Annotated in this window: 55 protein-coding genes, 1 tRNA gene and 1 pseudogene (1 of these 57 running past the window's edge); 31 read left to right on the top strand and 26 right to left on the bottom strand. The window is 44.6% G+C overall.

The features are described 5' to 3' along the window. The 6 genes and pseudogenes from C7Y66_RS03995 to C7Y66_RS03970 form a co-directional block, all read left to right on the top strand. On the top strand, positions 1-1,086 hold the 3' portion of the coding sequence (locus C7Y66_RS03995) for an ABC exporter membrane fusion protein (RefSeq protein ID WP_106544554.1). Its footprint begins 78 nt before the window's first position; only the last 1,086 of its 1,164 coding nucleotides appear in the window; its start codon lies beyond the left edge, outside the window; it ends in the stop codon at positions 1,084-1,086. A 148-nt stretch (positions 1,087-1,234) separates the two neighbouring features. Beyond that, on the top strand, positions 1,235-1,555 hold the full coding sequence (locus C7Y66_RS03990; RefSeq protein WP_106544553.1) for a DUF2834 domain-containing protein: 321 nt from the start codon (positions 1,235-1,237) through the stop codon (positions 1,553-1,555). Between the two features lie 156 nt (positions 1,556-1,711). Then, positions 1,712-2,872 (top strand): ABC transporter permease DevC, encoded by a 1,161-nt coding sequence (gene devC, locus C7Y66_RS03985; protein ID WP_106544567.1) that lies wholly within the window; start codon positions 1,712-1,714, stop codon positions 2,870-2,872. Between the two features lie 83 nt (positions 2,873-2,955). Continuing rightward, positions 2,956-3,297, top strand: a pseudogene (locus C7Y66_RS03980) (four helix bundle protein). A gap of 67 nt (positions 3,298-3,364) precedes the next feature. Continuing rightward, positions 3,365-4,066 carry a DevA family ABC transporter ATP-binding protein gene (locus C7Y66_RS03975; RefSeq protein WP_106169525.1) on the top strand — a complete coding sequence of 234 codons (702 nt, stop codon included), beginning with the start codon at positions 3,365-3,367 and terminating at the stop codon, positions 4,064-4,066. Between the two features lie 34 nt (positions 4,067-4,100). Beyond that, the gene (locus tag C7Y66_RS03970; RefSeq protein WP_106544552.1) at positions 4,101-4,388 is read left to right on the top strand and encodes a hypothetical protein; all 288 of its coding nucleotides are present in this window, start codon (positions 4,101-4,103) and stop codon (positions 4,386-4,388) included. A 425-nt stretch (positions 4,389-4,813) separates the two neighbouring features. Here C7Y66_RS03970 and C7Y66_RS03965 read toward each other — a convergent pair whose 3' ends face one another. Further along, positions 4,814-6,901, bottom strand: coding sequence for a heavy metal translocating P-type ATPase (locus C7Y66_RS03965; protein ID WP_199197235.1), 2,088 nt, complete (start codon positions 6,899-6,901; stop codon positions 4,814-4,816). A gap of 202 nt (positions 6,902-7,103) precedes the next feature. On the opposite strand from C7Y66_RS03965, the gene glmU reads away from it, so the two are divergent. After that, positions 7,104-8,486, top strand: a complete 1,383-nt coding sequence (gene glmU, locus C7Y66_RS03960) for a bifunctional UDP-N-acetylglucosamine diphosphorylase/glucosamine-1-phosphate N-acetyltransferase GlmU (RefSeq protein WP_106544551.1) — start codon at positions 7,104-7,106, stop codon at positions 8,484-8,486. A gap of 107 nt (positions 8,487-8,593) precedes the next feature. Here glmU and C7Y66_RS03955 read toward each other — a convergent pair whose 3' ends face one another. Next, positions 8,594-9,568 carry an isoaspartyl peptidase/L-asparaginase gene (locus tag C7Y66_RS03955; RefSeq protein WP_106544550.1) on the bottom strand — a complete coding sequence of 325 codons (975 nt, stop codon included), beginning with the start codon at positions 9,566-9,568 and terminating at the stop codon, positions 8,594-8,596. 120 nt (positions 9,569-9,688) lie between these two features. After that, on the bottom strand, positions 9,689-10,012 hold the full coding sequence (locus C7Y66_RS03950) for a DUF1825 family protein (protein ID WP_015153160.1): 324 nt from the start codon (positions 10,010-10,012) through the stop codon (positions 9,689-9,691). A 258-nt stretch (positions 10,013-10,270) separates the two neighbouring features. On the opposite strand from C7Y66_RS03950, the gene C7Y66_RS03945 reads away from it, so the two are divergent. Together C7Y66_RS03945 and C7Y66_RS03940 are read left to right on the top strand one after the other, a co-directional pair. Beyond that, on the top strand, positions 10,271-10,714 hold the full coding sequence (locus tag C7Y66_RS03945; protein ID WP_015153159.1) for an NINE protein: 444 nt from the start codon (positions 10,271-10,273) through the stop codon (positions 10,712-10,714). A gap of 76 nt (positions 10,715-10,790) precedes the next feature. Continuing rightward, on the top strand, positions 10,791-11,306 hold the full coding sequence (locus C7Y66_RS03940; protein ID WP_015153158.1) for a ComEA family DNA-binding protein: 516 nt from the start codon (positions 10,791-10,793) through the stop codon (positions 11,304-11,306). Between the two features lie 17 nt (positions 11,307-11,323). On the opposite strand, the gene C7Y66_RS03935 is transcribed toward C7Y66_RS03940, so the two are convergent. Further along, the gene (locus C7Y66_RS03935) at positions 11,324-12,751 is read right to left on the bottom strand and encodes a cytochrome P450 (protein ID WP_106544549.1); all 1,428 of its coding nucleotides are present in this window, start codon (positions 12,749-12,751) and stop codon (positions 11,324-11,326) included. Positions 12,752-13,052: 301 nt separating this feature from the next. On the opposite strand from C7Y66_RS03935, the gene C7Y66_RS03930 reads away from it, so the two are divergent. Both C7Y66_RS03930 and C7Y66_RS03925 read left to right on the top strand, forming a co-directional pair. After that, positions 13,053-13,724, top strand: coding sequence for a DUF1614 domain-containing protein (locus tag C7Y66_RS03930; protein ID WP_015153156.1), 672 nt, complete (start codon positions 13,053-13,055; stop codon positions 13,722-13,724). Between the two features lie 120 nt (positions 13,725-13,844). After that, positions 13,845-14,048, top strand: coding sequence for a hypothetical protein (locus C7Y66_RS03925; RefSeq protein ID WP_106544548.1), 204 nt, complete (start codon positions 13,845-13,847; stop codon positions 14,046-14,048). 120 nt (positions 14,049-14,168) lie between these two features. On the opposite strand, the gene C7Y66_RS03920 is transcribed toward C7Y66_RS03925, so the two are convergent. Together C7Y66_RS03920 and C7Y66_RS03915 are read right to left on the bottom strand one after the other, a co-directional pair. Further along, a complete protein-coding gene (locus C7Y66_RS03920) occupies positions 14,169-15,260 on the bottom strand; it encodes a spore photoproduct lyase family protein (protein ID WP_106544547.1) in 1,092 nt (363 codons plus the stop codon). Between the two features lie 98 nt (positions 15,261-15,358). Next, positions 15,359-15,715: a hypothetical protein gene (locus C7Y66_RS03915; protein ID WP_015153152.1), complete on the bottom strand. Its 357-nt coding sequence runs from the start codon at positions 15,713-15,715 to the stop codon at positions 15,359-15,361. A gap of 212 nt (positions 15,716-15,927) precedes the next feature. Here C7Y66_RS03915 and C7Y66_RS03910 point away from each other — a divergent pair, with 212 nt between their 5' ends. The 5 genes from C7Y66_RS03910 to C7Y66_RS03895 all read left to right on the top strand — a co-directional run bounded on the left by C7Y66_RS03910 (position 15,928) and on the right by C7Y66_RS03895 (position 19,968). Further along, positions 15,928-17,154 (top strand): acyl-CoA dehydrogenase family protein, encoded by a 1,227-nt coding sequence (locus tag C7Y66_RS03910; protein ID WP_106544546.1) that lies wholly within the window; start codon positions 15,928-15,930, stop codon positions 17,152-17,154. Continuing rightward, the gene (locus tag C7Y66_RS03905; protein WP_106544545.1) at positions 17,138-17,974 is read left to right on the top strand and encodes a PIG-L deacetylase family protein; all 837 of its coding nucleotides are present in this window, start codon (positions 17,138-17,140) and stop codon (positions 17,972-17,974) included. The genes C7Y66_RS03910 and C7Y66_RS03905 overlap by 17 nt, the downstream gene beginning before the upstream one ends. Beyond that, the gene (locus C7Y66_RS03900; protein ID WP_106544544.1) at positions 17,971-18,555 is read left to right on the top strand and encodes a class I SAM-dependent methyltransferase; all 585 of its coding nucleotides are present in this window, start codon (positions 17,971-17,973) and stop codon (positions 18,553-18,555) included. Before C7Y66_RS03905 ends, C7Y66_RS03900 begins: the two co-directional genes overlap by 4 nt. 113 nt (positions 18,556-18,668) lie before the next feature. Next, positions 18,669-18,821 (top strand): hypothetical protein, encoded by a 153-nt coding sequence (locus C7Y66_RS30865; protein ID WP_158265863.1) that lies wholly within the window; start codon positions 18,669-18,671, stop codon positions 18,819-18,821. Beyond that, positions 18,802-19,968: a hypothetical protein gene (locus C7Y66_RS03895; RefSeq protein WP_106544543.1), complete on the top strand. Its 1,167-nt coding sequence runs from the start codon at positions 18,802-18,804 to the stop codon at positions 19,966-19,968. Before C7Y66_RS30865 ends, C7Y66_RS03895 begins: the two co-directional genes overlap by 20 nt. 80 nt (positions 19,969-20,048) lie before the next feature. Here the strand turns inward: C7Y66_RS03895 and C7Y66_RS03890 are convergent, their stop codons facing one another. From C7Y66_RS03890 to C7Y66_RS03880, 3 genes are all read right to left on the bottom strand, one after another. Then, positions 20,049-20,939, bottom strand: a complete 891-nt coding sequence (locus C7Y66_RS03890; protein WP_015153147.1) for a cyanophycinase — start codon at positions 20,937-20,939, stop codon at positions 20,049-20,051. A gap of 198 nt (positions 20,940-21,137) precedes the next feature. Continuing rightward, complete coding sequence (locus tag C7Y66_RS03885) at positions 21,138-21,341, bottom strand: hypothetical protein (RefSeq protein WP_015153146.1); 204 nt, start codon at positions 21,339-21,341, stop codon at positions 21,138-21,140. Continuing rightward, on the bottom strand, positions 21,338-21,607 hold the full coding sequence (locus tag C7Y66_RS03880) for a hypothetical protein (protein WP_106166664.1): 270 nt from the start codon (positions 21,605-21,607) through the stop codon (positions 21,338-21,340). The genes C7Y66_RS03885 and C7Y66_RS03880 overlap by 4 nt, the downstream gene beginning before the upstream one ends. 26 nt (positions 21,608-21,633) lie before the next feature. Here C7Y66_RS03880 and C7Y66_RS03875 point away from each other — a divergent pair, with 26 nt between their 5' ends. From C7Y66_RS03875 to C7Y66_RS03865, 3 genes are all read left to right on the top strand, one after another. After that, the gene (locus C7Y66_RS03875) at positions 21,634-23,544 is read left to right on the top strand and encodes an acetate--CoA ligase family protein (protein WP_106544542.1); all 1,911 of its coding nucleotides are present in this window, start codon (positions 21,634-21,636) and stop codon (positions 23,542-23,544) included. A 217-nt stretch (positions 23,545-23,761) separates the two neighbouring features. Next, the gene (locus tag C7Y66_RS03870; protein WP_106544541.1) at positions 23,762-24,616 is read left to right on the top strand and encodes an SDR family oxidoreductase; all 855 of its coding nucleotides are present in this window, start codon (positions 23,762-23,764) and stop codon (positions 24,614-24,616) included. Between the two features lie 27 nt (positions 24,617-24,643). Further along, positions 24,644-24,916 (top strand): hypothetical protein, encoded by a 273-nt coding sequence (locus C7Y66_RS03865; protein WP_106544540.1) that lies wholly within the window; start codon positions 24,644-24,646, stop codon positions 24,914-24,916. Here C7Y66_RS03865 and C7Y66_RS03860 read toward each other — a convergent pair. Beyond that, positions 24,913-25,965 (bottom strand): lipopolysaccharide assembly protein LapB, encoded by a 1,053-nt coding sequence (locus tag C7Y66_RS03860; protein WP_199197234.1) that lies wholly within the window; start codon positions 25,963-25,965, stop codon positions 24,913-24,915. The two genes, C7Y66_RS03865 and C7Y66_RS03860, sit on opposite strands and share 4 nt — an antisense overlap. A gap of 357 nt (positions 25,966-26,322) precedes the next feature. Here C7Y66_RS03860 and C7Y66_RS03855 point away from each other — a divergent pair, with 357 nt between their 5' ends. From C7Y66_RS03855 to C7Y66_RS03825, 7 genes are all read left to right on the top strand, one after another. Next, complete coding sequence (locus C7Y66_RS03855) at positions 26,323-26,916, top strand: chromophore lyase CpcT/CpeT (RefSeq protein ID WP_015153142.1); 594 nt, start codon at positions 26,323-26,325, stop codon at positions 26,914-26,916. Between the two features lie 176 nt (positions 26,917-27,092). Beyond that, positions 27,093-27,164 (top strand) — tRNA-Cys (locus C7Y66_RS03850). A 439-nt stretch (positions 27,165-27,603) separates the two neighbouring features. After that, complete coding sequence (locus tag C7Y66_RS03845; protein ID WP_106544539.1) at positions 27,604-28,125, top strand: GIY-YIG nuclease family protein; 522 nt, start codon at positions 27,604-27,606, stop codon at positions 28,123-28,125. Positions 28,126-28,198: 73 nt separating this feature from the next. After that, positions 28,199-29,593, top strand: coding sequence for a carotenoid oxygenase family protein (locus C7Y66_RS03840; protein WP_106544538.1), 1,395 nt, complete (start codon positions 28,199-28,201; stop codon positions 29,591-29,593). Positions 29,594-30,005: 412 nt separating this feature from the next. Further along, complete coding sequence (locus tag C7Y66_RS03835) at positions 30,006-30,497, top strand: orange carotenoid protein N-terminal domain-containing protein (RefSeq protein WP_106544537.1); 492 nt, start codon at positions 30,006-30,008, stop codon at positions 30,495-30,497. An 81-nt stretch (positions 30,498-30,578) separates the two neighbouring features. Then, positions 30,579-31,130 (top strand): orange carotenoid protein N-terminal domain-containing protein, encoded by a 552-nt coding sequence (locus tag C7Y66_RS03830; RefSeq protein WP_106544536.1) that lies wholly within the window; start codon positions 30,579-30,581, stop codon positions 31,128-31,130. Between the two features lie 124 nt (positions 31,131-31,254). Next, positions 31,255-32,547, top strand: a complete 1,293-nt coding sequence (locus C7Y66_RS03825) for a phosphatidylserine/phosphatidylglycerophosphate/cardiolipin synthase family protein (protein WP_106544535.1) — start codon at positions 31,255-31,257, stop codon at positions 32,545-32,547. 23 nt (positions 32,548-32,570) lie between these two features. On the opposite strand, the gene C7Y66_RS03820 is transcribed toward C7Y66_RS03825, so the two are convergent. After that, positions 32,571-33,056: a DUF4383 domain-containing protein gene (locus C7Y66_RS03820; RefSeq protein WP_015153128.1), complete on the bottom strand. Its 486-nt coding sequence runs from the start codon at positions 33,054-33,056 to the stop codon at positions 32,571-32,573. Between the two features lie 415 nt (positions 33,057-33,471). Between C7Y66_RS03820 and C7Y66_RS03815 the strand changes: the two genes are divergently transcribed. Beyond that, complete coding sequence (locus C7Y66_RS03815; RefSeq protein ID WP_199197233.1) at positions 33,472-35,400, top strand: serine/threonine-protein kinase; 1,929 nt, start codon at positions 33,472-33,474, stop codon at positions 35,398-35,400. An 89-nt stretch (positions 35,401-35,489) separates the two neighbouring features. Here the strand turns inward: C7Y66_RS03815 and C7Y66_RS03810 are convergent, their stop codons facing one another. Further along, positions 35,490-35,999, bottom strand: a complete 510-nt coding sequence (locus C7Y66_RS03810; RefSeq protein WP_106544533.1) for a hypothetical protein — start codon at positions 35,997-35,999, stop codon at positions 35,490-35,492. Positions 36,000-36,347: 348 nt separating this feature from the next. Between C7Y66_RS03810 and lepB the strand changes: the two genes are divergently transcribed. Beyond that, complete coding sequence (gene lepB / locus C7Y66_RS03805; RefSeq protein ID WP_106544532.1) at positions 36,348-36,962, top strand: signal peptidase I; 615 nt, start codon at positions 36,348-36,350, stop codon at positions 36,960-36,962. A gap of 55 nt (positions 36,963-37,017) precedes the next feature. Here the strand turns inward: lepB and C7Y66_RS03800 are convergent, their stop codons facing one another. After that, the gene (locus C7Y66_RS03800; protein ID WP_015153124.1) at positions 37,018-37,932 is read right to left on the bottom strand and encodes an AraC family transcriptional regulator; all 915 of its coding nucleotides are present in this window, start codon (positions 37,930-37,932) and stop codon (positions 37,018-37,020) included. Between the two features lie 144 nt (positions 37,933-38,076). On the opposite strand from C7Y66_RS03800, the gene C7Y66_RS03795 reads away from it, so the two are divergent. Then, positions 38,077-39,390 carry an RNA-guided endonuclease TnpB family protein gene (locus tag C7Y66_RS03795; protein WP_106544531.1) on the top strand — a complete coding sequence of 438 codons (1,314 nt, stop codon included), beginning with the start codon at positions 38,077-38,079 and terminating at the stop codon, positions 39,388-39,390. Between the two features lie 164 nt (positions 39,391-39,554). On the opposite strand, the gene C7Y66_RS31580 is transcribed toward C7Y66_RS03795, so the two are convergent. The 13 genes from C7Y66_RS31580 to C7Y66_RS03735 form a co-directional block, all read right to left on the bottom strand. Next, the gene (locus tag C7Y66_RS31580) at positions 39,555-39,701 is read right to left on the bottom strand and encodes a hypothetical protein (protein WP_199197231.1); all 147 of its coding nucleotides are present in this window, start codon (positions 39,699-39,701) and stop codon (positions 39,555-39,557) included. A gap of 60 nt (positions 39,702-39,761) precedes the next feature. Then, positions 39,762-39,971: a photosystem II reaction center phosphoprotein PsbH gene (gene psbH, locus C7Y66_RS03790; RefSeq protein WP_015153122.1), complete on the bottom strand. Its 210-nt coding sequence runs from the start codon at positions 39,969-39,971 to the stop codon at positions 39,762-39,764. Between the two features lie 206 nt (positions 39,972-40,177). Further along, positions 40,178-41,740, bottom strand: a complete 1,563-nt coding sequence (gene psbB / locus C7Y66_RS03785; protein WP_106544530.1) for a photosystem II chlorophyll-binding protein CP47 — start codon at positions 41,738-41,740, stop codon at positions 40,178-40,180. Positions 41,741-42,207: 467 nt separating this feature from the next. Then, entirely contained in the window at positions 42,208-43,608 is a 1,401-nt protein-coding gene (gene psbC, locus C7Y66_RS03780) for a photosystem II reaction center protein CP43 (RefSeq protein ID WP_106544529.1), read from the bottom strand. Positions 43,609-43,821: 213 nt separating this feature from the next. Beyond that, complete coding sequence (gene psbD / locus C7Y66_RS03775; protein WP_015153118.1) at positions 43,822-44,880, bottom strand: photosystem II D2 protein (photosystem q(a) protein); 1,059 nt, start codon at positions 44,878-44,880, stop codon at positions 43,822-43,824. 124 nt (positions 44,881-45,004) lie between these two features. After that, positions 45,005-45,532, bottom strand: coding sequence for an allophycocyanin subunit alpha-B (gene apcD, locus C7Y66_RS03770; RefSeq protein ID WP_106218459.1), 528 nt, complete (start codon positions 45,530-45,532; stop codon positions 45,005-45,007). Beyond that, entirely contained in the window at positions 45,498-47,840 is a 2,343-nt protein-coding gene (locus tag C7Y66_RS03765) for a phycobilisome rod-core linker polypeptide (RefSeq protein WP_106544528.1), read from the bottom strand. Before C7Y66_RS03765 ends, apcD (C7Y66_RS03770) begins: the two co-directional genes overlap by 35 nt. 76 nt (positions 47,841-47,916) lie before the next feature. Beyond that, complete coding sequence (apcD, locus tag C7Y66_RS03760) at positions 47,917-48,396, bottom strand: allophycocyanin subunit alpha-B (RefSeq protein WP_106170801.1); 480 nt, start codon at positions 48,394-48,396, stop codon at positions 47,917-47,919. Between the two features lie 103 nt (positions 48,397-48,499). Next, positions 48,500-48,985: an allophycocyanin subunit beta apoprotein gene (locus C7Y66_RS03755; protein ID WP_015153114.1), complete on the bottom strand. Its 486-nt coding sequence runs from the start codon at positions 48,983-48,985 to the stop codon at positions 48,500-48,502. A 110-nt stretch (positions 48,986-49,095) separates the two neighbouring features. Beyond that, entirely contained in the window at positions 49,096-49,572 is a 477-nt protein-coding gene (gene apcD / locus C7Y66_RS03750; protein WP_015153113.1) for an allophycocyanin subunit alpha-B, read from the bottom strand. 118 nt (positions 49,573-49,690) lie between these two features. Beyond that, positions 49,691-50,800, bottom strand: a complete 1,110-nt coding sequence (gene psbA, locus C7Y66_RS03745; protein ID WP_106544527.1) for a photosystem II q(b) protein — start codon at positions 50,798-50,800, stop codon at positions 49,691-49,693. Between the two features lie 209 nt (positions 50,801-51,009). After that, positions 51,010-52,140: a photosystem II q(b) protein gene (locus tag C7Y66_RS03740; protein WP_233222512.1), complete on the bottom strand. Its 1,131-nt coding sequence runs from the start codon at positions 52,138-52,140 to the stop codon at positions 51,010-51,012. 50 nt (positions 52,141-52,190) lie between these two features. Continuing rightward, complete coding sequence (locus tag C7Y66_RS03735) at positions 52,191-52,463, bottom strand: hypothetical protein (protein WP_106544526.1); 273 nt, start codon at positions 52,461-52,463, stop codon at positions 52,191-52,193. A gap of 519 nt (positions 52,464-52,982) precedes the next feature. On the opposite strand from C7Y66_RS03735, the gene C7Y66_RS03730 reads away from it, so the two are divergent. Together C7Y66_RS03730 and C7Y66_RS03725 are read left to right on the top strand one after the other, a co-directional pair. Beyond that, positions 52,983-54,851 carry a response regulator gene (locus C7Y66_RS03730; protein WP_106544525.1) on the top strand — a complete coding sequence of 623 codons (1,869 nt, stop codon included), beginning with the start codon at positions 52,983-52,985 and terminating at the stop codon, positions 54,849-54,851. A 134-nt stretch (positions 54,852-54,985) separates the two neighbouring features. Next, positions 54,986-57,671, top strand: a 2,686-nt coding sequence (locus C7Y66_RS03725) for a GAF domain-containing protein (RefSeq protein ID WP_106544524.1), incomplete at its 3' end; no start/stop codon positions are given.

Genomic DNA, 57,671 nt, shown 5'->3' with positions numbered 1-57,671 from the left:
ACTGGCTTTTATGTCGTTTCTCAATCTTCTCAGCCTTCTCCTCCTGTGGCGACAACTCCCCCAGTGACGCAAGTTACGGCTTTGGGACGACTGGAACCAGAAACAGAAGCAATTCGCTTATTTGCCCCATCTGCATTGGATGGCGATCGCGTAGACCAATTATTAGTTAAAGAAGGCGATCGCGTCAAAGCAGGACAAACTATTGCGATTTTAGATTCTCGCGATCGCTTGCAAAATGCTTTGGCACAAGCACGCGAACAAGTCAGAGTTGCCCAAGCTAAATTAGCACAGGTGAGAGCAGGGGCAAAAACAGGAGAAATTAAGGCGCAAGAAGCGACTATTACCCGGATACAAGCAGAAATTGCTGGAGAAACGTCAACTCAAAATGCTACTATTGCTCGCTATCAAGCAGAAGTCAACAACGCCCTAGCAGAGTATAATCGTTTTTTACAATTATATCGTCAAGGTGCGATCTCTGCATCGAACATAGATAGCAGGCGATTAACTCTAGAAACCGCTCAAGCACAATTAAAGGAAGCGCTTTCGGGGAAAAACCGCACCGTAGAAACTTTACAGGCTCAACTACAAGAAGCCAAAGCTACCCTGAATCGGATTGCCGAGGTACGTCCGGTAGATGTGGATGCAGCCCAAACAGAAGTGGATACTGCGATCGCCGCTGTGAAAACATCGGAAACGCAGCTACAAGAAGCCTATATTCGCGCCCCTATGTCTGGGCAAATTCTCAAGATTCACACGCGAGAAGGGGAGAGAATTAGCGATTCGGGCATTGTAGAAATGGGACAAACGGCTCAAATGGTTGCTGTCGCCGAAGTTTATCAGACTGATATCGGTAAAGTTAAGTTGGGACAGCCAGCCGTCATTACCAGTCAAGCAATTTCAGGACAGTTAAGCGGTAAGGTTTCCCAAATCGGTTTACAAGTCGATCGACAGAATGTCTTCAGCAACCAACCTGGAGAAAATCTAGATCGGCGCATAGTAGAGGTTGAGATTCGCCTCAGTCCTGAAGATAGTCAACAGGTAGCTGGGTTGACAAATTTACAGGTAGAAACAGCAATTCAACTGTAGTTTTTGTTTGTTTCAATGCATAACGCATGTTCGGTATAAATAGGGAAAAGTCAAAAGTTAAAAGTCAAAAGGCAAAACGACTTTCTTTTCTTCTAGCTTCTGACTCCAAGCTTGCCGACAACTGATAACTGACAACTGATAACTGAAAATGTTGCAAGTGTTCTATTCAATTCTTTGCATATTGGGTACTGCTTTAGCCTTCTCTGAGATTTTACCTTTTCTATTCGAGCATGGGTTCAATCCTCAAATTTTTGTAGAGCAACTATTTACGAATAAGATTTCAGCCTTATTTGGCTGGGATGTAGTTGTTGCAGAGTTAGTTTTGTGGGCATTTATATTTTGGGAAGGTTCGCGGCTGGGTATGAAATATTTATGGGTTTATTTTGCTAGTAGTTTAATTGGTGTTTCTACAGGTTTACCCTTCTTTTTACTGATGCGACAAAGGCATCTCATTCAGAATTCACAATAAATTATCGGAACGAATTAAATTGACGGCGACAAAGGCAAGGGCGGGTTTAGCAAGAAAATCTGTTTTGAACTAAGCATATCGATAAACCCGCCCCTACAAGTAATGGATGTACGCCATCAATTACCAATTACCCATTACCCATTACCAACCAAAACTATGAAATGGCTGAAAAAAATTCCCCTCGCATGGCATCAATTAATGAAAGAAAAGACGCGGTTGCTAGTGGCGATCGCGGGAATTGGTTTTGCTGATATGCTGATCTTTATTCAACTGGGATTCAACGATTCTCTTTACGACAGTGCGACACAGACACAAAGTTTGCTACAAGCAGATTTGGTGATGATTAATCGGCAATTTGAATCGCTGTCTACGCTGCAAAGTTTTTCAAGAGAAAGACTATATCAAACATTGGCATACAATGGCGTGTTTTCTGTCAGTTCAATTTATATTGGGAGAGGTGAATGGAAAAATCCTACAACGAGAATTGACAGAACAATTTTAATTTGGGGTATCGATCCAAATGCACCTAGCTTTGCCGTACCAGAAATTCAACAAAATGCGAAGCGATTGCAACTTTTAAATACTGCTTTATTCGATCGCGCTTCTCGTCCAGAATATGGGGCGATCGCAGAAACAGTGGAAAAGCAAGGTAGCGTGGAAGTACAGTTAAATCAGCAAAATATTCGGACAATTGGATTATTTAGAATTGGTGCATCTTTTGCGGCTGATGGGAATGTAATAGTTAGCAATTCAACTTTTCTCAAATTACTAGCCGATCGCAAATCGAATCAAATTGAAATTGGATTAATTCAACTTAAGCCAGGAACAAACTCAGATAGCGTCAAAGCACAATTAACAGCAGATCTGCCGAATGATGTCAGAGTCATGACACCACAAGAATTTGCAGAAGTAGAAAAATACTACTGGGAAAGTCAAGGTGCAATTGGATTTATCTTTGGGCTTGGTGTGGTTGTAGGAATTATTGTAGGCATTGTCATCGTGTACCAAATTCTTTACACCGATGTTGCCAATCACTTACCAGAATACGCCACGCTTAAGGCAATGGGATATAGCGATCGCTATTTATTAAGCGTTTTGATTCAAGAATCAATAATATTAGCAATTTTGGGGTATATTCCTGGTTTTCTGATTTCTTTAGGACTATATCAAGTTGCAGCAGCAGCAATTTTAATGCCAATTGGAATGAAAGTGGAACGAGCAATCTTTGTATTAGCAATTACGTTTATTATGTGTAGTATTTCTGGGGCGATCGCCATGCAAAAATTGCGTTCTGCCGATCCTGCTGATGTTTTTTGATTGGTAATGGGTAATGGGTAATGGGTAATTGTTGGTTAGCAAGGGGAAATATAAGACATGGAGTATAAGATGAGAGTTGTTGAGTGGCTAGACCTGACTTTGAGAGTTTGGAAGTGTATAAGTTGGCTGAACGCTTAGCGAATACAATTTGGCAGATTGTTCAGTAATGGGATGGTTTTACTAAAGATACGATGGGAAAACAAATTGTCCGCGCTGCGGATAGTATTTGTGTCAATATTGCAGAAGGGCGCGGTCGTCATAATTTCAAAGATAATCAGAGGTTTATAAAGATAGCTAGAGTATCTTTGTATGAAACCATTAGTTGGTTACGCTTAGCATATACTCGAAACCTTCTTAATACCGAACAATCAGCTAAACTTAAACCAATAATTGACGAATTAATTCCTAGATTGAACGCTATCTAAAATCTTTGGAAAATGGATAGCTTACAATTACCAATTACCCATTACCCATTACCCATTACCCATTACCATGCAACCTGTCATTTCTATTCAAAACCTCAATCATTACTTCGGACAAGGCGAACTAAAAAAACAAGTTTTATTTGATATTAATTTAGAGATTATGCCTGGAGAGATTATTATTATGACTGGTCCTTCTGGCTCTGGGAAAACAACATTATTAACCTTAATGGGAGGGTTGCGATCGGCTCAAGAGGGTAGCTTAAAAATTTTAGGACAAGAAATTCGCGGGGCAAACAAACAACTATTAACTCGGTTGCGCTGCCAAATTGGATATATCTTTCAAGCACATAACTTGATGTCATTCTTAACTGCAAAACAAAATGTAAGAATGTCTTTAGAATTACACGATCGCTATCTTGCTGAAGATTTAAATGCTAAAGCCACAGCCATGCTAGAAAGCGTTGGCTTGGGAAATCGAGTCGATTATTATCCAGAAAACCTCTCAGGAGGACAAAAACAACGAGTCGCGATCGCCCGTGCGTTAGTCAGTCATCCTAAAATTGTTCTAGCAGACGAACCAACAGCCGCACTTGACAAACAATCTGGACGTGATGTGGTAGAGATTATGCAGCGTTTGGCAAAAGAACAGGGTTGCACCATCCTGCTTGTCACCCACGATAACCGCATTCTCGACATCGCCGATCGCATTGTTTACATGGAAGATGGTTATTTAGCCAATAATCCGAATTCAGCTGTCTTGGGTGAGTAGATATATATGGAGTCACTACCCAGGAGAATCAAAAGTGGATAATCTAGACGCTGCTAATATCTGCCAAACGCCTGAAGTTTGGGCAAATACTAAAACTTGGCAGGAGACTTGTAGCAAATCTAATGCAGACACGCAAACCAGTCACAACGATTTGCTGATTCCATCGGCAATTGTAGTATTACCAATATTTATGCTCGTATCAATACTCGTGACTAGAAAGTTACGCCGACACTATCATCGTCAGCAGCAGAGAAATAGAGCATTTGCCCGTTTGCAAAAAGTTGCACTGCTAGAGCGGATGTTATCTATTAAGGTTAAGTAGTCAATGATATGCGTGATGAGCTTGATAAACTGACTAGACTCAGTAGCAAATACGTAGTATAAATAAAGCATTTGAATTAATTAATTTATCAAAGTCAGGTGCGATCGCGTCTAAAGTTCGATATTTATACAACTCAATATTTCTACTAATAGCTTAGACATGACTAGAAAAAGCGAAGATGAAGATAAACATCTGTTTGAAATGGGTCTTGTCTACGGAGCTATTTTAGGATGTCTGGGTTTAATCGCGCTAATTATGTTCTCTGAACCAAGATTAATTATTGCATGTTTGATATTTCTAATTTGGATTCTAGTTTTCTCGTTAATTTAGAAATTTCTATTAGATATCAGTGACTAGTGGCTAGTAGTTAGTGGCTAGTTTCTCAATTTCTAGTCACCAGTCACTAGTCACCATCCACTCACAAATTACCAATTTCTTAGCAATCTTAAACCACTCAAAGTCACAATGACAGTCGATCCTTCATGACCAATTACACCAATTGGCATATTCATGTTGCCAGTAAAATTAGCAATGAGTAGTAACACAATAAAGCTGAGAGCAAAGGTAATATTTTGTTTGATAATTCTTTGCGATCGACGACCTAAATGAATTGCTACTACTAACTTTTCTAAACGATCCGCCATCAAAACCAGATCGGCAGTTTCTAAAGCAACATCGCTACCAGTTACACCCATAGCAATCCCTACCGATGCTTGAGCTAAGGCTGGTGCGTCGTTGATGCCATCTCCTACCATAGCTACAGTTTGATATTGGCTCTGAAGCTGACGAATAACTTTGACTTTATCTTCAGGTAATAATTCAGCATGAACGCGATCGATCCCCACAGATTGGGCAATGCGATCGGCTGTACGCTGATTGTCGCCTGTTAATACGATCGTTTCCTCAATTCCTAATTGTTTTAGCCGCTTAATGACTTCCACAGCCTTGGGACGTAGGGTGTCGGCTACAGCCACAATCCCAATGATTTCACTTTCTCGTGCTACCCAGATGACGGTTTTACCTTCGGCTTCGAGGTGTTGGGATAGTTCGGGAGTTGTAGGGGCGGGTTTTGACCAAAAATCGCTAGATGGAATTGTCAAGCTATCTGCTAAACTCGCCCGTACAGAGGAATCGGGAGTCGGTAGGGGCGCACTGCTGTGCGCCCGTACAGGGGAGTTATTAGTTAATTCCAAATTTTGAATTTTGAATTTTGAATTTTGAATTAAAAAATCAGCTTTTCCTACTAGGACTTGTTGGCTATAAATCTCCCCAATAATTCCTTGTCCTGGGTGAGAATATACACCAACAGCAGGGACGAATTCGATTTGTTTTTGTTGGGCAGCGGTGACGATCGCTTGTCCGATAGGATGTTCGGAATAGGCTTCTAAAGCAGCAGCAATTTGTAAAACTTCATCGATTGAATGCCCAGCAGTAGGGATAACTTCTGTGACTGCTAATTTGCCCGTGGTGAGAGTTCCAGTTTTATCAAATGCGATCGCTCGCACTTTTCCCATCATCTCTAACTGCGCCCCACTTTTAAATAAAATTCCCTGTCTTGCACCGTTGGCAATTCCCGATAGCAATGTCGGCATAATTGCTGCCATTAACGCGCAAGGAGAGGCAACAACGAGAAAAATTAAAGCGCGATAAATTGTTGTTTCCCAACTCCAACCCCAAATAAATGGGGGTAAAATTGCCAATAAAATCCCAGCAAGAACGATAACTTTGGCATAGCCGCGCTCAAAACGTTCGATAAACATTTGCGAGGGAGGCGCTTCTGTTTGGGCTTGTTTGACTAATTGAATGATGCGCTGAATTAGACTGCTTTCCGGCGGCTGATGCACTTGCAGAATTAAAGCCCCGTTACCGTTCAAAGTTCCTGCAAAAACTTCATGCCCTACGGTCTTTTCTACTGGCAAAGACTCCCCCGTAATTGCTGCTTCGTTGAGGGTGCTGTAACCTTCTTGAATGATGCCATCGGTGGGAATGAGTTCCCCAGGTTTAACCAAAATGCGATCGCCAACTTGTAACCGCTCGACATCAACCAACTTTTCCTGTCCGCGATCCAGTACCCTAGCTGTATCGCTACTCAGACTCATCAAACTGCGAATATCTCGCTCCGTGCGCTGCATTGCATAGCCTTCCAGCGCCCCACTGATAGCAAAAATTAAAATTAGAACTGCCCCATCGACAATTAGGTAATATTCCCGCCGCCACACACCTAATCCCGCCGCCCCCAAAGCAGCGACAATCATCAGCAAGTCTACATCCAACTCTTTTTCTTGCCACAGAGTTGTCAGCCCTTCCTTCGCGCTCTCATACCCGCCGATAACGTATGCTGCTGGTAGCAACAACAATCCCAGCCCAAGCCAACCTAATTGGAGCGCTATCCAACCCAAAAGTACCAATACAGCGCAAACAAAAGCGGCGATCGCATCTAGATGTTCTCGACTGAAAACTCGAAATAAAGTTTTCGATAAGGTTTTGAAACGGGTAATCGCGAAGTAAGTCATGGGAATTGTACGTACACCCTCTCACCCTAAACCTTGACATCAATGTCAATGTCAAGTCATTGGTCACTGGTCACTGGTCACTGGTCACTGGTCACTGATAACTAGTCACTGGTCACTGGTCACTGGTCACTGATAACTAGTCACTAGTCACCGATTCCTTTATCCTTGAATAGGCGAATAGCAGATAGCCAAGTCTAAACATATGGTAGCGGTAGCAATTTTGGCAGCTGGGCGCGGTACGCGAATGAAATCGACGTTGCCCAAAGTTTTACATCAAATCGGAGGGCGATCGCTGATCGAACGAGCGATCCTGGGTAGTCTGGAAACCTCTCCCAATCGAGTTTTGGTGATTGTGGGATATCAAGCCGAGCAAGTGAAGACAGCTCTTTTAGATCCCAACCGCTCGCTTGTCTCTAATTCCTTGCCAAAGTTGGAGTTTGTCGAACAAACCGAGCAGTTAGGTACGGGTCACGCAATTCAGCAAGTCCTGCCACATTTAGAAGGCTTTCAAGGGGATTTATTGGTGTTGAATGGTGACGTTCCCCTGTTACGACCCCAAACTCTACAACGGCTGATTCAAACCCACAAACAGCACCAACATGCTGCTACCATTCTCACGGCTCAACTTTCCGATCCTCAAGGTTACGGACGGGTATTTTGTAACGGTCAAAACATCGTCCAGCAAATTATTGAAGACCGCGACTGTAGCGCGGCTCAAAAGCAAAATCGTCGCGTTAATGCTGGGGTATACTGTTTTCGCTGGCAAGATTTAGCGAACGTACTACCAGAATTACAAGCAAACAACGACCAAAAAGAATACTATTTGACAGATGCCGTAAATTTGCTCCAACCTGCGATGGCGGTTGATATCGAAGACGAACAAGAAATTTTGGGAGTCAACGATCGCGAACAGTTAGCAACAGCCTACGAGATTTTACAAAGACGCATCAAGTCCTATTGGATGTCAGCAGGAGTGACGCTGATCGATCCAGCTAGTGTCACAATTGATGACACGGTAAAGATTCAACCAGATGTTGTCATTGAGCCACAAACCCACCTACGGGGTCAAACCGCGATCGCATCTGGCTGTCGGATTGGACCGGGTAGTTTAATTGAAAATAGTCAGATTGGCGAAAACGTCACCGCGATGTATTCTGTCGTCAGCAACAGCATTGTTGGTGCTGAAACTCAAATCGGTCCCTACGCTCACCTACGAGGTCAGGTTGAAGTTGGCGCGGCTTGTCGGATTGGCAATTTTGTGGAATTGAAAAATACGAAATTAGGAGCAGAAACCAAAGCTGCCCATTTATCGTATTTAGGCGATGCCACCATTGGGGAAAAAGTCAATATTGGTTGCGGTACGATTACAGCTAACTACGATGGTGTAAAAAAGCATCCTACTAAAATTGGCGATCGCAGTAAAACGGGTGCTGATAGCGTCCTCGTCGCTCCAATCGCGATCGGACAGGATGTCAACATTGCCGCAGGCTCGACTATTACCGAAGACGTACCCGACGATTGTTTGGTTATTGCCAGATCGCGTCAGGTCGTCAAACCTGGCTGGAGGCTGAAGTCGAAGGAGTGATTAGTGACTAGTAGCTGGTGACTAGAATTAGTCTCCCTTGTCCCCCTTGTCCTCCTACTCCCCCTTGTCCCCTTTCCCTAGCCACTTAGTCACTAGCCACCAGCCACTCAAACACAACCAACTTGCGTCCCTACGGGCAATTCCAAAGTATCGCCAATGCGATCGCCATTGTGGAAAGCAGCCAAGATCACGTCGCTAGTTTTACCCCAGGCGATCGCCCCAGAAGCATCAAGGGCGATCGCCCCTAAGTCTCGCTGGCGATCGCTGGCTTCAGTAAACGTGCGTTGCATCGCATCTAACAAAGACATGCCATCCGTGACGCGGACGACGATCCGCGCTGCCAAACACTCATCGATGATGTCTTCGCCAATTCCCGTACAGCTTACGGCAGCGTGTGCTGTAGCATAATTTCCCGCAGGCATAGCAGAATCGCTGACACGTCCGATGCGTTCAAACCCTTTACCACCTGTAGATGTACCAGATGCTAGCTTTCCTTGGCTATCTAGCACGACTACGCCAATTGTCCCCCGTCTAGCACTCGTATCGACAACTGCGGTGTCTGCATCGTCTCCTACCCCGACTTCTGCCACTACCGCCGCCATCGTCTTTGTGAAATTTTCCTGCCTTTCTTGCAGCCATTCGTTGAGACGACGCTCTGTAATCGGATCGTAGCTAGGCAGTTGCAGTTCTCGCAATAGTTCTGCTGCCCCAAAGTCAGACAACACGCGATCGGGGGAGCTTTGTAAATACAATGCCAGTTCGATTGGGTGCTGGACTCGCGAGACATTGATCGTACCGCTAAATCTTTGAGCAATACCATCCATCAGTGCCGCACTCATGCGAATTTGTCCGTCCGATTGCAGCACCGATCCCGTCCCAGCATTAAACAAGGGATCGTCTTCTAACATTTGGCAACCACGTACCACTGCCTCGCAAGCACTCTTTCCTTCTAGCAGTAAAGCATAAATATCTTCAATAACCGGGTAGAGCGATCGCCTCACTGCTTCCACTCCACCTTTGCCGTGTAGCGAACTGCCTGCACCACCATGAATAATGACTTTTGGTTGCACGTCTAACTCCATTTCGTCTCCGTGCTTAAAAGTACCACAAAGAGGCTAGAACAGCGACCAGTTATCAGTGACCAGTTATATTTGTCAAAAGCCGCGAGTAGAAAACACTTACGACTTACGACTTACCTTTGATTAGGACTGACTCTCTAGCTCTGCTTTCATCCGCTCCAAAGTATTATGCATTTGCTCAAACATTTGCTGCGGCGTGATCCCAAACTGATTGAGCTGAGTTCTAAGTTGTTCTACTGTCATTTGTGCCATAAAGTCTTCTGAAAGTTCAAAGCGCTTCATAAAAATCCGATAGCGCTCCATCATGGCTTCCATTTGATCGATATATAGCTTTTTTCCTTCGCGGTCAAATTTGCCGTAGCTATTCCCCAGCTTGATCAGCGCTTGATAATCCTCAAACAGCTGTTTGGCTTCCTGTTGAACTATATCAGAATCAAAAAATCCCATAGCGCTTGTAATTATTTGAGTGAGGCACTCAGAGTTTTTATAGGTACGTCTAATATCATTCTAGTTTAGACGACAATTTAATACAGCAGTCATTGGTCATTGGTCATTGGTCATTGGTCATTGGTCACTGCTCGTGCGCTCCCTGCTCCCTGATAACTGATAAGGGAATGAATAATATAGAAGGTAAGGTAGTTAAAAAAGCGATCGCTGGCTTGACAAAATACCTTTAATCCCCCCTTTTCCTTTGGAGTTGTCCTCATGAGCATCGTCAGCCAACAAAAAAATCGTAAAGTTGCTGCTACTCTGGCTTTTGCTTGTACGGTGTTGCCGATGCCAATTGCTGGATTGCACAAGTTTTACTTGGGACAGCCTTTGTGGGGACTGCTTTATCTCCTGCTATCGTGGACACCTATTCCCCGCGTTGCTAGCGCTATTGAAGGGTTTTGGTATTTAGTACAAGACAGTGAGGAGTTTGACCTCAACTTTAATTCTGAATTCGGTGAATTAGGCATGTCTGGAACGAGCGTAACTAATCTTGCCAATTTTTCCATTTTATCTAAGCGCCCCTCAACTACAGTCATGCCAGCCCGAGTGAGCGCGATCGCAGATGCCATGAGAGAATTAGACAATCTCCGCCAAGAGGGGTTAATCTCGGAATACGAATTCGAGCAAAAACGCCGCCAGTTATTAGATAGTATTTGAAATAAGTCGGAAGTCTTAAGTAAAGAACATCTAGCCACTAACCACCAGCCACTAACCACTGATAACTGACTGCCAAATGTTAAGCTGGCTGCAAATTCAAACGATCCGCAATAGATTGCTAAACGATCCCTATTATCGGTTGCAATCATTAGAAGAAATTGCTGTGGCGGTGTCTTTAGGAATTCAGATTGATGTCAACCAGGCAACGGTAGATGACTGGTTGAGGCTACCGGGACTTTCCATACATCAAGCGCGATCGCTCGTTCAACTCAGCCATGCTGGGGTACAGTTTTATTGTATTGAAGATATTGCCGCTGCTTTGAGCGTTCCCGTACAACGCCTCGCACCCTTGACACCAATCCTCAAATTCTGTTACTACGATGCAGAGACTTCTCCTCTGATTCGCCTCAATCCCAATACAGCGACAGTAGAAGATTTAATCCAAATTCCCACTATGGATTTGGCATTAGCGCAAGCAGTTGTAGAAAATCGTCAGATGGCTGGTGCTTATCGAAATTTAGTTGATTTTCAAAAACGATTGTCCCTTCCAGGTCAGATTATTTCTCAGTTAATGCATTATTTAAGTTTTTGAGTCTCATCTTAAGTCACTTAGCGATCGCTCGTCAGCAATACTTTTGAATTTTGACTTTTGACTTTTGACTTTTGCTGCACGACCATTTTCATATTGGCTGGAGGAGCAACTGTTAAACCGCGACGAGTTGGTTTGACAGGACGGTTACTTGCTAATTTGAGATCGTAATTTGAAAGGATATTTGCTAATACTAATTTCATTTCAAATAAGGCAAAAGCTGCACCGATACAGCGGCGATTGCTACCACCAAAGGGTAGATACTCGTAAGGAGAAAATTGCCGTTCTAAAAACCGTTCTGGAATGAATTGTTTGGGTTGAGGATAGAGATCCTCGCGCTGGTGGGTGAGATAAATAGAAATCACCACGATCGCACCTGACTCCAACTGATAACCACCAATTTCCATTGGGACTTTCAGAATGCGCGGAAAGGGACTAATTGCAATTGGATAAATGCGGAGGGTTTCGCAACAAACAGCATTCAAGTATGGTAGTTTAGCGATCGCACTCGGGTCGGGATTGTCTCCTAGCGAGTCAATTTCTGCTTGTAACTTTTCTTTGACTTCCGGCAGGCGATCGAGCCAATATAATGCCCAGGCAAGTGCTGAAGCAGTCGTTTCGTGTCCGGCAAATAATAAAGTTAGCAGTTCGTCGCGCAATTCTTCATCGGTCATGGGTTGACCTGCTTCGTCTCGCGCTGCTAGTAGTAAAGAAAGAATATCATCGCGCGGTGGAGACGTTACATGTAACGTCTCCACTACACGTTGTAACATCTCTGCACGTCTTTGTTGAATTTCTGCAACTAACAGATCGTCAATTTGCTGTTTCATTTGCAAAAACAGTCCCCAAGGACTCCACTTTCCCCAATCTTTTTGTAGGGAAGGGAAGAATAGTACCATCGAACTTACAGGGGAACTGACAGTTTCTAACAGAGAGGTTAGCAGTTTTCGTAGGCGATCGTAACGTTCTCCACCATCCAAACCAAAAACAGCGCTGAGGATGACGCGCATCGAGATTTCTTGTGTCGCAGCACGAACGGTTATCGATTGTCCTACTTGCCACTGACTGGTAACTTGTGTAGTAATATCCCAAATAGTTTGTCCGTAAGTTCGCAAGCGATCGCCGTGAAAGGGTGGCATTAATAACTTACGCTGACGCTGATGTTTCATCCCGCCGAGTAAAATCAGCGAATTAGCTCCTAATAACGGTAGTAAAACATCATTGCCGCTATTAGTATCAAAAAACTCTGGATTTGCTCCTAAAACTTGCTCGATCGCGGCTGGATTGCTCAAATATACCATCGACGGTGAGGCATTCTTGGCGATCGCAAAGATATCTCCATACTTTTTCGCCCGTGCCTCCATCACCTCAAATGGGCGTAAGATCCAATTAATAAATCTCAGTCTCCGCAGCCAAGGCGGACCACTGGGACCATCAGGTAATCGCATACTAGGGGTTAGGGGTTAGGGGGGACAAGGAAGACAAGGCGGACAAAGAAGCTGTTCTAGCCATCAGTCACCAATCACTGTTTTATTCTAATGCTCTTATAGCTGTAGCGGTTAGCTAATCTAAGGCGATCGCACCTCATACACAATTTACTCCGATTACAATACACTTCTAGCAGAAGAAGTGAGTAGCGAGCAGTGATGAATATTGACTAGTACGCGATAGAAGTGGTGCATGACTGATGGAACCAGCTTCTTGCCTCTAGTCACCAGCCACTAGCCACTGGTTCCACTGATAACTGATATGTTCTACCTCCCTGTTTCCATATTGCTGTTTATTTTACTTTTGTTAGTATTTCCTTTTATTTGGTTCGCGCTGACACTGGATGTTGTCCAGATAGCAGTAGCAAAATTAGGGTTTTCTGCCAATGCTGCTCTATTTTTATTGGCAGCAATAATTTTTGGCAGCACAATTAATATTCCTTTATACAAGGTAGAATCTCAAGTTGAAATCATCGATGATTACAGCAATCTGTGGGTACGACAATTTTTCGGTATTCCCCTACCGCGCATTCGTCAAAAAACAATTGTTGCTTTAAATGTCGGTGGTGGTTTAATTCCCGTTCTTGTAGCTTTATACCAATTTCGCCATGCTAATCCACTAGCAATTGTTTTAGTCACGGCAATTGTGACAATTGTAAGCTACTACGCTGCTCGTGTCGTACCAGGAATCGGAATTCAGATGAATCCGTTACTAGCTCCAATAACCGCCGCGATCGCGTCTGCTTTCATCACTAGAGGAATCCACGCCGCACCCGTCGCTTTTGCTGGCGGCGTGTTGGGAACTTTAATCGGTGCGGATATTTTACACTTAAAAGAAATTCAGCGCATGACACCAGGAGTTCTTAGTATTGGTGGTGCTGGCGTGTTTGACGGAATTGCCTTGTGTGGTTTATTTGCTCTTTTGCTATCGTAGTTTCTAGATTCTGCAACTTAGGAGAGATGGAGCATCGATTCAAAATGCAGCTTGGCAACTGGTTTCAAATAGAAAAAATTATTCGTAATTTAAAATTGAGTTGAGGAAGATATTTTTTCAATGAATATGGAAAACCGTTTAGTAGCCTTTCGTAAATTACCTCTCAGAGCGCAACTAGCTTTAATTAATTCAACTCGCGACAATTCAGTATTGAGCCAAAAAAAAGAATATCTCGACAATTTAGAACGCATTCATGCAGAATGTCTAAGCTCAGCAACCCCAGAACAAAAAATAGCCTATGAAAAGGCTAAAGAAAATTTATGAAAGGAAGTCAAAAGTCAAAAGTCAAAAGTCAAAACTGAGGAGCCAGGAGTTAAAGGTATTTCACGCACCACGCACCACTCGCTAATGACAAATGACTAATGACAAATGACTAATGACTAATTAAGTCCAATACAAAACTTTTACTTGAGGAAAACGCTGTTGAATCTGGCGCTCGAAAAATCTGCGTAACTCTCTCATCGTGTCAGAATCGTATACGTATTTCGTACCACCAAACTTATTGCGCTTGACGCTGCGCTTTGACTCGTCCATGTCTAACTTAGTCTGAGGATACCAAGAAAGCAAAACTTCTTTGGAACCTGGAGTAAAACGGTGAGAAATCAACTCAAAAGTCAAATCGCAATCGAAATCTAATGCTTCGCTAATCGCGTCAAATAACTGAGTGTAATGCGATTCCCAGTCTTCCATATCCATAATGGGTGCAATGACTAACCCCACAGGATAACCGCCACCACCTTGCGATCGCGGTAATGCTAGCTTTCTTAACGCCTGCAATCTCGCGCCTACAGAAGCCGTACCACCTTCAAATCGTCCCGATATAGGTGCGGCGTTAACGCTGACACGAGAGCGCGTATGACCGTTATGAGGCAGCTCTAATAGGCTATCTACGTTATCAAATTTCGATACCCAACGCAGATATCCATCTTGGCGCGTCCCAAAGTGGCGGATGCACTCAGCCAAACTACCCGTGAGATGCTCTATCCCTAAAGGATCGGTGTAGCAACTCACCTCAAAACTAGTCGCTCTACCAGGCTGCTCGTATGAGGTAGTATTTTCTAAAATCTGCGGTAAATTGGCAAAAACGCGAATGACTGGTGGACCTTGCAAGCTTCCAGCTAAATAGCAATATTGACAATGTGCTGGACAGCCTTCAGCTAGATGAAACTGCCAGTCAGCCGAAGGAGGAATAGGACTGAGTTTCAAAGCACTTGGTGGCGCGGTGACAACAGCGAGGGTGCGCTTGGCAATATCGTAGGTTTCGCGATCGCTCTCTCCCCTTAAACCTGTCAAACGGTTGCGCGGTAACTCTTCTACTGGTAAGTTGAGCGCTTGTACCCGTGCTAAAATCTGCTGAGCGTACGGTTCTGCTAAAGCTGCGGGAGTAAATATGACTCGTTCTGGCATCCACAATCGCGCCGAACGGACTTGCATTTGCGAAGACGGTTGATTGAATTTGTCTTGTGCGATCGTCATGCGAGAAAAATCACGATATAGTTTGCATCTTGTAGAGACGTTGCATATCATCGTATAGAGACGTTACATGTAACGTCTCTATACGAGGTTGAATGTGTCTATTCTTCGATCGCTCCCTTAATCCGTCGTTCTAAGCGATCGAGATCTAACTCACCTTCATCGCGGACAATCCGGCGAATAGTCGGGTTGATATTTTGCAGATCGATGAGTAAATCCTGCAAAATCTCTTGTTGCTGGCGAGACTGGGTAATGTCGCGTGGCTCTTGGACTAAATCCCGTACAATCGAGTCTTCTGCACGCGAAGCCACAACCGGATCGACTTGCCCTTCAAGGTGTACGAATGTCCGCCGTCCTGGTCCCCGATCTTCCTCAATCGGTACAATCGATGTCACTTGGTCGGAACGGACGTACTTGCCATAGCCGAGGTGTACTAGCACCGATGACTGTATTTTCATGTAGTGGATCTAAAGCTGTCTGATGTGATATATCTATTATGACAAAGGTATGATGTACCTGAACTGTACCTATAGAGCGGGTTCTACGAGTTTTTAGTAGTGCTAACCGTTAAGCAATATTTCTTTAGTAGCGGGTAGATCGAGTCAGAAGATAGATGTCTTCTAGTTAATCTGGATACATCATCATTTATAGATGTTTGCAGATAAAACCAGTGAGGAAAGTAGATACGATCGCGCCACTATCAACCAATGAGATCGGTCAACAAAAGTTATCTCTGGTTGAAGTATTAGTCAAAGCTGAGGAAATTGCCGATTTCTGTGCGAGTAACGCTGCGGCAATTGATGTCAATGGAGCCTTTCCAGTCAAAGAATTTGAGTCGATCGCCCAAGCTGGTTTACTAGCAGCACCTTTACCACCAGAATTAGGTGGACTGGGGTTAGGAATTGACTCTAGCCGCACCTGGGAAACGTTGCAATTGCTCAAACAGATCGGACGCGGGAATCTTGCCGTGGGGCGAATCTATGAGGGACACGTTAACGCCTTACAATTAATTCAAACATTTGGGACGAAAGCACAAATTGAAGCATATGCCAGCGATGCCCGCGATCGCCATAAAATATTTGGCGTATGGAATGCCGAAGCGAGCGATGGCGTGAAAATCTTCCCAATGGAAGATGGCAAATTTCAGTTGCAAGGATCGAAAACCTTTGCTTCTGGTTCTGGCTACGTAGAACGTCCTTTTGCTAGCGGTGCTTTACCAGATGGCAGCTGGCAAATGTGTATCGTCCCGATGGAAGAAGTCGCTACAGTCAGCGATCCGGCTTGGTGGCAACCTTCAGGAATGCGGGCAACAGCAAGCTTTAAGGTAGATTTCAGTGGGGTAGAACTGGATGCTGGGGCGCTGATTGGTAAACCAGGAGACTACTACAGACAACCTTGGCTGACCACAGGAGTGATTCGGTTTGCTGCCGTACAGCTAGGTGGGGCAGAGTCATTATTTAACGAAACCCGCAAGTATCTCGACAAATTAGGCAGAACTCTCGATCCGTATCAACAGACGCGGGTGGGGCAAATGGCGATCGCCATTGAAAGCGGTAATCTGTGGTTGCGTGGCGCAGCAGATTTAGTCAAAGCATACGCCCCTACTTTTGCTGGTGATGCCAATACCTCCAACGAACAAGCAGATAAGTTAGTTGCCTATGCCAATATGGTACGCACGGCGATCGAGCAAACCTGCATGGATGTAATTCAACTGTGCGAACGCTGTGTGGGGACGCGGGGTTTACTACCACCAATTCCAATGGAACGGATTATTCGAGATCTGACATTATATCTGCGTCAACCTGCATTTGATGCGGCGATCGCTAATGTCGGACAGTATGCCCTATCTGAATCCTCACCTGCACACTCTCTCTGGTCTTATGAGTCCGATAACTAACAAGTCGCTGTTTAGCGATCCGGCTACATTACCTTGGCGTAGTGTAGCTGAAATTGCCAGCAAATCTGCGTATAGGGGCGCACAGCCGTGCGCCCCTACCAAGGCACAGGGGACGATCGCTAAATCTGTACTGGTAGTTGCACCACATCCCGATGATGAAACTTTAGGTTGTGGGGGTGCGATCGCCCTATTACAATCTCTAAAGTGTCGGGTAAACGTATTAGTTATCAGCGATGGTACGATGTCTCACCCGCGATCGCGCCAGTATCCCGCAGCCAAATTGCGATCGCTGCGCGAAGGCGAAACCCGCACTGCTACAGCGACTTTGGGGATCGAGGCATCTGCGGTAGATTTTCTCAGATTACCGGATGGGGCAGTACCCACTCCAGAAATGCCCGATTTTGCAGCAGCAGTTGAAATGTGTCGCGATCGCATCACAGCCATAAAACCCGATATAGTGTTTCTTCCCTGGCGCTACGATCCTCACCCCGATCATCGCGCTACTTGGCAGATCGTTCATTATGCCATCGTGGGGGCGCACGGCTGTGCGCCCCTACATCCCCAAAATTCACCTCGATTCATTGAATATCCGATTTGGGATTGGGATGAAACGCAAAGAAGCGATCTAGCAACAGGCGATCGCATTACAGCATGGCGGTTAGATATTAGCGATGTTGTCGAAGTGAAAAAACAGGCGATCGCGGCGTATCGTTCTCAGACAACAAATCTAATTGACGACGATCCAGAAGGCTTTCGTCTCACGCCAGAGATGTTAGCAAACTTTACTCGTAATTGGGAAGTGTATATAGAAGAACTATGAAACAATCTTTACCAGCCAGTTACTTTGACAATCTTTACACCGCCGATCCCGATCCGTGGAAATTTGAAACCAGCGAATACGAAGCAAATAAATACGCTGCCACGATCGCCGCTTTACCCAGATCGCGCTATCATTCTGCATTTGAAATTGGCTGTTCGATTGGAGTCTTAACCGCAAAATTAGCCAATCGTTGCGATCGCCTATTATCTGTAGACTTATCGGAACCAGCCTTAAACCGTGCTATAAAACGTTGCGAATCTCTCCCACACGTCCGCTTGCAACTCATGGGAGTACCGCAAGAATACCCCGATGAAACCTTCGATCTAACTCTAGTTTCCGAAGTCGGATATTACTGGTGTTGGGAAGACTTGAGAAAAGCACAGCAACTGATTCTGTCTTACTTAGAACCAGGCGGACATTTACTCTTAGTTCACTGGACTCTCTACGCCAAAGACTATCCACTCAGCGGCGATGAAGTCCACGAAGCATTTTTAGAATTAGTCCCTACTCAACTACGCCATCTCAAAGCACAAAGAGAAGAACAATATCGGCTCGATTTATTTGAGAAAGTTGGTAGTTGATAGTTGGTAGTTGGTAGTTGCTCATTTGTGAGTGGTGTTATGACTTCCGACTTCGTATTAGCCTCCTTCAAAAGAAAGGAAGCTGCAAAAGCAGATCTCCACACTAGAGAGTGATGAAGGCTGACCAATTTGGAATTGAAATAGACGTTAGAACAATTCAGAAATCAGAAGTCTCCAAGTCAGAAGTGTTTCAGACACCACTCAATAACAATCAACTACCAATTACCCATTACCAATTTACCAAATATGCCTTTATTAACTGTTGATGAACTCAAAAATTTAGTTGCAAAAGCTAAACCTCCCTGTGTCTCCTTGTATATGCCAATGCAAAAAGGAAGTACAGAGGTTAGACAAAATCCAATTCGGTTCAAGAATCTCATTCGTCAAGCTGAGGAACGCTTAGATGCAATAGGAATCCGCAATACAGAAGCAGTAGACTTCCTCAAAGCTGCCCACAAACTAGATACACCTGAATTTTGGGAAGAACATCAAGAGCGGGGACTAGTTATCTTTGTCTCTCCAGATGTCTTCCGCTACTATCTACTGCCTGACGAAGTTCCAGAAATTGTAGTAGTCGATGGTCAATTTCACCTCAAACCGCTACTACCCTTGATTCAAAATAATGGGCGATTTTACGTGCTGGCGCTGAGTCAAGATAACGTTAGATTTTTTCAGGGAACGCGCTACAGCATCAAAGAAATTGAGGTGGAAAATCTACCAAAGAACATGGAAGAAGCACTTCAATATGACGAGACTGCTGGAGAAGGACAACAGCGAAATGCTACAGGCAGAGGAACTAATCCAGCATCACAACCTGGCGAATTTCACGGTCAAGGAAGCCCCGATCGCGATGAACACCAGAAGGATATTTTACAATTCTTCCATTTAATCGATCGCGCTTTACACCCAAAACTCAAAACTGCATCAGCGCCTCTAGTTCTAGCAGGTGTAGAATACCTGTTTGCCATTTATCGCCAAGCTAATAGCTACCAACATTTGGTAGAAGAAGGCATTAATGTCAATGTAGATATTGTTAAGCCAGAAGAACTTCGCGATCGCGCTTGGTCGTTGGTAGAACCCCAGTTTTTCCAGGCACAGCAGCAGGCAATGGAGCGATATCAAGAATTGGCAGGAGCTAGTACGGGCAAGGCTTCTGACGACTTAACAGAAATCGTTCCCGCCGCTTATTACCAACGAGTAGATTCTCTCTTTGTCGCTAGCGATCGCCAGCTTTGGGGTGATTTCAATACAGAGACAATGGCAGTAAATTTGCACCCAGAACCGGAAGCAGACGATGAAGATCTGCTCGATTTTGCTGCCGTCTACACTCTCTTGAATGGTGGTACGGTTTATGCTCTTGCACCAGAGGATTTACCTACCTCTGCCCCAGCAGCAGCTATTTTCCGCTTCTAAGCGAATAGAATTCATAGTGGTTTCTCTGTACGTCCCTACCAGCAACCCTTTTGGGCGACTTATAGTCGCCTTTAGGGATTTTAGACAGTTGCCTGACTAGTTGCTACATTGCCATTAGTCGCCCCGTTATTCGAGGTTGAACTTTCCAAAGTTGAGTTATTCGAGGTTAAATTTTCCAGAATTGGCTTACGAGTTTTCAGATCGAATTTGTAACCGTGGGGCAAAATGTGCAGTCTTGAGCCACATATTGCCAGCGGTTCATCTTTTAAGATCTCGCTTACGTTAGTGTAAGTTGCTTCTGATTCATCAACTATAGTGACAGAACCTTCGCCAATCACTTCAAATTGACTATCGGTCACTACCATAGCAGTATTTTCGTCAATCCCAAATCCCAGAACGGCTGGTTGCTGTGCTAAGGCAGAAATTAAGCGCCCTAACCGTCCCCGTTGAGAAAAATGCTGGTCTATCACCACTCCTGGTAAAAATGCCATTCCTGGTCCCAATTCCACCGTATCCATGCGGGGATGAGTTTCTCCGTCTCCTTCAACAATCATCACATCTGGCATCACCGCTGCACCCGCGCTCGTACCTCCTACAACGACTCCTTCGCCAAAACGCTTGTGAATGAGTGCATCTATGTCTGTATCTTTGAGAATATCGGTGATCCGGGCTTGGTCGCCGCCAGTAAAAAAGATTCCCGTGGCTTTTTCGATCGCTTCTAGGGCAGTAGAGGATCTAGCATCTTCGCGGGTTTCGGTGTCAACTATACGAGCATCTTCCGCGCCCAGACGCTCAAATACTCTGATATAGTTTTCTCCTACATCTCTCGGTAATTCCGTGGCTGCCGTCATAATCACAATTCGTGCTTTTGTTCCCCCAGCACGGCGCACGAATTCCCGCAAAACTTGGCATTCACCTTCTTTATCTTCTGCACCGCCAATAATGACTAGCGCCCCCCGATTGTTACTCATATTCGTATCCATACCATACTTTAAGTGAGTATTCTCAAGAAAACATAACAAATATTCTGGTTAAAACCGTCTTCTGGTAGATTCCGATACAGAATTATAAAAATTAACATAGTAGGCATATTTGGTCGCGATCGCCACGGACAAAAAAAGACCCCGAGTCAAGGGTCTACGTCCAGTAATGTAATGTAATTCTTAGTTTTAATTGCGATCGCACCGAGCGACTAAATCGCTGAGAAAAGAGCGTGCTTGTGCCAGAGAAAGATGTCGAGGCTTACCATTAAAGACAATTTGGTACTCTTTTTCATTCGCACCGTCACCGTAGCCGGAAATCAATTTGCGGTGAAAAGCTTCCTCCGCCAGATATCGGACTTCGTTTCTTAGATCGGTTACTGTACCTTTCATATGTCAACGATTCCAAACAATTTATTTATTCTTTTAGTTATATAAAATTTCTGCTTGCCCTCACACCTTTCCAAAGTTGTATTTTTCGCTACCGTATTATCTGCTATAAATGGCAAGTGGGAATATACCAATCGGATGATACTGTGGTTATTTGTCATTGGTGATTGGTGATTGGTAATTGGTAGTTGGTAGTTGGTAGTTAGTAGTTGGTAGCTGGTAGTTGGTAGTTGGTAGTTGCTTCCCTGCTCGCTGCTCTCTTGCTTCACTGATAACTGAAAAAAGGAGGATAAAAATGGTAATAGATACAAGTACTGATGTCGTGCGCGTTAATGCTAGAAAGACCGATATTTTCGATCTATTCAACTTCAAACATTACATTGGCTCTAATCCCGAGCTAAATACGGCAGCATGTACTTTTGACTTTGCTTTGACGGGATATCAAGAGCCGCTATCAATAGAAAATTACGTAGAAAAAATTAGCGATCGCTATCCCCACTTGCGCGAGGAAAAATACGAATCTCACGCTCATTTGTTTGCACGAACATTATCAGAAGTTAGCAAACTAGATATGGGTTTGCACTTCCACTGTTGGAACGTAAAACCGTTAGAACGAGGGGCAAGAATTAGCGTTCAGTCGCTCCATACTAGAACGACGCGATCGGTCATTTACTTCGTCTGGGATTGGTTTGAAGCTATGACATTAGACGAAGAAATTGCCTTTGAAGAACAGATGCGTAATCTACAAAATATCTTTCGTCGGTCTGTTTATGGTGGTCCTACCGTCTACTCACTCTTGCGCAAAGCTAACGAAAAAGGTATTCCTGCTTTTTATTTGTGGGATGAAGGACTGATGCAATACGGCTACGGTCGCAAGCAAGTGCGTGGCATAGCAACCACATTTGACGGCGACAGCCATATAGACTCGGACTTTACCACCCGTAAAGATGACTGTAAAGCTTTTCTAGCCACCCTTGGCTTTCCAGTTCCAGGCGGAGAAATCGTCACTAGTCGCGAGGGAGCTTTAGATGCAGCCGAGGATATTGGCTATCCCGTCGCCATCAAGCCTGTTGTCGGTCATAAAGGGATTGGCGTAACCGCCGATGTCAGAGACTCTGAGGAGCTAAGAGCTGCTTTTAATCGCGCTGTCAAAGCAGTTCCAGAAGAACAGCCAATTCGGATCATTGTCGAAAAAAGTATTTCTGGTGCTGATTTCCGCTTGCTGTGCGTCAACGGTCGATTTGTCGCGGCAACAGAACGCCGTCCCGCTTCAGTAGTTGGGGATGGATATTCAACAATTTCAGAACTGATCGATCGCGAAAACCGTTCTGATGCACGTAGAGACACGCCAACTTCTGCCATGAGTAAAATCCAGCTCGATGAAGCAATGGATATGTATTTGGAGGAGCAAGGCTTATCTCTTGACAGCGTTATTAAAGAGGGACGGAGAGTGTATTTGCGTAAAGTTGCCAACCTTTCCTCTGGTGGTGTAAGTATTGATGCCACACCTACAGTTCATCCTGATAATATGATTCTGGCGCAAGATGTCGCCCAGCATTTTCGCCTCACTTGTTTGGGAATCGATGTCATTTCTGAAGATTTGGCAAAATCTTGGAAAGATAGCAGCTTTAGCATTCTCGAAATTAATGCTGCGCCTGGGATTTTTATGCACCTTAACCCCGCCGTAGGCGAGAGCGTTGACGTACCTGAAAAGATTTTAGAAACCTTTTTTGACGGAGGAACTGAAGCGAGGATACCGATAGTTACCTTTAACCGAATTAGAGTGGCGGAACTACAAACAACTATCGACCAAATTTTATCTCACCACCCCGATTGGGTGATTGGTGCTGCGTGTCGAGATGGCGTTTATATCAATCGTGCCGAAAAGATTTTGCATCGAGATTACAATACAAACGTTCAAAATTTGTTGCGCAATCCCAAACTCGATCTATTAATAGTTGAGTATGAAGAAGATGTTTTAGCAACTCAAGGAATGTTTTATTACGGCAGTAATATGGTTGTTTTAGATAATCCCACAGGAATTGAAATGATGTTGGCGCGAGATGTTTTTGAGGATTCTACTATAATCATCAAGCAGGGAGATCGTGTTTCAATTCGCCGTCAGGGATTACTCGAACAATATACTTTGGGTGTAGATGAACCATTTAGCCGAGTGTATTTGAAGGAAATTCCGACAATTTTGTAGTCGACCGCTGATGCTAATTTACTTTTTGACTGCGAAGAAGATCCCCTAAACCCCTTAAAAAGGGGGCAATAGTTTCCTCCCTTAAAAAGGAAAGTTGGGAGACTATTATGAGACCGTGTAGAGACGTTACATGTAACGTCTCTACACGGGAAACATTCACAAATCAATGTGGATTGCTATATGCTGGAAGCGATCGTCTGCTGATTCGGAAGCATAAATGAAATCTATCGTCATTACAGGAGTTTCTACAGGGATTGGGTTTGGTGCAGCAAAAGAATTTGTGACTCATGGCTATCACGTATTTGGTAGCGTGCGACGAGAAGCCGATGCTACCAGGCTACAAGCTGACTTAGGGGATAATTTCACGCCGCTGATTTTTGATATTACTGATATAGACGCTGTACGATCTGCGGCTTGCCAAGTAGAAAAAATTCTTGGCGATCGCAATTTGAGTGGATTAATCAATAATGCAGGAATGGCTACGAGTGGTACTTTAATGCATCAACCACTCGAAGAAATTCGGTTGCAGCTTGAAGTTAATGTTGTCAGTCAAATTGCCGTAACTCAAGCTTTTTTACCTTTATTGGGAGCCAGAGCAAATCACAATGACAAACAATCGGGTAGAATTATTAATATCAGTTCTGTGTTGGGAAAATTAGCCGTTCCTTTTCTTGGTGCTTATGTTGGTAGCAAACACGCCTTTGAAGGAATTTCCCATAGCTTACGCCGAGAATTACAATTATATGGTATAGACGTAATTATTATTGCGCCTGGAGCAGTTAGCACGGCAATTTGGGATAAAGAATCAGCCCAAGATGTTAGCAAATATCTGACTACTGATTATGCGGAATCAGTAACGACTTTTCAAAAGCATTTCGTCCAACAAGGCAAAAAAGGTTATCCTCCAGAGGTTTTTGGTAAATTTATTCGCAAAGTTTTTGAAACTCCCAAACCGAAAACTAAATATGCGATCGTCCCTAATCTTTTACTAGATTGGATAATTCCTACCGCTTTACCCGCTCGATGGCTAGATAGAATCATTGGCAAAAAAATAGGTTTGTTTCAGAAATAAAGTTCATTCAAGTATTAAGTCTTAGCCATGACAATATCATCACACCAAGTTGCGATCGCAGACAGAATATCCCAGCGCGATCTTCATTTGCGCCTACTCTTCAAGAAGCCGCTTTGCGTCTTTGCACGCCAGTTGCTACAACGGGGGAAACCCCACGCCAGTCGCACGGCAGTCGCTACAACGGGGGGAACCCCCGCAACGCGCTGCCTCCTCAACGGGGGAAACCCCCGCACGGCGCTGGCTCCGCAACGCACTGGCTCGTCTTTGCGCGATCCAAAATCCTACTTTGTAAAACTTTAATTAGTCCGTTGTCGATTAATTTGTTGAATCTGTTGGGTAAAGTAATCTTGTTGATATTTCAACTGTTGTGCCAGTTCTAAACCTTGTTGAAATGCAGTTAAAGCTCGATCGTAATTACCGCGAGCAAGATTAATTTGCCCAATTTGGTCGTAAGTATTCATCATGCCATAAAAATTAGCGGCAAGGCGATCGCTTTCCAAAAGAATCTGACTAGTTTGCAAAGCAGCATCAACTTGTTGTTGAGAGCGATAAAGTCGAACCATTTGACGTAGTGCATTGCTAGCTTGGGCATATTGTTGCAATTCCCAGGCAGTAGTATAAGCTTGTTGATAAGTAGTAAAAGCTTGTTTCAACTGCCCAATTGCTTCATAGTTTGCACCAATATCTAACTGTAAAGCAGGTAATAAATCGTTTTGTTGTTGTTCCTGGTAGATTACTCCTAACCTTTTTTGAACTGCTAGTGCTTGCTGGTATTGTCTGGCTTGTTCGTAGATATAATTCAACTGTTGTAAGTAATTAATCACCTCTAGGCGATCGCCCCGCTGGGTGGCATTTTGTAATAGTTGTTCGTATGCAGCTGCGGCTGGAGGGTAGTTAAACCAGCTCAGATGTAATTCGGCGATCGTTCTTAGAGTAGTTTCTACTGCAACGGCATCTTTCTGTTGACGATGAATAGCCAAAATCCTCTCATAAACCGCGATCGCGCTTTTTGGTTCGCGCACCTGTTGGAACGCTATCCCTAAACTATTCAATACTTCTAAGTTAGGTGAAATGAAGACTTGAGATTGCTGCCGATCTTCCTTTTTCTGTTTATCTGGTGGTAAAACTTGAATTTGCTGCCCAATTTCCTGCAATCTCCGCGTAATTGCATTCAACTCTAAACGGCGGTTTTCTTGCCAAGCAATCTCTCCTACTCTCCCCAAAGCTGGAATTTCTTCCGTAATCCCCAAAAATCTTCTCAGCCTTAGCTCTCGACTCCAAATCGCAAATGCTTTTTCCGTATTCCCTGCGGCGAAGCTGGCAGTTGCTTGCTGGTTTAATTTATCCAATGCAGCTCTGAGTCTTAGCTTTTCTGAAGTCGATAGGGGACGGATAAGTTGAGGTAGTAGCGGATCTGGAGTCGTAATCTCTAGAGGATTATAGAATTCTTGCTCTTGTTGCTCTGGTTCTGGTTAACGATTCTGCGCCAAACTAGGGACGCTACTGCACAACCAGAGAATGCAAAGAATAGGGAGTAGGGACAACAGAGCTGAGGAAGCTGGGGGAGCTGAGGGAGAAAAACCACGCACCACTCTCTTTTCTGGCTCCTGTTTTGACTTTTGACTTCTGACTTTTAACTTTTGAGACATAGGAAGTTTTAAAATACTGGCAATAGTAAGTCGTTGGCTTTCGAGTAATTTCTACTAATGACCCATTCTACGGATATTGAGACACTAGCTCGCTGGATGGCAGCTGATTTTAGCAATCAAGCGCAAGCTTTTGAAAACCCTCCTTTTTTTGCCCATATTCGCGTTTGTATGCGTCCCCTTCCCCTGAATCTATTATCTGGGGTTAGCTTTTACGTAGAACAAGCCTATGATTACATGCTCGGCAACCCATATCGGGTAAGAGTCTTAAAGTTATTGCAGGCAGGCGATCGCATTGAAATTGAAAATTACACCATTAAGCAAGAAGAAGAATTTCACGGTGCATCCCGCGATCTAAAACGTCTGCAAGCATTATCAAGCGATCGCCTGGAAAAGCTACCAGGATGTAACATGATTGTCCAATGGGTAGACAATGGCTTCAAAGGTACAGTTGAACCAGGTAAGTGCTGTATGGTCGTGCGTAAAGGTAAAACTACCTATCTCGACAGCGAATTTGAAATTGATGGCGATAAATTTATCAGTCGCGATCGCGGACGCGACCCCGAAACTGACGAACACGTATGGGGTTCAGTGGCGGGACCATTTTACTTTGTTCGCTGGCACAGCTATGCTGATGAGGTAAAAATTTCCTGAATTCAAAATTGCGTCAAAAGTTGCGTAAGGCTCGATCCTTACGGTAAGGTAGACGAGGTTGATGCGGCGGCTCTTGCTTGCCCGACTGAGATCTCGTCACTTTCTGGCACAATACCAAACCACCAGTAGATCCAAAGTTCTAAAAAGTGATATAATATATTGCCTGCGAAGATGTCGGCGACATAGCCAAGTGGTAAGGCAGAGGTCTGCAAAACCTTTATCCCCCGGTTCAAATCCGGGTGTCGCCTTAAGGAGTCCAGCTCACAAAAGCGTTCTATAGGTTCAGTCTACTAGGACGCTAGTACTATTTTTTAAGTTTGGGTTACTTGAGGTTAAAAGACGATCGACGCAAATAGACTATCACTCCATCCACACAGAGCTTAAGCGTACCTGCCCGCTAGGAAATAGGTTGGATTCCTCCTGCATCAGTCCCCTTCAGAGCTACCCTTACAGGATAGGAAGCAAAGCCTACGCCCTGCCAGCCGTGGGATGTGGCGTATGCAACGCCAGATGCTATAAGTGGGGAAACCCCGCCAACGCACTAGCTTCTTTTTAGTGCAGTCTTAAAAAGCATAGTAACACTAGGTAAAAATATGAGATAGTACTTCTAGGTGGAGGTACTTCAGTAGAGGGGTAGAGGGGCAGGGGAGCTATTACCAATTACCAATTACCAATTACCAATTATCAATGACCCCTCTCACAGATTTAGAAGCAATTCCATATATCGATACAGACGGTCAATTACCAGCACAGTACCAAGGTAAAGTAGGAGTCTATGCAATTTTTGACTCGGACAAGGTACTGCAATATATCGGGTATTCTCGCGATGTTTATCTCAGTTTGCAACAGCATCTCGTCCGCCAACCGCAAAAGTGTTATTGGCTGAAAATACAAACCATCGACCGTCCCAGTCGGTCAGTCTTGGAAAATATTCGCCAGGAGTGGATTGAGGAAAATGGATCGGTTCCCCCTGGAAATGGTGCTGATGAAACTATATGGACTCAACCAATTGATGCTAAATTATCGCTGACACCTGAAGAACAAAAAAGTTTAGCAGATGGTGATGAATTGGCTCAAATAAAAATTTTAAAAACTGCGGCAAGACGAGTTGAAGCAGAAATTTCATCCCAATTACAAACTCGCGGTTTGCAAATGCAATTACGGTTTAATCCTAAGCTCAAAGAACAGGGATTATTAGACTTGAAGTAATTGCTCGCATAGCCGATCGCCGCGATCGCGCCTATATTGAAAAAAGTGCGATGGCGTATACAGAATAGGCAGAATGGAAACAACAACAGCAGTTAATCCCTTTCTTGAGGGTAACTTTGCGCCCGTGCGTGAAGAGATGACTTCCGATCCGCTTAAGGTGATTGGCGAACTCCCTACCGATTTATCAGGGATGTTCGTGCGCAATGGTCCCAATCCTCAGTGGACGCCCATCGGACAGTATCACTGGTTTGATGGAGATGGGATGTTGCACGGAGTCCAAATTCGTCAAGGCAAAGCTAGCTATCGCAACCGCTACGTCAGAACGCGAGGCTTTGAAATTGAGCAAAAAGCAGGTAAAGCCGTGTGGAGTGGCTTATTGGAACCACCTCAACCTGACAGCAACGGCTACAAGAACGCTGCGAATACTGCCTTGGTATGGCACGCAGGGCAACTTCTAGCCACTTGGGAAGGAGGTGCGCCCCACGCGATCGAGGTTTCCCAGTTAGAGACGAAGGGCGAGTATACCTATAACGGTAAGTTAGCTTCTGCTTTTACTGCCCATCCTAAAGTCGATCCAGTGACGGGCGAGATGATGTTTTTTGGTTACTCGTTTGCTCCGCCGTTTGTCAAATACAGTATTGTTTCTCCACAAGGCGAGTTATTGCGCACGATACCGATAGAATTGCCGATGGGGGTGATGATGCACGACTTTGCCATCACTGCCAATTACACGATATTTATGGATCTGCCGATGACTTTTAACCCCGCACGGATGCAGCGTGGCGAACTTGGGTTAATGTTTGAACGCGATCGCCCCAGCCGTTTTGGTATTCTCCCCCATCATGGCGACAGTGACAGTATTCGTTGGTTTGAATCTCCTTCCTGCTATGTCTTCCATACCCTCAATGCTTACGAGGAGGGAGACGAAGTAGTGCTAATTGCCTGTCGCATGAGTTCTACTAATGTCTTTGTGACGCAGCCAGAACAGCGCGATCCTGATGGCGATATTCCCCGTTTGCATAGTTGGCGGTTCAATCTTAGCACCGGAACCGTGCGGGAGGAAATGCTAGATGACGTATCAGGAGAGTTTCCCCGCGTTAACGAAAATTTGTTAGGGCGCAAAACCCGCTATGGTTATGTAGGAAAAATGGCTCCTACACCTCTACCTTTGTTTGACGGTTCGATCAAATACGACTTTCAAGCAGGTTATTCTCAAACCTACGAGTACGGTAAAGGACGTTACGGTGGTGAGGCTGTGTTTGTTCCTCGTCCTGATGCGACTATAGAGGATGATGGGTGGTTAGTTACCTACGTCTACGATACTGATGCAGGAACTTCTGAATTATTGGTGCTAAATGCCCAAGATTTGAGTAGCGATCCTGTGGCGCGGGTATTAATTCCTCAGCGCGTACCTTATGGCTTTCACGGAACTTGGGTATCTCAACAGCAGTTGGATGCTTCCGTATAGTAGGGCAAATCCAAGATAGATCTCGGTTAGGAATGACAAGATCTTGCCGATCTCCCAGCCCCCTTAAAAAGGGGGTTTTGTCCCGACACTTCTCGGTTAAAATTCGATCCCCCCTAGCCCCCCTTAATAGGGGGGGTTGGGGGGATCTCCAAGGGCTATGTAATCTAACCGAGAAGTATTGGGTTTTGTCCTCTCTTGTATAAAATCATCCTGCCTTCAAAAAGGAGTTGGGAAGAGATCGACTGCCTAACTCTCGATAGATTTGATTTTTCCTCTGCCTGTAGTCAGGTTTTCTACTTCTATCTTCAGTAGGTTTAAGCAAGTTAAAAATCTTTGTTACTGTGCAAAAGGTTAGTCATAATCTGCTAACAGCAAAGATAAGTTTAGCCGAAGAAGTTTAGAAGGAGTTAATATGACATTTACTCAAAGCAACGACCAGAATCTCAGTCAACTTGTTGCTTCAATTCAAAAATTAAATGTAGACGATCAATTAGCTTTGTTCTACTTCATTTACAAGAAAATGGGTGATTCTATCACCCCAGCCGCCCCAGGAGCTAGCACTGCATCTGCCGATATAGCCGAAGGTTTATTTAACCAAATTAAAGAAAAGTCTCACGAAGAACAACTACAATTCCAACGGGACTTAATTAATAAGGCTGATAACGAGTACACGCGGATGTATGGCTCAATGAGCGATACGACTAAACTACTGTTTTGGTATCGTCTGGCTCAAGGAATGGATAGCAATGTCATCAGCCCTATGCCTCCAAACTACGAGCTTTCCAGTGAGTCAAAAGAGATATTAAACCAGCTCGAAGGGATAGAGTTCGAGCAACAAATTACTCTATTTCGCGACTATGTATCGCCGATGGGCGCTGAACCTAAGCAAGGTGCAGAAGTATAGAGATAAGGGGGCGCGAAATTTCGCGCCTCAAAAGATTCTGGAACGAAATTACAAATCAAAAATAACAGCAAAGAGGTAAACATGGCATCTACAAATGTTAACGATCTCAAGCCACTAGCAAAACAATTTACGAGCTTAGATATCGACGATCAGCTAGGAGTAATGGCTTTAATCTACAAAGAAATTTCTGGTTCGATCCCAGCAGATAGTTTACCAACAAGCTCTAGTGATGTTCAAAGCATCGTCGGAAGCGTGCAAAAAATGTCTTCTGAGGAGCAAATAAATGCTCTACGCGATTTGTTGCCAGCCAACAAAACAGACCAAAACGAAACTATGCTCGATCCTAATCCTGCTAAGGCACTGCCTGAATTGCTCCAAGGTAAATCAGAAGTTCCTACAGGGGAATATGGCAAGCTAAATCCTGAATCTAAGTTGGCAGTTTGGTATCTTTTTGCACAAAAACTAGGAAATGGAATCGTTGCCATTCCCAGCGATTACAGCCCTTCAGCGGAAGCGATGCAAGTCTTCAATTCCCTCAAATCTATGGGACAAGAGCAAATGGCTAATTTCGTAGTCAAAGGTATGGAAGAGTTGAGTTCCAACATCACAGAACCGCCCAAGAATGCGGAATAAGCGATCGCTCAAATCAGATACAGCTAGATAATCTTCATTGCTACCAGGCTAAGTCTGATAGCATTTTTTTATACTCGATTAGGATTGCGTTTATCCACAACAAATGACCAATGACCAATGACCAATGACCCAACTTTTCCCGCTATTATGGTGGATTGGTGGTGGCTGTTTAACCGCCATTATCGGTGTCTTCGTAATTCTATATTTTCGAGGCACATTTCGCGATCGCATTGAGTACAAAGTTCAAAATGTTCCCGCACCTCAAGATGCACGCTTTTCCCTCGCCCTAGCTAGCTTATCTAACTCTGTCATTACCAGCGGGCGCTCGACAGATTTTTGGCTGGAAGCAGAAGAAATCAATGCTGCACGACTAGAAGCCGTCCGTAGCGCCAAACATACGATTCACTTCGAGACATTTTTCATGACTCCCGGGTACAGGGCGAACGATTTCGCCGCCGCGATCGCCGAAAAAGCGCAGGCAGGTGTTAATGTACAAGTCATTGTCGATAAGTATGGGGTCAAAACTTTACCGCAGCGTTACTGGAGACGACTGAAAGCTGCTGGAGTCGAAGTCAGGTTCTTCAATGATTTTAACTGGCGATCGCCCATTGATTATTTTGCCCGCAGTCACCGCAAGCTATTAATTATTGATGGCGAATTTGCCTTAATTGGTGGTGCAGGTGTCTCCGACTATTGGGATGGCAGAGATAATATTCGAGGAACTCATCCTTGGTACGACTTTGAAACGCGGCTAGAAGGCGAAGTTGTCGCCGTGTTAGAAGGTATGTTCATGCAACACTGGACTTACGTGCATGGTACTGCTGACTTATCGACTACAGTTTCCCATCTGGGAGCGTCGAGCAACCCGACAATTCTCGTCACCGCAGGCGACGATCCTTCCTATCGTTCTGCATCAGTTAAAGCTTTATTTCAAGTTAGCATTCATGCTGCCAGACAGCAGGTTTGGATTGCTAGCCCCTATTTTCTTGCCGATAAAAATATCCGCATTGCGCTAGTTGATGCCAAAAAACGGGGGGTTGATGTCAAAATATTCACGAATGGAATTCGCTCAGACAAAAGATTTGTCTATTTTGCTTCCTGCGAACAATATCGCGACCTACTCGCTGCGGGCATAGAAATTTATGAATATCAACCCAGTATGATGCACGCTAAGGCATTGTTATTAGATAGTTGTTGGCTCAGTACTGGCAGTGCTAATTTCGACCCGCGTAGTTTTTTTCATAATGACGAGTTAGATATTTCTACTTCTGATATTTGCTTAGTCAAGCACGTTGAAAAAATATTTTTACAAGGATTTGCTAAATCCAAACAAGTCAGTTTCAGGGAATGGAAAAAACGCCCTTTATGGCAAAGGGCGTTAGCTAAAATTGTTCTCTTTTTTGAATCGCAATTGTAGAAATACAAAATTTTGTGTCTCTACTAAATATTTCGTGCTACTCCAACATCATTGACTTTTGCAGGTAAAATAATGCCGTAATATAAAGCAGCAACTGCTGTTAAACCGTTCAGCAAAACGTTGCCACCAAAAATTGGCATCAACCCAAATACTGTGTTGGTCGCAGGAATGACTCCTAAAAGAGCAATTAAGATGTAGGAAACGGCAAAAAAGCGGTTAAATACCCGCGCACTACTTGCACTGGTATAGGAAGCAATCCCAAAAATTCCTACAGCACAATGGACTAAATTGTGTAAGAAATTGGTAGGAAATGCCCCAAATAAATAGCCAAATCCGGCAGAATAAGCTCCTGTTGCAACATCTGGTGGAACGTATGAGGCGTTGGTTCCAGGTAGGTGAACGAAAGCTGGAATAAAGCCAGCAATACCGAGAATTAAAAAAGTAATTCCAAGAACTAGAGCGCAATAACGCTCTGCCATGTTCATTTTGTCCATTTTCATGGCATCCATATTCGCTATTTCTCCCGTCACTAAGTACAAATTCTTGTTGTTAAAAAAGTCAACCCCTATATTCTCTAATTCAACTTATATAACTGCGATCGCACTCTATCCAAAGATAGGGATGGGAAAATTCGGAATTCGGAATTCGGAATTCGGAATTCAGAGATAACGTTAAAAATATTTTTAATGTCGCAATTATAATGTCTGCAAAAAGGAAGACGATCTTCTGGTGACTATCGAGGTAACTCTTTTGGCATGAACAAAACACACAGTTTTAAATTCCTGCGCCAAAACCCATAATTCGTTCTACAGTCAAATCTAAATTAGGGAAGAATTGGGAAATGATGCGATCGCTGCCTGTAAAACTCGTAAAACTGATAACTGACTAATGTAAAATCTATAAAGCCTGCATCCACAGCTGATTGTGCCTTATCAGCCTAGCGTTACTCTCTGTATCAATCCTAGTGACCCCCAGCATCCACACGTCCAAGCAGGGGGAAACAAGTTTTGTACGACTTGCGGCGCGGCGATCGCGTTGCGAGAGCGTTATATTCCACTCAAAAAATTAGGAACGGGTGGATTTTCTGTAATTTACAGCATTTGGGATCTGCAAACTCAGACCGAACGGGTGTTGAAGATTTTGCTAGAAAATGGCGCTAAAGCAAGACAATTATTTCAGCAGGAAGCGGCAATTTTAACCAGCCTCAACCATCCTGGGGTTCCTAGAGTCGAGCCAGACGGCTATTTTCACATACCCGCCAGCAATTCCAAGCGGGATCTATTTTGTCTGGTCATGGAAAAAATCGATGGTCAAACTTTAGAGGCTATCCTCGACAAGTACGACCGAGGTTGTCCAGAAGAAATGGTTCGAGATTGGTTCGGACAAGCTTTAGAAATTTTACAGGTATTGCATAGTAGGCAGATCATCCACCGCGACCTGAAACCCTCAAATTTAATGCTACGTCAAGAAACAAATCGACTAGTATTGATCGATTTTGGTGGAGCCAAAAAAAGGCGATCGCGTCAGCATTCCGTGTCAGCCGCAGAAAGCTCAACTCGTCTCTATTCCCCTGGCTACAGCCCTCCAGAACAATCTTCGGGACGGGATGTGGAACCAGCCGCCGATTTCTATGCTTTGGGTAGAACGACAATTGAATTACTCACTGGTCAGCCTCCCTCTGAGTTGGAAGATCCCGTAACCAAAGAGCTGAGTTGGAGACACTTAGTCCAAGTTAGCTCATCATTTGCCGATCTCCTAGATGAATTAGTGCAGGAAGATGCCCGCCTGCGTCCAACTAGTGCTACAGCGATCGAACAAAGGTTATTACAAAATCCGCCGATCGAAACGCAACCATCTGTATATCAAGCGATTCATCAACTGAGTTTGAATGGCTGGAAGCGATCGCAACTCATAGCTACCTACTTAACTCACCGCTTAGCGCAAATTAGCAAACAGCGATCGCCCCAACTTGTGAATCAAATGCATCAGATTGCTGCGCGAACGACGAATTTGTTCGCTGAAACAATTAGGAAGCAATCGCCGCCATCAACCTTTCAAACTCACAATACTGCCCCCCAGGGATCGCATACTCTACGACAAGCAACTCAGCGCAGACTATCGACAAGCCGCTTTGCGTCTATACCATTTGTTACCAAGATCGGTAGAAGCCTAACAAATATAACTCGTTCTCTATGGCAATTGACTACCCAAGTAGGACACGCTGGAATAGATACTATCCGAGCAATTGTGTGGAGCGCGATCGCGGCTGTTGTTGGAACTAGTATCGGCTTTATCTTTGGTTATTTTTCTCCCCTGGGAATCGCAGTCAATAGCTTTCTAGTAGAATACCTACCCCAACTGATGACAGACTCTCAAATTGCCACAGAAGCAGAATCGATCGTGTTTGCCTCTGCGGGGTTATTTACAGCGTTGGGATTGACCGCACTAGGAGTTTTTGACCAACGACGGCGCTATTTCATCTCTGCTTTGCTAGGTGCTAGTGGTTATGTTTTGGGCTGGTTGTGTTGGACTTTAATTACGCCTTACATGGGAATTTGGAGCTTGCCTGCAACTGTTTGCGTGGCGATCGCCTTTCTCGTCTCTGGCTTGGGTTTGCGCCGTCATCGCTTTTTTCATGCCACCGTTGCTGCTGTTAGTACGGCGATCGTGTTTACTATTCTCGTTCGGCTCAATCTTTTCCCAGCCCTAATTTTTCATCTTAGCCCGCAACCAAGTTGGTTTGAGCTTCAGTTGTATGCTACCTTTTTTGGCGCGATCGCCGCGATCTCTAGTTGCTGTCTGGGGATTAGCCACTACATCCTTATTCCTTGCTGGCGTTGGTTGCAGCGCTAAAAAAAGCAAGAGGCAGAATCTGAAAAAGATTTCTTCTGTCTCCTGCCCTTTACAATTGCATATCTAGACGCAAGCCTTACCGCACGCTGCTATTGCTGGCATTCACGAAATTCTCTCGAACCTCCTCCAGTTGGTTCTGGAATTTGATTGGACTCGCAAAATATTCCAGCTCTATCGGTGTTAGAGCCGGAAGTTGAGGTTTGCGATTCAGGGGTAGACGTATCGCTAGCATCGGGGCTAGTCGTAGCATCAGGACTTGTGGTTTCGGGCGTACCTGCATCAGGAGTTACGTCAGGCGTAGTCGTTCCCTCTGGACTCGTACCTGGCGCGGGGCTAGTTGCATCGGGTGTAGTTGCATCGGGTGTAGTTGCATCGGGTGTAGTTGCATCGGGTACAGTCGTATCCGGTGTAGTCGTTCCTTCTGGGCTTGTACCAGGCTCAATCCCTGCGGGTGGAGTTGTTTGACTATCGGGAGTCGTAGGTACTTCCTGGGTTTGAGCTTGTAATAGGACTGAGGATTGTGGCTTTGCTTGAGCTGAGAAACCGCCTACGAGCAATAGGGCGAGAACAGAACCACCTGTCAAAAACTGTTTGAGCATATTTTACTGTCTCCTTTGCTTTAGCTGTCGTGCTAGAAATCTAGAAATTCATAGCTCAGCTTGGCATTTCTGAGTTTATTGCCACCTGTACCATAATGTAGATTTGGTATTTTTGGCTACCGATGTAGTCGATACAAATATTTCTGTCATAAAAATTACTTTTTACGATCGAAGTCTATTTTTCAACTACAACAAGCAACGAACTTTGGTATAAAAAATCACTTAAATTTGCTCGCAGATAAAGTGACATAAGTAATAACTAGCCAACTAAATAAAGGTATTATGGTTATTTATAAAAAGAGCTAATAACTACCCGCAACTCACGACTCACAATTCACTGTATGGTTTATGACATCTCAGAAAACTAATTCGCCAGATCCAGCAACGACAACTCAAGAAATAAAAACATCAGAAGCATCTGGATGGTTGCGACTATGGCGATCGCAGCAGGAAAATATTCGCCTAGTTGCGATCGCTCTAGTTATGGCGCTGATAATTCGCATTTTTGTGGCGGAACCGCGCTATATTCCCTCAGATTCGATGATACCCACCTTACATACAGGCGATCGCTTGGTAGTCGAAAAAGTCTCGTATTGGTTTCACCCGGCTGAAACAGGCGACATTGTAGTGTTTGAACCACCTGCACAGTTGCAAAGCATGGGTTATCAGAAAAACCAAGTTTTTATTAAACGAGTTATCGGTCAACCTGGGGATACCGTCAGCGTGAAGAACGGTCGAGTTTATCTTAACGGGCGATCGCTCTCGGAAGATTATATTGCCGAACCGCCTGCCTATCAACTCAACTCAGTCCAAGTTCCAGCAGAATCTTACTTCGTCATGGGAGACAACCGCAACGATAGTAACGACTCTCACGTTTGGGGCTTTTTACCTCAACAGAATATTATCGGTCGTGCCGTATTCCGTTTCTTCCCCCTCGATCGCATGGGATTTATCTCAAGCTAGCGCGATTTTCAGGCAAAACAAAGCAGCTAGTCTCTTGGCGTGGAATGCTGAATCGTCAAGCTTTTAAACTCTGGCGAAAGCTAGAAGGAGTGGTCGCAGTATGTTTTTTAAAGAAGCGAGAAAAGTATGCTGCATCGTTAAAGCCAAGTCGAAAGGCAATCTCCTGCACGGATTCAGTCGATCTTGACAGCATTGCTTGGGCTTCGGATAGAGTTTTTTCAATCATCCAAGCGTTGACAGATTTACCCGTTTTGCTTTTAATCACCGTACTGAAATAACCAGGGTGAAGATGCTGCGCTTGGGCAAAGTCCTGCACTCGATATGGGCGATCGAGTTTACCCATTGCAAGATCGCGAAAATGAGCTTCCAGGTTGCGCTTGAATGTCATGACAATCTCTGAACCCGTTTGCGATTCAGCCAAAGGATTATAGGTATTCCAAAACTGCTCTTTAATTTTGAATAGCAGTACAACTGTCAAACTGCCAATAATTTTGAATTTGTAGGCAGAATCCGATTGGTATTCTTGTAAAAGTTGCGTTCCCAAATCGTCAAAAATTTGAAAAACTTCGCGATCGGGATAGTGAGGTGGCACAATCTCAGCAATTAAAAACGGAAAATCATCAAAAATATTTTCATGGACGTATTGCTTCAGAAATGTTTCTGAAAACGTAATCACGTAGCCATGCGATAGTTCGTGAATCTTAAATCCCTTAACGTGACCGGGATTAGTAAAGTAAATCGTCCTGTCCTTTGTTTCGTAAGATTGACCGTCAAGAATGTAGCGACCCCGTCCTTTACGAATGAGCAAGATCGAGTAATAGTTAGCGCGAAATAGGGGAGACTCGATCGGCACATTGCTATGAACTAGCTCAAGCTGATGAATCGTAAAATCAACGTCTTGTTTTAGGGTTCCACCCATTGATGCATAAAACTCAGACATGGAGTTGTAAGCTTTAATCGCATCAGACATTGGCATACTCCACTATTTCAACTTCAACTGTAAGGAGTCCCTCACTATAGCGTAGCTTAGCGCAGGGAGGAATTGCAGACAGGGTATTGACTTAGGAACGAGCTTCACGATATTACAATAAATACAATTTTCGTGAAACTATTAATGTTACAAGTCATTACAGCTAAGCTGAAATTAGAAACAAATCCCGAACAGAAAGAACTGTTGAGAGAAGTTTCTTTGGCTTATCGAGATGCCTTGAACTATACTTCACAGATTAATTTTGAGAATGGTAAATCTTCTAACGGAACTAAGATTCAGAAATTAGTTTACCAAGATTTACGTTCGCGATTTGGTCTTCCTTCCCAGATGGCTTGCAATGTGCCAAGGCAGGTTGGCGCAACTTATAAAGGGCTGCTAACCAAGCTCAGACAAAATGAAGAGGCTATCCGCAAGGGGAGAACAAAAAAGAGATTTAAGGGTTGGTATGAAGCTCCTAAATTTGTTTCTAGGACTTGCAATCTTAACTATTTAAGGGATTTCACTTTTAAACCGAATCGGCAAGTTAGTATCATTAGCTTACAAGGTCGGATTACTATTAATTACTCTGGATACAGTAAGCATCTGGAATTAATTAAGAGTGGCTGCAAGATAGGTGGAGCCAAAATTTACTACTCCAAATCGTCAAAAACTTACTATTTATTAGTAAGTTGTGAACTGGAATTACCAGAATTAGAGCCGACAGAACTAAGTAGAGTGGTTGGTGTAGACGTTGGCAGAAGATTTTTAGCTGTCACCACTGACGTACAGAACAAAACCCAATTCTTTTCTGGCAAGGAGACAATACACAAAGCAAATCAGTATCAAAGAGTACGAAAAATCCTCCAGCGGAAAGGCACTCGTTCTGCTACTAGAAGATTGACGCTAGTATCGGGAAGAGAGAGACGGTTTACTGCTGATGTCAACCACCAACTCAGCGCTTCAGTAGTTACTCCTAATACTCTGTTTGGTTTGGAAGATTTAACTCATATTAGAGACAGGACTAAACCAAAAAAGAGAGGTAAAAAAGCATCGAAGAAGCAAAGAAAAGCTAATAGAAAACAAGCCAAATGGTCGTTTGCCGAATTACACTCATTTATTGACTATAAAGCGGTTTTTGCTGGAAGTCTGGCAATTAAAGTTGATGCTAACTATACCAGTAAAGGGTGCTTTAAATGCGGTCACGTTAGCGACAACAATAGACCAAATAAAGGGTTAATTTTTCGATGCGAATGTTGTAACTTTGAGCTTCATGCTGATTTGGTGGCTGCGCGGAACATAACACTAAGAACGCTTCTTTCTCGGCAAGACTGGGAAAGAACGGGTATCTTGTCAGTATGCCCTGATGTGTCGAGCGGTGAAGCCAAAGCAGAGCGTCTTTCTAGATACTCTGAATTGAGGTGGAGTTCAGATACAAGCCCGCGCTCGACCGTTGGTTAGCGTCGGGTAATTGACAGTCTGCCTTAATTGTACTTTGTCGGGTATAGTCTGATACGAAGAAACAAACAAAGTCCGCTGGTGCGGACTTTTGAAACATTAAGGATTTTGAACCTGGATTCTTGTCAAGTCAGGTTTTTTGTCTGAACCAGGCGATCGCACCGATGCTAACGGCGATCTGCGGGATACGTACTCGATGCGTACACAATTAAGAGAACGCACAATAAAAAAGCTGCTAATAAACCGAATAAAACTCCGGTTGCAGTTGAGGCGAATTGCCCTTCACCGTAGGCAAGATAATAGATGTGATGCATGAAACTACCTCAAACTCAAAAATTTTGATGCGATCGCAGCAAGGCGATCTATCCGAGTTTCTACCAACCTACATGAATACCTCGAACCATAAGTGAGGCGTTGGCAAGCTCCAAAATGATTAATAAAAACAAGAAAAACAACAGCATTAAACCTACCATTAACGGTGTTGTACCCCAACCAGGGGCAACCTTACCAGCTTCCGAATTGAAATTTCTGAAAAAGTACTGCACGGGGGCAGTTTTTTTAGGTTGATATTTTGGTTGTTGCATAAATGAGGGGTGAGGGGTGAGGGGTTAGGATCAATACATCGCAGGTTTTGATTCGATCCCCCCTAGCCCCCCTTAAAAAGGGGGGAACTTAAAGCCCCCTTTTTAAGGGGGTTGGGGGATCTTCAAGATCTTTGCATTGCTAAGTGAGAAGTATTGGGGTTAGGTAAGGTTTGTAGAGACGTTACATTAACGTCTCTACATGAATGCTACATAGCAGGTTCTCTAGTTCCAGCCATAGCTGCGACAGGTATTTTCTTACGTGTAGTAAGGTCTCCTACCTTCTGGAAGACACCAAACTCCACCTGTTCGTCCAAACCCGGATCGATACCAGCAAAAACATCGCGGAAGATAGCGCGGGAACCGTGCCAAATATGCCCGAAGAACCAGACTAAAGCAAAGCAACAATGGAAAAAGGCAAAGAATCCGCGATTGCTGGTGCGGAATACGCCGTCAGAGTTATAGGTTTCGCGATCGAAATCAAAGACTTCACCGAGTTGAGCTTGACGGGCAAATTTCTTCACCGTGCTTGGTTCTGTATATACTTGACCGTCTAATGTGCCACCCACAAAGCTAACCGTAACGCCTTTTTGCTCGAAGCTATACTTGGCTTCTGCTCTACGGAAAGGAATATCGGCGCGGACGACATCATCTTTATCTGTCAAAACGACTGGGAAGGTTTCAAAGAAATTCGGCATTCTGCGCACGTTTAATTCCCGTCCTTCGCCGTCTTTGAAAATGGCATGACCGAGCCAAGCTTTGGCGACTCCATCTCCATCCACCATCCGACCGACTCGGAACAAACCGCCTTTTGCCGGACTGTTGCCAACGTAATCGTAAAATGCCAGCTTTTCAGGAATTGCCGACCAAGCTTCCGAGAGGTTTTTACCTTCAGCTAAATCGGATTGAACGCGGCGATCGATCTCTTTTTTGAAGTAATTTTGATCCCATTGAAACCGAGTAGGACCCCACAATTCGATCGGAGTGGTAGCAGTGCCATACCACATCGAACCGCAAGCGACAAAACCAGCGAAGAAGAATACTGCCAACCCGCTAGCAAGTGCGCCTTCAATATTTCCCATTCTCAAGGCTTTGTACAGTACCTCTGGCGGTCGCGTCACAATATGGAATAATCCGCCAATAATACCGACAATTCCCGCCGCAATGTGGTGCGCCACCACACCACCAGGATTGTAAGGATTAAAGCCTTCTGCTCCCCAGACAGGCGCAACGCCTTGGACGTGACCAGTTAATCCATACGGATCGCTGACCCACATCCCAGGACCAAAAATTCCCGTTAAGTGGAAAGCACCAAAACCAAAACAGAGTAACCCTGCTAACAATAAATGAATGCCAAAGATTCTGGGAAGATCTAACACTGGTTCGTTTGTTTTGGGGTCGAAAAATGTCGCCAGATCCCAATAAACCCAGTGCCAACAAGCGGCAAGAAATTCTAATCCTGAGAAAATAATATGGGCGATCGCTACTGTTTCAAACGTCCAAAACCCAGGATCGGCGACCGATTCACCCGTAATACTCCAACCTTGCCAGGAATTAGTCACCCCTAGGCGAGCCACAAAAGGCATTAAAAAACATCCCTGTCGCCACATGGGGTTTAAAACTGGATCGCTAGAGTCGTACAATGCTAGTTCAAATAACAGCATGGAACCAGCAAAACCCGCACACAGAGCGTTATGCATTAGGTGTACGGCAATGAGTCGTCCTGGGTCATTTATGACCGATGTATGTACTCGATACCAAGGTAATCCCATTAATTATGCTCCTTTTGGTAATTGGTAATTGGTAATTGGTAATTGGTAATTGGTCTACGATCGCTGGTCAATCGCTACTCTTTACTACTCACTACTTACTGTTCCATCAAACAAAAAGTTGTAGGTAGGTTCTCGATATAAAATTGGGAAAAAAGTATTTTATTCCAATTAAAAACAAGACGAGAACAAATAGTAAAACCAAGTCAATTATGGGATCGAGAATTTTCTTTTGAACTGTTTTTTGCATGGTATTTGACTAAAAACAATGAATGAAAAGTAGTTTTTTAAATTTTGACAATGTTTTACATGCTGGAATCTAAGCTATGAACCCTATTCAAGTGATGAAATAATTGCGGGTTTTGTCATTAGTCATCGATCGCTATGTAAATTGAAAATACAAATGACCAATGACCAAGAAAAGGGGAAGAAGCCAGAACAATCTTCTTCCCGCTGCGCTCCAAACTTGTCTAGTCAAGCGGGGGCATAGATAAAACTGGTTCGTCTTCGCGATCGATGCCTCTTTCAAAACCAGCAGCCGCAGCTCTAGCGCGTCCGGCGTGCCACAAGTGACCGACTAGAAATAGAAAAGCGAAAACAAAGTGAGCTGAAGCTAGCCAAGCGCGAGGAGATACATAGTTAAAGGAGTTAATCTCCGTAGCCACACCACCCACAGAGTTGAGAGAACCCAGAGGTGCATGAGTCATGTACTCAGAAGCACGCCGAATTTGCCAAGGTTGAATGTCATATCTGATTTTCTCCAGGTCGAGTCCGTTGGGACCGCGTAGTGGCTCTAACCAAGGACCTTTGAAGTCCCAAAATCGCATTGTTTCACCACCAAAGATAATTTCTCCAGTCGGCGATCGCATCAGGTATTTCCCTAAACCTGTCGGACCTTGAGCAGAAACCACATTTGCCCCCAACTGCTGGTCGCGTACCAAGAAGTTCAATGCTTGCGCTTGCGATGCTTCTGGCGCGGTAGGACCATAAAACTCGCTGGGATAGGCAGTGTTATTAAACCAAATAAAACAGGCAGCAATTAAAGCTTGTCCAGCCACATTTCCTAGACTTTGAGACAGGTAAGCTTCACCCGACCAGATGAAAACACGCTCCGCCCACTTAAATGGCTTAGTTAAAACGTGCCAAATACCACCAGCAAGCAAGATCGATCCCATCCAAATGTGACCGCCAACTATATCTTCTAAATTGTTGACGCTGGCAATATTACCCGCACCACCAGTAAAACCTTTGAAGAGATAGCCAAAAATGATTCTGGGGTCGAGGGTGGGATTGGTCACGACACGGACATCGCCGCCGCCTGGAGCCCAAGTATCGTACAAGCCACCCAAATACATAGCTCTAGCAACTAACAAGAGCGCTCCCAAGCCCAGAGCAATCAGATGATATCCCAAGATGCTCGTGACCTTATCTTTATCAGTCCAGTCAAAATCGTAGAAACCTGCTAACCTTTCCGGTCCTTTAATCGAGTGATAGACACCACCAAAACCGAGAACTGCCGAGCCGATGAGATGTATGGCGGCGATCGCAAAAAATGGAAAAATATCAACGACTTGACCACCTTGCCCAACACCAAAACCCAAGGTGGCAATATGGGGCATCAAAATTAAGCCCTGCTCGTACATCGGCTTTTCCGGTACGTAGTGGGCAACTTCAAACATCAGCATTGCGCCTGCCCAGAAAGCCACTAATCCAGCATGGGCAACGTGAGCGCCTAAAAACCGACCGGACAAGTTGATAAACCGCGCATTTCCAGCCCACCAAGCATATCCAGTAGACGCTTCATCCCGTCCTTCTCTAGGCGTATCGACATTAGTTGTGGTTGTAATCGAGCGATCGAAAGGTGTTTCCATTTTTGAATTGGTAATTGGTAATTGGTAATTGGTAATTGGTAATTGGTAATTGGTAATTGGTATTTACGCGACTTATCTATTGCCCCCTTTTTAAGGGGGTTGGGGGATCGAAAAATTAGGTTACCTCCTCGAAGATCCCCCCTAGCCCCCCTTGGAAAGGGGAGGAACAAGAGAAACTACCACATCGCGTTAATTGATTTTCACGCACCACTTCTAGAGGGCATTTCCACGCGGTAAGACTTCTTCGGGGAATTGGAATTTTTCGTGAGGTTGGTCTTGGGGTGCTAACCAAGCTCTGGCTCCCTCGTTGAGGAGAATATTCTTGGTGTAGAAAGTTTCAAATTCTGGATCTTCTGCGGCACGTAATTCTTGGGAAACAAAGTCGTATGCCCGCACGTTAAACGCTAAACCTACCATGCCAATTGAACTCATCCACAAACCTGTAACGGGAACAAATAACATGAAAAAGTGCAGCCAACGTTTGTTGGAAAAGGCAATCCCAAAAATCTGCGACCAGTAGCGATTAGCTGTGACAAAAGAGTAAGTTTCTTCTGCTTGGGTAGTAGAAAAACCTCGGAAGGTATTAAAGCCTTTGGTGTCTCGAAATAGAGTGTTTTCTACTGTAGCCCCGTGAATCGCACACAACAAAGCTCCACCCAAAACACCAGCTACCCCCATCATGTGAAATGGGTTGAGGGTATAGTTGTGAAAAGCTTGGAAAAATAGTAAGAAACGGAAAATTCCGGCGACTCCATAGGAAGGCGCAAAAAACCAGCTAGATTGTCCCAAAGGATAAATTAAAAAGACGCTCACAAACACAGAAATTGGAGCAGTGAATGCTAAGGCATTGTAGGGACGGATACCTACAACTCTGGCAATTTCCATCTGTCGCAGACAAAAACCAATTAAACCGAAAACGCCGTGTAGAGTGACAAAACTCCACAAGCCACCGATTTGACACCAACGGGTGAAATCCCAATTAGCTTCTGGTCCCCATAAAAATAGTAGAGAATGACCCATACTATCGGCTGGAGTAGAGACAGCAGTGGTGAGAAAATTGCAACCTTCTAAATAAGAACTAACAACGCCGTGGGTATACCAGGAGGTAACAAAGGTAGTGCCAGTGAACCATCCGCCAATTGCCATATAAGAGCAGGGAAAGAGCAACAAACCAGACCAGCCGATAAACACAAAGCGATCGCGCTTCAGCCAGTCATCGAGTACACCGAACCATCCCCACCCAATCGGGGTAGATCGAATTGCTATAGTCATATGTTAAGTTCCTGTTATTTGTCATTTGTCATTTGTCATTTGTCATTTGTCATTTGTTATTAGTGAATTTTGACTTTTCACTCCTAACTCCTAATTTTTGACTTTTGACTTTTAACTTTTGACTTTACCGTTGCCAATCTGTTCGACCGTTATTTTGAAAATAGGGTGCGCCAGGAGAGGAAATGACTTGCAAAATGAGGTCAAAGTAAGGAATGACTTCGGCTGCATCTTCTGGTGTTAGCATGGCGTTAACTTCTGCTTTGACGCAAAGCATATATTGGCGCACATTTTCTAAGGGGATGCCGACGCTGTTGTAAAGTTCTTTCATTCCAATTAAGCCAATTTCCTCTAACGGTTTTTCATTTCCGGCTAGCAGGCAATAACTCACCAGACGGATGTACCACCCGATATCCCGCATAGCTGCCTCAGTTTTACGGGCGTTACCGCTATTACTGGGAGTTCTGGGGCAGATCTTCCAAAATTTTTGCGTCGCTCGTTCGACAATCTTTTTTTCGTTCTGTGCTAGAACTTTCGCCAGACGGATACGCTCTGTTCCCGATCTATAGAAATTTTGCAGGGCGTGAATTTCACCAGGAGTCAGGTAGCGTACCTCTTCATCAGCGTTCAGAATCATTTGCTTGACTATACTCATAGCTCTCCTCTAAGCTCTCTTCCGGTGAATTACTGCGATCGCCTGCTATTTCTGCATGTCTCATCTCGGTTGCTCGATTCGATCGCCCATCGCTGGTAATTTGATTCAGAATCGGTTGTTCGACAAACTGAGATAGTGCTGCCCAATTCGCTTTTCTAGGGTTGTATTTATCGGGAACGGTTTCTGCTGCTTGCTCGCGCCTTAACTGATTTTCGTGACGCGGCGATCGCATTAAGTAACCCCTTGCAGTGACGTAGCGTTCGTAAGGCACTGTATTTTCTCCAAAACACTCTAAGTATTCGGGACTGTCGATAATGGCATCGATCAGCGCGTAGAAGCCTCTCGTGGCGCAGATGTCATAGTAGCGATTCATTTCTTGTCGTCCGTAGGTGGGACGACCCATCAACCGTCGATGGATGTATTCAATTGCCTTCGTCACGTAAAGCGAATCCCAATATAAGCTACGGAATACTTTCGACTTGGCTAACTGCCGCACGAACTCCCGCACGCTAATTTCGCCCCCTAGCAGCTTCGATTCAGTACTGGATAGCGGTTGCCGCTGACCTTCATATAAAGAGCGCCCGAATACCTGCCGATAGGCTCCTTCAATAAATGCTGGGGATGAGTGGTGTAAAAGATTGATGCTAGGACTCTGATGCCCTGGCTGACTCACGCCGTTTGACGTACCGTTGCCATGATGCAAGGGTTCTAGCTTCAGTACCCTAGTCCCCAAAGAACCAGGAACTTTACCCAAAGCATTACCGTTGAGTTTGTCGGGACTACCTGCACCAGAACCGATCAGAATGCGGCGCGTATCCTTGTTAAAAAATGCCGGTTGAGGGTGGGGATTGCGGGTTTCCTGGGGAAAGATTGCCCCAAATTGAATTTCTAGCGGGTCATTACCGCAACCGTAAGGATGCTGTTCGGGTAGGGGTTTCTGGTAACTACCGAATAGAGTAATAAACTGAGGGACTTTCCGCACTGGAGCGCTGTATTTAAATAAGTCTAGTTGCGGTCCCCAGTTGCGACATTCTTGCGCTTCTTGACCCAATCCTCGCAAATACGGGACTGTCTCTTCACCAAAATAATCGCTGTACTCCGCAGAATCGACAAACGCATCGACCAAGGCAGGCAAACCACCTTTAGTCATGACATCAAAGTATGTCTGAAATTCCTCGCGACTGCTCAATCCACGTCCCAAGAAGTGTCGCGCCGCCAGTTCGATCGCCCGACTAATGGTAAAAGGTTCATAGAATAATCTGCGGTAGAGACGAGATTTACCCAAACGGCGCACGAATTCTTTAACCGAGATATTTCCACCAATGAGCTGAGATTCTAACTCGGCTTTTTGGGTAAACCCATACGTATCGGTTACATCGCGCTCAAATACGTGACGATAGATAGCTGCGATCGCCTCTTGTTTCTGAGTTAGCGTCGCTCCCTGCTTGAAGACAAACTTCGGTCGCACTTCTGCTGACATTGAATAACTTTGCGGCAGTTGCAATCCTTGTTGGTCGTTGGAAACACCAATTCTGACTTGATTTGAGGGTTTATCGGTCAGATATTCGGCAATCAGTAAGTCAAAGTAACCCTTAACTAATTGGGTTGCCTCCGCATCCTCTGAGAAATAGTCGAGCGACTGTCGCCGCATTGCCCGCAGTGCCACAATAGTAGCTTCTGTAACATCTTCAGGAATTACGCCGCGCAAGCCTCGGACGTTGGCACTTAAAATACTGCCATCACCCGCCACAATTGCATAGGTGATATAGCGTAAAAACCACGCCAAATCCCGCATCGATCGCTTCATCCTCACTGCACCATAGCGAGACACATTGATGAAGCGAAAACCACCAGGTAAAGGATCTTGATTATTAAATAGGTCGCGAAAACGCTGCAACCAACCACTCAAAGGATTGCTGTAGTAGGCAACTTCTTGGATTTTTAAAGCCTCTTTGACCATCACAGCACCAGCTTTTCTTCTAGCAGCCGTGAGAAAATCTTCACCGACGTAGTAACCAGAACCAGGCAATCCAATCTTTTCTTTGGGCTTTTCTAAATAAGCCATCGGCGAACCGCCAACAAAAATTCGGTTAGCCCCAGCTAAGACAATTTCATCAGCATGTTGAGTCAGCGTGTTGGCAATTTCTAACAATTTCACGCCCGAACTGAAAAAATCAGCGAGTTCTTGTAGTTCGGTATTTTTTAAACAACGGTCTTGTTGTACCGCATGAGAAATCACTGCAACTGGGACAGTATGGTATCGTTGCGGTTGAGTTACCGGACTTCCACCACTTGCTTTTACACTCATTGTTAAAAAGGTAATTGGTAATTGGTAATTGGTGGTTATCTTAATCAATTCCGAATTCCGAATTCCGAATTCCGAATTATGGAGTCATTCCCTGAATTAAACAATCAAAATACGGTGTGACTTCAGCAGCATCTTCCCGACTTAAAAGGTCTAAAGTCACTTCTTTTAGACAACGAATGCATTCCACCCAATTTCTTAAAGGAATTTCTAGGGATTCGTACATTTCTTTTACACCTACAATTCCGATGTCTTTTAGAGGTTCTACATCTCCGACAATAACTGTATAAGCAATTAGGCGGATATACCAATCTTGATCGCGCAAACAAGATGCCCGATAAGTTCTATTACCGCTATTACTTGGCGTGTCGGGACAGCATTCCCAAAACTTCAAACTACCTCTTTCAACAATTTCTTTTCTGTTTTCAATTAGAGTTGTAGCGATTCGCAAACGGTTTTCCCCGCCATTATAGAAGTCGCGAATTGTTCGCAACTCCCCAGGACTTAAATAACGAGCTTCGCGATCGGCGCTAGCAATTGCTTTGGTGATGATACTCATTGGTAATGGGTAATGGGTAATGGGTAATTGGTAAGTGGCTGGTGGCTGGTGACTAGTGGCTGGAATCTTTTCTATTCACTAGCCACTAGTCACTAATCACTAATTAACTCAAACCAGCAGCAATATGGTCGAAATAAACACCCATTTCTCTGCCTGCATCAGCACCAACTAAACTAGTGACAACTTCTTTCATGGCTTGTACGGAGCGAATTGTTGCCCCAATTGGCACGCCTAAAGAGTTATAAGTTTCTCTTAAACCGTTGAGAATGCGCTCGTCTAAAATTGAAGTGTCTCCAGCTAACATTGCGTAAGTGGCATAGCGCAAAAAGTAATCTAAATCGCGCACGCAAGCAGCATAGCGACGACAAGTATACATATTGCCACCAGGAGCGGTGATATCTGTATAAAGCAAAGATTTTGCTACTGTTTTGGTGACAATGTTCTTAGCATTTGCACTGACTGCGATCGCAGTTTTTGCCCGCATATCGCCACTTTGAAAGTAGTTTTGTAACTTATCCAAAGAACTCGGATCTAGATATCTGCCTTGAACGTCAGAAGAATTAATTAAAGCAGTGATTGCGTCTTGCATTGTTTATCTCCTAAATTTGGTAATGGTAATTAGTAAGTGGCTAGTCATTAGTGGCTAGTAGCTAGATTCAATTTTTTTCACTAGCCACTAGCCACAAGACACTAATCACTTTAAGAAAGCGATCGCATCACGTAGTCAAAATATGCTGATACTTCTAAAGCATCTTCTTCGCTCATAAGCGATAGTGCTTCTTCTTTCAAACAGCGCATACATTCAACTATGTTTCTGAGCGGAATTTCGAGGTTGTTATACATCTCTTTGATGCCAATCGTGCCGATTTCTTCTAGAGGCTTTTCGCTACCTGCTAATACGGAATAGGCGATCAGACGAATATACCAACCTTGATCGCGCTGGCAAGAAGCTGTTTTGCGTTCGTTACCGCTATTGCTAGGAGTATTGGGAACCCGCTCCCAAAATCTCGCGCTACCATTTTGAACGATTCTTTGCTCGTTTTCTGCTAATATTTTGGCGATCCGAATTCTCTGTTCGCCTGTTTTAACAAAATTTTGATAAACCTGAATTTCTTTTGGTGCGGGATAGCGAGATTCACTATCGGCATTCAGAATTAATTCTGTAACGATGCTCATTGTTTTCTCCTAAAAATTGCTAAGTCATTTTGTCAAGTTGGTTTGAGTAAAATTGGCAAGCCAATCGGATAGTCAAAAGACTTGCCAATAAATAGCCAGAGGATAGCTAAATGAGTGCTTAACTGGCGATCGCCTGTGGTGGAACTTCACCAATTGCTGGCGCTTTGAACGCTACTGGAACGGCATCGCTACAAGCAAGATCTAGGGGGAAGTTATGAGCATTGCGTTCGTGCATGACTTCAAATCCTAGATTTGCCCGATTCAATACATCAGCCCAGGTTGGTAACACGCGACCTTGCGAGTCAAGAACTGAGTTATTGAAGTTAAACCCGTTCAGATTAAATGCCATCGTACTGATACCCAGCGCCGTAGCCCAAATACAGACCACGGGCCAAGCTGCTAAAAAGAAGTGCAACGAACGACTATTGTTGAAGCTGGCATACTGGAAAATCAGACGACCGAAATAACCGTGGGCGGCGACAATGTTGTATGTCTCTGATTCTTGTCCGAACTTGTAGCCGTAGTTCTGCGATTCGCTGTCGCTGGTTTCGCGAATTAAGCTGGATGTTACCAACGAACCATGCATAGCGCAGAATAACGAACCTCCCAGAACTCCTGCAACTCCCAACATGTGGAAGGGATGCATCAGAATATTGTGTTCGGCTTGGAAGACAAACATGAAATTGAAAGTACCGCTGATGCCCATTGGCAGACCATCAGAGAAGCTACCTTGTCCGATGGGATAAACCAAGAACACCGATGATGTGGCAGCAACGGGAGCAGTATAAGCAACCGCAATCCACGGACGCATCCCCAAGCGATAAGACAACTCCCACTCGCGCCCTGCATAACAACACAGAGCTGGAATGTAGTGAAAACCTATCATCTGATAGGGTCCACCATTGTAAAGCCACTCATCCATCGAAGCTGCTTCCCAAATAGGGTAAAAGTGCAAGCCAATGGCATTAGACATCGGCACTACGGCTCCAGTAATGATGTTATTGCCGTAGAGTAAGGAACCTGATACGGGTTCGCGGATACCATCAATATCTACAGGTGGTGCTGCGATAAAAGCGATGGTAAAGACGCTAATGGAGACTCCTAAAAGGGGAATCATCAGCACGCCAAACCAGCCGATATATAACCGATTTTCCGTGCTAGTCACCCAATTACAGAACCTTTCCCACGCAGGGACGCGGTTTAATTGACGCTGTAAAACTGTAGTCATATGTCAGTTATTAGTTGTCAGTTATCAGTGGAACCAGTGGCTGGTGGCTAGTGGCTGGTGGCTAGTTGTAGTGGCACAAGGCGTTAGCCGAAAATAATTTCCTGCCTAAAAGCTATTTGGCAAGCATAATCTTGAACTCATCTTGTGTGTCATTACAGCTAGTAGCTAGAGTCTTTTCTAGTCACCAGTCACGAGTCACTAGCCACTCACTACTCATTACTCACTGCCATCAAGTCACTGGGGAATTGGTGTAACTGGCGATCGCGTGCCATATCTATGCCTAGATTTGCCAACGAGATCGCGTCTGCCCATGTATTTACCGTTCTGCCTTGGCTCTCGATGTGGGTTGGCTCGAAGTTCAACTTTTCAAAGTTGAATGCTGCAATATCAACCCCCAAAGCCGCAGACCAGATTCCTGCTACTGGAAAAGCTGCTAGGAAAAAATGCAATCGGCGCGAGTTGGGAAAGCTAGTTCCCCGCCAAATTAACCGCCACAAGTACAGTTGAGCTGCCCTAAAACTGTAGGTCGGGCGCTTTTGACCGAGCTTGTATCCGGCATTGGTCGATTCGCTCAGTTCGTCCGTGCGATCGCCATCCATACGGATCAAGGTAGAAGTCACTAGGGAACCGTGCATAGCGCATAAGAAAGCACCACCCAAAACTCCGATGACTCCCAAAACGTGAAAAGGACTCATGAGAATGTTATGGTCTGCTTGAAACCGCAACATGAAGTTGAAAGTCCCAGAAATTCCCAGTGGCATTCCTGCTGAGAAGCTACCTTGTCCGACTGGATAGACTAAGAAGACCGAAATTGAAGCCGCAACGGGTGCAGTAAATGCTAAAGAAATCCAAGGTCGCATTCCCAAGCGATAGCTCAATTCCCATTCGCGATCTTGATAGCAAATAATGCCGATCAAGAAATGCAGCACGATCAGTTGATAAGGTCCACCGTTGTAGAGCCACTCATCTAAAGAGGCTGCTTCCCAAAGTGGATAAAAATGCAGTCCGATCGCCGCTGATGTTGGTACGACAGCCGCCGTAATAATGTTATTGCCGTCTAGTAGAGAGCCAGTAATCGGCGAACTCATACCGTCCATATCTACTGCTGGTGCGGCAATAATGGCAATGATAAACACGCTGGCTGCTGTCAGCATACAGGGAATCATTAGTACTCCAAACCAGCCGATATATAGCCGATTTTCAGTACTAGTCACCCAATTACAAAAGCGATCCCAAATACTAGTGCTTTGGCGTTTTTTTAATTCATTAGTGACTGGGATCTGTTCAGTAGGATCGCCACGAGTTGGAGTCGCGATCGCACTGTCTGTCTTTGACACCATGAGAATAGATGTTTAATAAAGGGCGAGAAATTCCCCACCGCAACAGTGTTTTAATCCTGATGCGATGGGTTGACTTTTGATAGTCGAATCAAAGCAATCAAAGTAGGAGCAACAAAACTTGTTGGACGTTGATTGTGTTCGAGAATAGGGAAAAAACCTGAAGAACCAATGAAGAAATGAAATTTGTTTACAAAAAGTAATAATTTTACTAAGAAAACGCTCGCGCGATCGCTTGCCTTGAAGTCGCGATCGCCCTTACTATCAGATGCTTGCAACTCAATGTTATTGTTAGCAGCAACGTCCAAAAAGTCTTTCGTTAGCAAATGAGCATTAACTCACTAAAAAATAAAGTTAGGTAAAGACATATTAATTTTATTGAACAAAAGCAGACTAAAATTAGAGATTTGTGAATAATATTTGTCAAATAAGAAACACTGTTTACTGAATCTATCGTTAGAAAAACTACCCAACAAATTTATTTACTCGGAGGTATTAACACTTAGCATCTCAACAGCCAAAATTGTAGAACTTAATTTAGATAGACGTTCTAGCTAGAAGCTTTCTAGCAATTCGATACCTGATAGCAGATTAAACTGTAACAAAAGCAACATAACTGTCGTTTTGCAACTGCTGGCTGAGAAATTTGGATATTTCGTAAGAAGTATTGACTGTTAGTAATTCTTGGCTAGCTATAGGAATCCGGTTTGATTTATCAACTTACTTGTGAAGATAGGGAAGAGGGAGAAGTCGTAAGTCGTAACACGCATCTCTTACTGACCAACTACAAATTACCAACTACCAATTACCAATTACCAACTCACTTATTTAATAGGTGATACAAAATGAGAATTTTACTCATAGAAGACGACGAATGTGTTGCTAAGGCTTTAAGAAATGTGCTTCAGCAGCAAAACTATGTCGTCGATACTGCAACTGATGGTCAGACTGGGTGGGATCTCATTCAAACTTTCACCTATGACTTAATTTTGTTAGATGTGATCCTGCCTAAGCTTGATGGTATTAAACTTTGCCAACGATTGCGCGATCGCAAATATCAAACCCCTGTGCTATTAATTACGGCGCAAGACTCTAGCGATCGCAAAGTGATGGGATTAGATGCAGGCGCAGATGATTATCTCGTCAAACCTTTCGATATGCCAGAATTACTGGCTCGAATTCGCGTACTTTTGCGACGACAAAGTAAACCAATCCTACAAGCTTTAGAGTGGGGAGACTTGCGGCTGCAATGCGGGACGTGTGAAGTAACATATGGCGATCGCGTCTTGCATTTGACACCGAACGAATATCGTCTGCTAGAGCTTTTCCTGCGCCATCCTCAGCTCGTCTTAAGCCGTGGTGAGATTTTAGATCGAGTTTGGGCAGTTCCAGAAGCCCCTAAAGAAGACACAGTGACGGCTCATATTAAGGGTTTGCGACAGAAATTGAAACAAGTCGGCGCACCTGCCGATTTAATAGAAACAGTATACGGTCTGGGTTATCGCCTGAAACAACCCGCACCGACAACTAAAAAAACAAAACTGCGCGGCGCGTCTTTACCTCAAAGTCAGGACTCGATCCAGCGGCAGACAAAAGCAGCCTTGGCAGAAGTTTGGGAAAAACTCAAACATCAAAGTAGCGATCGCGTTGCCGTGTTAGAGCAAGCAACCATATCCTTACTAGACAACAAACTCACAGAAGAATTGCGCCAAAAAGCGCGACAAGCAGCACACAAGTTAGCAGGAGCGTTGGGTATTTTTGGGTTTGCCAAAGGTTCGCGGTTGGCAAAACATATCGAGGATATCTGGCAAGCAGACGTAATTTTAGACCGTAGTGAGGCACTGCACTTATATGAAATGGTGATGGCATTGAAACGAGAAATTCAACGACCTAGCCTGAGCCAACTCGATCGCCCCTTACCGCGCCAGCAATCGATCGTCATGCTAGCAATTGATGGTGATGCCGGACTAGCAGAGCAAATCGTCAAGTTGGCTGCAACCGCAGGGATAGGAGTAAAAATTGCGCCGAATATATCGGCAGCAAAAGCAGCGATCGCCCATTTAGAAAAATTCAATCGCCTATCTCCAGCAGATGTAGTCATCCTCAATCTTTCCCTTGCCAATACCACCGCCGCAGATTTAGCCATTCTTGCCGAACTGACAAACCGTACTCCACCAATTCCAGTCTTGCTGTGTACCAGAGGCGATCGATTAAGCGATCGAATCGAGCTGTCTCGTTTGGGCGTTCACGCTTTTTTAAGACAACCCTTCAACCCAGAGGAGGTGCTAGCAGCAGTTACGAGATTGCAACAAACTCGCTCTCATCCCACCAAAATTCTAGTTGTGGATGACGATCCAGAGATTCTGACGCTAATGCAAGCGTTATTAGAACCTTGGGGCATTCAGCTCAACACGTTGGAAGAACCATCGCGTTTTTGGGCAATTTTAGAAGAATTTGCCCCCGATATGCTCGTACTTGATGTAGAAATGCCTCAGTTTAACGGCATCGATCTGTGTCAAATCGTGCGTAACGAACCACGTTGGCATAAACTACCCGTCCTCTTTCTTACAGCTCACACTGACGATCGCACTATACAACAAGTCTTTACCGCAGGTGCAAACGATTGTTTGAGCAAGTCGATTTTAGGTACGGAACTCGTGACTCAGATTTTTAATCGCTTGGGACAAATGCGATTGATGCAGAGTATTCAGTAGGGAGTCGGGAGCCGGGAGTCGGGAGCTGGGGGAGTCGGGAGTCGGGGACAAGGAGACAAGGAGGACAAGGAAGCTATTTTATCTAGCCACTAGCCACCAGTCACTAGCCACTAATAACTGATAACAGTAGTCAAATGCAAACAAATCGTTCCCTGTCAAATTCTACTTGTGGAGCGAGCGAAGAACAGATCGCTTCCCTAGAAGTGTTGCTACATCGGATGATGAATCGCATTCGTCAATCTTTGGAGTTGCCTGCGATTCTTTCAGGAACTGTTGCCGAAGTGCGTGCCTTTTTGGGAACCGATCGCGTGATGGTTTATCGGTTCGATTTAGATGGTAGTGGCGAAGTCGTAGCAGAATCGGTGCAGGAAGAACGTTTACCATCTTTACTGGGACAACACTTTCCTGCCGAAGATATTCCGCCCCTGGCGCGAGAGTTATTTTTGAAGGCGCGTCAGCGTTCGATTGTCGATGTGGCAGCACAGGAAATTGGCTCAAGTTCGTTGGATTGTCCGGTTACCGGAGTATCGCTTCCAGAAATTGACATCCGATTTCGCCCTGTCGATCCCTGTCATGTGGAGTATCTCACTTCGATGGGGGTGCAGTCTTCTCTAGTCGTGCCGATCTTACATCGCGATCGCCTGTGGGGGTTGTTAGTATCCCATCACAGTTTACCGCGACAAGTTACAGACCGAGAGTTGCAGGTGGTGCAATTGGTAGCAGATCAATTATCAATTGCGATCGCCCAAAGTACCTTGCTCGAACAAACTCGCATCCAAGCCCAACAAGAAGCCACGATTAACCGCGTGGCTAAATTATTACATTCCATGACCGAGATGCAGTTACAGCAAGCGTTAGAGCTAACTGTCTCGGCGCTGGGGGGAACGGGTGGCAGAGTTTATATTAGTCCCCAAAGACCAGGAACCGCAGCGCAGTTGTTGACTTGTGGCGAACAACCGATTTGGCGAGCTGAAGTAGGATGCCAGTTGTATCTGGAAGAATATTCGAGTTGGCGATCGTGGCTAGACGCACAAACAACTGTTGATGACGATCGCTGTACTTGGGCGATCGCTGATTGGCACGGTCTAGAAATTCCTCCAGAATTGGCGCTGGCATGGTTCCCGGTGCGAATTCGCGGTTTGTTAATCGTGCGCTTGCAGTACCGACAGCAAATTTTAGGTTATTTGAGCGTATTTCGGCGAGAAATTGAGATTGAAACCCTATGGGCGCGACGACCCGACCGGGACGATCCGCGCCACGCGCGTCCAATTCAATCTTTTGAAACTTGGCGAGAATTAAAACAAGGGCAAGCGCAAGCCTGGACGAGTGCGGAAATAGAACCAGTGCAAGCTTTAAGTAGTCATTTTGCTCTGGCAATTCAGCAATATGAACTTTATTTACAAGTTCATGCCCTCAACGCCGATTTATCTCGCGACATTCAAGAGCGCAGGCAAGCAGAGATTAAAATTTGTGCTTTAAATGCCCAATTAGAGCAAAGAGTCGAGGAGCGAACCGCAGAACTACAACGTGCTAATGTCGATTTACTTAGAGAAATTAGCGTGCGCGAACAGGCGCAAGCTTCCTTAGAACGCCTCAGCCGCCAAAATGAATTAATTCTCAACTCGGCAGGCGAAGGAATTTACGGTTTAAACGCTCAAGGCAAAATTACCTTTGTCAATCCCGCTGCCGCGAGAATGTTGGGATACCGAGTTAGAGAGCTAATTGGATCTAATTGCGATCGCGATTTAGAGATTCATGCCAGCTACTTTTTACCAGAAACGCGCGATCGCTCCAATGCTAAATTTATCCATGCCATCGTCAACCACTCCCAACCGGACGGCACGCCTTACACTTGGGAAGACAGCCCGATTTACGCTACCCTCCAAACTGGAGCAGTACAATACATAACCAACGATATTTTTTATCGTCGCGACGGGTCAAAATTTCCAGTTGAATACGTTAGCACTCCAATTCGAGAACAGGGAAAGATTGTCGGTGCAGTTGTCATATTTAAAGACATTACCGAGCGCCAAATTGTCGAGCGGATGAAAGATGAGTTTGTCTCAGTTGTCAGCCACGAACTCCGAACTCCTCTCACTTCAATTCGTACTGCTTTGGGTTTGCTAGCGCGGGGTTTTCTGGAGACTCAACCAGCCAAACGGCAGCGGATGTTAGAAATTGCGTTTGACAATACCAACCGTTTAGTCCGGCTCATTAGCGACATCCTTGACATCGAACGGATCAATTCTGGCAAAGTTATCATGCACAAACAGCTTTGCGATGCATCTGAGTTGATCGTCCAATCGGCAGAGGTTATGCAAGCAATGGCTGAGAAAGCAGAAATTAATCTGTGCGTCACACCAGTATCAACAAAGTTGTGGGTAGATCCAGACCGAATCGTACAAACACTAACTAACCTACTCAGCAATGCGATTAAAGTTTCCTCCCCAGGATCTACAGTGTGGCTGAGTGCGGAACTAGGGAGCAGGGAGAAGAGAGCTGAGGGAACTGAGGGGGACAAGGGGGACAAGGGAGACAAGGGGGACAAGGAAGCAGAGGAGCAGAGGGGCAGAGGAGCAGAGGAGACTAGGAGACTAGCAGCAATAACCAACCATCAACTACCAACTACCAACTACCAACTACCAACTACCAATTACCAATTGTCCACCAACATCAACATCCAAGTCAAAGACACCGGACGCGGTATTCCTGCTGATAAACTCGAATCAATTTTTGAACGCTTTCAGCAAGTCGATGCTTCTAACTCCGGTCATCAAGGCGGGACTGGTTTAGGACTAGCAATTTGCCGCAGCATCGTAC

Source organism: Chroococcidiopsis sp. CCALA 051 (assembly GCF_003015105.1).
In the GTDB taxonomy this organism is placed as follows: Bacteria; Cyanobacteriota; Cyanobacteriia; order Cyanobacteriales; family Chroococcidiopsidaceae; genus Chroococcidiopsis; species Chroococcidiopsis thermalis.
The sequence above is the reverse complement of the archived record's forward strand: the minus strand, read 5'-3'. Positions and strand labels throughout refer to the sequence as shown.

Coding starts and splice junctions, on each gene's coding strand:
- C7Y66_RS03830 (WP_106544536.1), top strand. CDS start 30,579: ATGGCATCTACAAATGTTAACGATCTCAAGCCACTAGCAAAACAATTT.
- C7Y66_RS03800 (WP_015153124.1), bottom strand. CDS start 37,932: ATGTCTGATGCGATTAAAGCTTACAACTCCATGTCTGAGTTTTATGCA.
- C7Y66_RS03950 (WP_015153160.1), bottom strand. CDS start 10,012: ATGGGATTTTTTGATTCTGATATAGTTCAACAGGAAGCCAAACAGCTG.
- apcD (WP_106218459.1), bottom strand. CDS start 45,532: ATGAGTATAGTCAAGCAAATGATTCTGAACGCTGATGAAGAGGTACGC.
- C7Y66_RS03890 (WP_015153147.1), bottom strand. CDS start 20,939: ATGAGTAACAATCGGGGGGCGCTAGTCATTATTGGCGGTGCAGAAGAT.
- C7Y66_RS03920 (WP_106544547.1), bottom strand. CDS start 15,260: ATGACGATCGCACAAGACAAATTCAATCAACCGTCTTCGCAAATGCAA.
- devC (WP_106544567.1), top strand. CDS start 1,712: ATGAAATGGCTGAAAAAAATTCCCCTCGCATGGCATCAATTAATGAAA.
- C7Y66_RS03945 (WP_015153159.1), top strand. CDS start 10,271: ATGAGCATCGTCAGCCAACAAAAAAATCGTAAAGTTGCTGCTACTCTG.
- psbC (WP_106544529.1), bottom strand. CDS start 43,608: ATGGAAACACCTTTCGATCGCTCGATTACAACCACAACTAATGTCGAT.
- C7Y66_RS03900 (WP_106544544.1), top strand. CDS start 17,971: ATGAAACAATCTTTACCAGCCAGTTACTTTGACAATCTTTACACCGCC.
- C7Y66_RS03795 (WP_106544531.1), top strand. CDS start 38,077: ATGTTACAAGTCATTACAGCTAAGCTGAAATTAGAAACAAATCCCGAA.
- C7Y66_RS03870 (WP_106544541.1), top strand. CDS start 23,762: ATGAAATCTATCGTCATTACAGGAGTTTCTACAGGGATTGGGTTTGGT.
- C7Y66_RS03835 (WP_106544537.1), top strand. CDS start 30,006: ATGACATTTACTCAAAGCAACGACCAGAATCTCAGTCAACTTGTTGCT.
- C7Y66_RS03810 (WP_106544533.1), bottom strand. CDS start 35,999: ATGCTCAAACAGTTTTTGACAGGTGGTTCTGTTCTCGCCCTATTGCTC.
- C7Y66_RS03885 (WP_015153146.1), bottom strand. CDS start 21,341: ATGAAAGGTACAGTAACCGATCTAAGAAACGAAGTCCGATATCTGGCG.
- C7Y66_RS30865 (WP_158265863.1), top strand. CDS start 18,669: ATGAAGGCTGACCAATTTGGAATTGAAATAGACGTTAGAACAATTCAG.
- C7Y66_RS03940 (WP_015153158.1), top strand. CDS start 10,791: ATGTTAAGCTGGCTGCAAATTCAAACGATCCGCAATAGATTGCTAAAC.
- C7Y66_RS03820 (WP_015153128.1), bottom strand. CDS start 33,056: ATGGATGCCATGAAAATGGACAAAATGAACATGGCAGAGCGTTATTGC.
- psbD (WP_015153118.1), bottom strand. CDS start 44,880: ATGACTATAGCAATTCGATCTACCCCGATTGGGTGGGGATGGTTCGGT.
- C7Y66_RS03730 (WP_106544525.1), top strand. CDS start 52,983: ATGAGAATTTTACTCATAGAAGACGACGAATGTGTTGCTAAGGCTTTA.
- C7Y66_RS31580 (WP_199197231.1), bottom strand. CDS start 39,701: ATGCATCACATCTATTATCTTGCCTACGGTGAAGGGCAATTCGCCTCA.
- C7Y66_RS03875 (WP_106544542.1), top strand. CDS start 21,634: ATGGTAATAGATACAAGTACTGATGTCGTGCGCGTTAATGCTAGAAAG.
- C7Y66_RS03865 (WP_106544540.1), top strand. CDS start 24,644: ATGACAATATCATCACACCAAGTTGCGATCGCAGACAGAATATCCCAG.
- C7Y66_RS03755 (WP_015153114.1), bottom strand. CDS start 48,985: ATGCAAGACGCAATCACTGCTTTAATTAATTCTTCTGACGTTCAAGGC.
- C7Y66_RS03990 (WP_106544553.1), top strand. CDS start 1,235: ATGTTGCAAGTGTTCTATTCAATTCTTTGCATATTGGGTACTGCTTTA.
- psbA (WP_106544527.1), bottom strand. CDS start 50,800: ATGACTACAGTTTTACAGCGTCAATTAAACCGCGTCCCTGCGTGGGAA.
- C7Y66_RS03825 (WP_106544535.1), top strand. CDS start 31,255: ATGACCCAACTTTTCCCGCTATTATGGTGGATTGGTGGTGGCTGTTTA.
- glmU (WP_106544551.1), top strand. CDS start 7,104: ATGGTAGCGGTAGCAATTTTGGCAGCTGGGCGCGGTACGCGAATGAAA.
- C7Y66_RS03955 (WP_106544550.1), bottom strand. CDS start 9,568: ATGGAGTTAGACGTGCAACCAAAAGTCATTATTCATGGTGGTGCAGGC.
- C7Y66_RS03930 (WP_015153156.1), top strand. CDS start 13,053: ATGTTCTACCTCCCTGTTTCCATATTGCTGTTTATTTTACTTTTGTTA.
- C7Y66_RS03845 (WP_106544539.1), top strand. CDS start 27,604: ATGACCCCTCTCACAGATTTAGAAGCAATTCCATATATCGATACAGAC.
- C7Y66_RS03915 (WP_015153152.1), bottom strand. CDS start 15,715: ATGAAAATACAGTCATCGGTGCTAGTACACCTCGGCTATGGCAAGTAC.
- apcD (WP_015153113.1), bottom strand. CDS start 49,572: ATGAGCATCGTTACAGAATTAATTCTGAATGCCGATAGTGAATCTCGC.
- C7Y66_RS03965 (WP_199197235.1), bottom strand. CDS start 6,901: ATGACTTACTTCGCGATTACCCGTTTCAAAACCTTATCGAAAACTTTA.
- apcD (WP_106170801.1), bottom strand. CDS start 48,396: ATGAGTATCATCACCAAAGCAATTGCTAGCGCCGATCGCGAAGCTCGT.
- C7Y66_RS03935 (WP_106544549.1), bottom strand. CDS start 12,751: ATGCGATTACCTGATGGTCCCAGTGGTCCGCCTTGGCTGCGGAGACTG.
- lepB (WP_106544532.1), top strand. CDS start 36,348: ATGACATCTCAGAAAACTAATTCGCCAGATCCAGCAACGACAACTCAA.
- C7Y66_RS03895 (WP_106544543.1), top strand. CDS start 18,802: ATGCCTTTATTAACTGTTGATGAACTCAAAAATTTAGTTGCAAAAGCT.
- psbB (WP_106544530.1), bottom strand. CDS start 41,740: ATGGGATTACCTTGGTATCGAGTACATACATCGGTCATAAATGACCCA.
- C7Y66_RS03765 (WP_106544528.1), bottom strand. CDS start 47,840: ATGAGTGTAAAAGCAAGTGGTGGAAGTCCGGTAACTCAACCGCAACGA.
- C7Y66_RS03975 (WP_106169525.1), top strand. CDS start 3,365: ATGCAACCTGTCATTTCTATTCAAAACCTCAATCATTACTTCGGACAA.
- C7Y66_RS03855 (WP_015153142.1), top strand. CDS start 26,323: ATGACCCATTCTACGGATATTGAGACACTAGCTCGCTGGATGGCAGCT.
- psbH (WP_015153122.1), bottom strand. CDS start 39,971: ATGCAACAACCAAAATATCAACCTAAAAAAACTGCCCCCGTGCAGTAC.
- C7Y66_RS03740 (WP_233222512.1), bottom strand. CDS start 52,140: ATGGTGTCAAAGACAGACAGTGCGATCGCGACTCCAACTCGTGGCGAT.
- C7Y66_RS03840 (WP_106544538.1), top strand. CDS start 28,199: ATGGAAACAACAACAGCAGTTAATCCCTTTCTTGAGGGTAACTTTGCG.
- C7Y66_RS03905 (WP_106544545.1), top strand. CDS start 17,138: ATGAGTCCGATAACTAACAAGTCGCTGTTTAGCGATCCGGCTACATTA.
- C7Y66_RS03925 (WP_106544548.1), top strand. CDS start 13,845: ATGAATATGGAAAACCGTTTAGTAGCCTTTCGTAAATTACCTCTCAGA.